The following is a 57,671-nucleotide window of genomic DNA, read 5'->3' on the forward strand; positions in this document are numbered from 1 at the left end:
AACAGCGTGAATCGGTGGGTTTGTAGAGTTCGCTGTGCGAAGTCTGACCGCAGCTGGCACGCAGCAGACGAATCCCCGCCGGTCCGCTGTAGCTGGTGGCGGAGTTATAGTTGGTCAGCATGATGTCGACGTGCTGCCACAGCGGATGATTACGCAGCTGGGCGGCATCCATGTCGGACCAGGCGAGTGAACAGATGTTGATCACCAGGATGTCGAAGGGCTGCGAATCGGCCGGCAGGCTGTCAGGGAAATGGGTGACGCGCTTGCGCTCACTCTCATAAAAACGGCTGAGCCAGGCGGTCAGGCTGGCGCTGGTGGGCGCGGCAGACTGATCGAGCCCATCCGGCACGGCAGCGGCCTGGCTGGCAGCAGCCGGTGTCTGATTCAGCACCACCTGCGGGGTCGTCGCGCGGGTCGGCAGCAGCGACATCGCCGGACCCGCAATGGTCAGCACGTTGAGCCAGATTAGCATCAGCGAAACCAGCACGGTGATGCGAACCCACTGCGAAATAAACAGATAGAGCACCAGCAGAACAAACAGAGCACCCACCATTTGCCAGTTGATAAAACGCTCAGCCAGATCGAGCAGGTAAGCACCCGAGAAGCCCGCCAGCTGATCGCCCTGGCTGAGAATGCTGCTGAGTCCCGGTAGCCAGGTGTCATGCCAGAACAGCGCGAAGCCAACAGGAATCGAGACCCAGTGGCGCAGGCGATGCAGGCGAACCGACGGCAGCGGGAAAAGCAGCCAGGCAAGAAACACTAAATTACTCAGGGCGTGAAAGTTGAGGTAGCCGTACCACAGCAGGGCGAATTTGACTAAAAAGTAGAAGTTCCAGCCGCCCAGTCCGCGCCAGCAGGACCACAAACGGGAAGAGTGGGCCGCAGCGGGTTGATCATTTTTCATTAATTTTTGCATCCGTTTTTGGAGATTGACGCTGCCAGTGGCCTTCAGACTTCAGCGCGCGAGCAGGCAAAAGACGATTCAGTAGGCCGTTCCAGCGACGCGGCAGCCACTGATGCCAGACCGGCTTTAAAATCAGCAAAATAACAACGACCAGCAGCGCAATCTGTACCCAATCCATCAGGTTCATCGGGATTCATTCTCCGGCAATAAAGTGATGGGCAGGGGGGCTGAGCGTTCCTGTGCTTCATGCCGGCGCTCAACGGCGACACGTATTGTCTCTGATACCGGCGTCAGATCCTGAACCGACATGGGCGTCAGTTTCTTAATATTGCTGACTTCCGCAAGGATCTGATTATCCTCGAACCAGACCATTCGATTTGCAAACAGCTCGTCGTGGGGCAATGAAAATATATATTTCAATGCCTTATCAAGATCGTTATAGCGGCAGGAGGAGAGAAACAGAATGACGCGATCTTCCAGAACCGTGACCAGGTCGCCAAAGCGGCGCGGCTTACAAAGTGTCAGGATCTGCTGCGGTTTAAGCTGTGGCACCGGCCGCAACGCCACCAGCAGACCCTTATCATTTTCCGGCAGTAAAGTATTACTGATCAACTGGCTGACTGACTGGCAGAAGGCGTCAAGCCGCAGGTAGCCTTTTTCATGCAGAGGCTGCAACGACGCGGTTAACGCCTCAAGACTGGCGGGAACACGGCGGTTGAACACCTGTCCCTGAACGCCTTCCAGCGTGGTCAGAAACCGCGACATTGGCGCGTTGGTCGGCACAATAACGTTTACCCCGCAGGCCAGCAGCAGACGTTCGTCGCTGTAACGCAGGCTGGCACCCATTTCGCGCACCACAATTTTCAGGCCGTTGCCGCGTCCGCGTCGCAGGCTGTGTACAAACTTCGCCAGTTCGTTGATAAGGTCGCTTCGGGTCAGGCTGAAAATAACCGTTGCGGCATTGGCCTGTTGAGCCCGTAACCAGACCTGCTCATTATCATCAAAGAGTTGCCACTGGCGTGAAAGTGGCGGTGCACCCTCAAGCACTCTTTTGTCTGCAAGATAATGCTGCTCGTCATTAAGGCTCAGCGGTTCCTGGTTTTCATTTAACGTTAAGAAACGATCCTCTTCACAGCCCAGGCGTATTGCGCGATCGGCCAGCAGGCGTTCAGCGGCATACCACCAGTTAATTCGATACTGCCAGCTATCCTGCTGAAAGCCCAAATGCGCCACGCCATCCAGCTGACGAAAATAACGCTGAAGATTATTACTCAGGTTTATTATGGTGGAGCCGGACGTCACGATTAACAGTGTGAGTTTTCTTTTATGCAGCGTGTGGCGCATACCCTTTATCCACCGCGTTAATTCGGCGTCATTGAGCTTATCCCATTGCGCTGCGCTGCTGTTAAATATCACCAGGCCATTTTTACTGCCGAGCGTGCGCAGAAAATCACTTTCAAGTTGCAACAGACTCCGTTTGCTTTTGGGAAGAGAAAACAGCGGGATACGGTCAGGACCGCCGACCGGGTCGGGCGTCAGTAAATCACGCGGCGGCTGATCAGCGCTGATCAGCGTGGCGGCCTGCTGATGTGAAATCACCTGTCGAATAAAAGTGCGGGCGTCATCCTGCCGTGCACAAGTGACCCAATAACAGCCAGGGGTTTGCAATGCCGTTAATTCAGGCTGAACATGCAACAGCCCTAGCGAAAAAGAATTTTTCATATTGAATTCGTTATTTTTCCAGTCCAGGCTAGCTTATTATAGACAGGCCAGGATGTAACCTGAGAAATTTAAACATTGCTGATGACAGGCTGGCTCACAATGTTCTGCAAATGCCGCGTTTCAGGGAATTTTTTCAACACCCTTTTTACGCGCACGCGTTCATTCTGAGTCTGACATTGTTTTATTTTTGGCGAAATGTAATGAAAAACCAGAATCTTTATACCCCTGTCGCCACTGCTGGCGATCGTCAGGATGATATTAGCGCTTTGCGTGACGCCTTTTCTTTGCACGCTTTTCGCTATGTCGACATTGCACGTGAAGAGCGCCTGAAAGAGATCGTGTCGCGCTGGCCGCTATTAGCGGAAACGCTCCCCAGCCAGCCTGAGCAACCGGACTGATGCCGCTGATAGCGCTTCAGGGCGTGCGGGGCGGCGTTGGCACAACCTCTCTTTGTGCCGGACTCGGCTGGGCACTCACGGCCCTCGGCGAGCGGGTGTTACTGATCGACGGCTCGCCGGTCAGTCAGCTCGGCGTGCATTTTAATCTGCCCGCTCAGCAGGAGAGTGGCTGGATGCAGGCGCTATGCGATGATGAGGCGTGGCAGCATGCCGCGCTTCGCTATCCCAATGGCCCTGATTTGCTTCCACATGGTGTGCTTTCTCATCAGCATGCGTTGACTATTGCCCACCAGAATGAGACGGTGGCCGCGCCGCTGCTCCAGGCATTGCCGGACCTGCAGGCGCGCTATCAGTGGATTATTTTCGATCTGCCCGCTGATCCCCTGCCATGGCACGACCTGCTCTATCCGGAACTGGACGGTGTACTGTGCGTCACTCAGCCAGACGCGAATTGTCATTTACGTCTGAACCAGCGCCATTTTCCGGCGCGTACACGCTTTATAATCAATCAGTTCAATGCCAACAGTCGTCTGCAGCAGGACCTCCATCAGCTCTGGATGGCTTCGCTGACAGAGCTGATACCGCTGCTGATCCACCGCGATGAGGCGCTGGCTGAATCGCTGATGATGAAGCAACCGGTTGGTGAATATCGGCCACATGCGTTAGTCAGCGAAGAGATCATCACGCTGGCAAATTGGTTGCTGCTCAATCTGGATGGGGTGAGGCCGTGAATCCGTTGCGCTGGCTGTTGACTGCCCCCGCCTGGCAATCGCTGCACAGCGGTTATACCACCGCACGTGGCAACGGCGCTTCCCGCTTCGCCAGTGCACTCCACCTGTTCTGGTCTGTTCTGGGGCTGATGTTGCTCCGTTTCGAAAGCCCGGCCTGGCAGCGTGTTATTCAGCAGCGTCGCCAACTTTATCCGCATATCTCACCAGAGCGTCCGCGTCCGCTGGATATTTTGCGTTATCTGATTCAGACGCTCTGGCTGATTGTGATCCGGCTACCGGTTGCGGGCGGGCGCGGCGGTGTTAATCGCCTGAGCGTGCTGACTGGCTGGCGGCACCATGGCTATCGCTGGCTGGATAATCTTGTCGCCCGCTCGCAAACCCAGCGCATTGATACGCGTCTTGAACAGCGGCTGAAGCGTCTGTCGCCACTGATGCGACGCAGCCTTTTCGTCGTCGTTGCCCTCTTTGCCACACTGCTGGCGCTGCTCTGTATCAGTCAGCCCTTTGGTCTGATGACCCAGTTTATATTTGTCGTACTGCTCTGGGGTCTGGCCATGCTGGTACGGCGCATACCGGGGCGTTTCCCCACGATGATGCTGATCGTGCTGTCGCTGACCGTGTCGTGCCGCTACCTCTGGTGGCGCTATACCTCGACGCTGAACTGGGACGATCCATTGAGCCTGATCTTTGGTCTGCTGCTGATTGCAGCAGAGACCTACGCCTGGGTGGTGCTGGTGCTGGGCTATTTCCAGACGCTCTGGCCGCTTAACCGCCAGCCGGTTTCTATGCCGGCTGACCGTACGCAGTGGCCATCGGTGGACCTGCTGGTGCCGACCTATAACGAACCGCTCAGCGTTGTCAGACCAACGCTCTATGCTGCGCTGGGCATCGACTGGCCGAAAGATCGCCTGACTATCTATCTGCTCGACGACGGCAACCGACCGGAATTCCGCGAGTTTGCCACCAGCATTGGCATTAACTATGTGGTGCGTCCCTCTAACGAACATGCCAAGGCGGGCAACATCAACCACGCGCTGAAAAAGTACTGCCGCAGCGACTTCGTCTCGATCTTTGACTGCGACCATGTGCCAACTCGCTCATTTTTACAGATGGCCATGGGCTGGTTTATCAAGGATCCCCGGCTGGCGATGCTGCAGACGCCGCATCACTTTTTTTCGCCCGATCCGTTTGAACGCAATCTCGGGCGGTTTCGCCGTACGCCGAATGAGGGCTCGCTGTTTTACGGGCTGGTGCAGGACGGTAATGATACCTGGGACGCCACCTTCTTCTGCGGCTCCTGCGCCATTCTGCGCCGTACCGCGCTGGAAGAGATTGGCGGTATTGCCGTAGAAACCGTGACTGAAGATGCTCATACCTCGCTGCGTCTGCATCGGCGTGGCTACACCTCAGCCTACATCCGCATTCCTCAGGCGGCCGGACTGGCCACCGAAAGCCTGTCAGCGCATATCGGACAGCGTATACGCTGGGCACGCGGCATGGTGCAGATTTTCCGCCTGGATAATCCGCTGTTTGGCAAAGGGCTGAAGTGGGTGCAGCGGCTCTGTTATGCCAACGCCATGCTGCACTTTCTGTCCGGCATTCCACGGCTGGTCTTCCTGCTGGCACCGCTGGCATTTTTACTCTGCCATGCCTACATCATCTACGCGCCTGCGCTGGCGATCGCGATTTACGTTTTACCTCACATGCTGCATACCAGCCTCACCAACTCGCGTATCCAGGGGCGCTGGCGTCACTCTTTCTGGAGCGAAGTCTACGAGACGGTGCTGGCCTGGTATATCGCCCGCCCGACCACTGTAGCGCTGTTCAATCCCCACAAAGGCAAGTTTAACGTTACCGCCAAAGGCGGACTGGTCGAGGAGCAGCACCTGGACTGGGTGATCACCAAGCCCTATATGCTGCTGGTGCTGCTCAATCTGGCGGGTGTGCTGATGGCGTTCTGGCGCATACAGCATGGTCCGGCAAACGAGATACTGACGGTATGCGTAAGCCTGATTTGGGTGATCTACAACATGATTATTCTCGGTGGCGCGGTAGCGGTGTCGGTTGAAGCACGACAGATCCGCGAGGCGCATCGGGTAGAGATTGCCATGCCCGCTGCCATCGCACGCGAGGATGGTCATATGCTGCCCTGTACGCTGCGTGACTACTCCGACGGCGGTGTAGGTCTGGAGATGCGCGAACCGGATGCACTGCGGGAAAATGAAAAAGTCTGGCTGCTGCTGCGTCGTGGACAGCAGGAGTTCAGTTTTCCGTGCCAGGTCCAGCGTGTTTTTGGCCGTCGGGCGGGTGTCCGTCTGCATCAGCTGACCACCCAGCAACATATTGATTTTATCCAGTGTACCTTCGCCCGTGCCGATACCTGGGCACTGTGGCAGGACGGTTTTCCGGAGGATAAGCCGGTGCAGAGTCTGGCCGACATCATGATCCTCGGCTTCAAAGGTTATCTGCGCCTGGCGGAATATGGCCCGCCGCAGTTACGTCGGTTGTTTAACCTGCTTACCGCTGGGGTAAGCTGGCTGGCTTCGCTGTTGCCGCAAGGCATTGGACGCGTGCCCGCTTCAAAAAATCTGCATTGAGTTGATGATATGACAACAACAGGAATAAACAGGTGGGTCGCTGCACTGCTGCTGGGCTCGGCAACGCTAAGCTGCGCTGTGGCGCAGGAGAGTGCGCCGATCATGGCCACTGGAGAAACGGCGGTGCAATCGTTGCCCCAGCAGCCTGCCGCGCCGCTGCGTAGCAGTCAGCTGAGCTTCGTTAAGCTGGCACCGCCGCCGGGCAGCATGACGCTGAGCGGAACCCGCCCCAGCGGGCAGATCGAGTTCGGGGTGCGCAGTGATGAGGTGGTGACACGTGCGCTGCTTAATCTCAGCTACCGGCCTTCGCCTGCGCTGCTGCCCACGCTGTCGCAGCTGAAAGTCTATCTCAACGATGAGCTGGTGAGCCTGATCACCCTGACGCCGGAACAGCCTGGCAAACAGAATCAGATGCAGCTGGCAATCGATCCCCGTTTTATCACCGACTTCAACCGCGTGCGCTTTGAGCTGGTCGGACACTACGCCAACATCTGTGAAAATCCGGCCAACAGCACCATCTGGCTCGATATCGGCAAAGAGAGCGGTCTGGATCTGACGCTACAAAAACTGCCGCTGAAAAACGACCTGTCTCATTTCCCGGAGCCCTTTCTTGATACGCGCGACACGCGGCCGCTGACCCTGCCGATGGTGTTTGCTGCCCGGCCAGACGTTAACCAGCAGCGTGCCGCTGCGATCCTGGCCTCCTGGTTCGGCAGCAAAGCCGCCTGGCGCGGACAGCATTTTCCTGTGCTCTACAATCAGCTGCCGCAACAGCAGCATGCGGTAGTGTTTGCCACCAACGATGCACGCCCGGATTTCCTGAAAAATTTGCCGCCGGTGATGAAGCCGACCGTGACGATGGTAAGCCAGCCTGACAGCCCCTATGAAAAAATGCTGCTAATCCTGGGACGCAACGACGACGATCTGCTGACGGCGGTGCAGGGGATTGCGCAGGGCGAGCTGCTGTTACGCGGCGACAGCGCGACCATCGACCGCGTCACACTGCTGGCACCGCGTCAGCCCTATGATGCGCCAAACTGGGTGCGGACCGATCGCCGCACCACTTTTGCAGAGCTGACGCAGTATGAAAACCAGTTACAGTCTGACGGACTGCAGCCCAACCCGATCAGTCTGACGCTGAACCTGCCGCCCGATCTCTTCCTGGTGCGCGCGCGCGGTATCGATATGGATCTGAGCTATCGCTACACCTCGCCTGTTCACCCGGATGGCTCACGACTGGCCGTTAACCTGAATAATCAGTTTATTCAGGACTACCCGCTGGTGCCGAAAAACACTGCCGGGCAGCAACTGCTGCATATTCCGCTGATTCAGGGAATGATGGACAAGAATCATGAGCTGCTGATCCCGGCGCTGCGGCTGGGCGTGGTTAACCAGCTGCGCTTTGATTTTGACTATGCCAATACTTTTATGGGGGGCACCGCCGACGGGCGTTGTGAAACCGTGACGCCGGTAGGACATCATGTGGTGGTGGACGACAATTCCAGCATCGACTTCTCTGGCTATCGCCACTACATCGAAATGCCCTCATTGCAGAGCTGGGCGAATGCGGGCTTCCCGTTCAGTCGCTACGCCGATCTGGCCCAGACGCTGGTGCTGGTCCAGCCGAACCCTGATGCACAGCAGGTGAGTACACTGCTGAATGCGCTGGGCAATATGGGCGCGCAAACCGGCTATCCGGCGCTGCGCGTACAGCTTACCAATGACTGGGGTACGGCGAAAAAGCAGGATGCGGATCTGCTGATGATCGGCGATATTCCTAAAGATCTTCAGGATGACCGTCGGATCACGGCGCTGGTCGACGCCACCGCCAGCTGGCTGAAAACCCCGGCGCGCAAGGTTTCTCAGCCTGTTCAGCCGCTGAGTGAGGCTGAAAGAGCAGCGGAAAGTACCACAGCCATTGGTTCACGCGGCCCGCTGGCGACCGTGATCGGTTTCCAGTCGCCGTTTTACGATCAGCGCAGTGTAGTGGCACTGCTCGCCGATGGCAGTCCGCGTAGCTGGCAGTTGCTTGATGAGGCGCTGGCTGACAGCGGCAAACGCCAGGCGATCTCAGGCTCCACGGCGATTATCCGTGAGTCGGGCGTCAACAGCCTGCGCGTTGGAGAGACCTACTTTGTCGGCCATCTGCCGTGGTGGGAACGTCTCTGGTCACTGCTCTCTTCACATCCCTTCTGGCTGGCACTCTGTGCGTTCTTAGTGGTGGTGCTGTTCGCGCTGATGACATGGCGTCTGATGCGAATTATTACCCGTCGTCGTTTACTGGATGAAGATGAATAACGCTCAGTTATTGCGGACAGGCATGCTGCTCGGCGCGCTAAGTGCGCTGCCGGGAATGGCCGCGTCCGCTGACCGATCGGAAGTCTCGCCGGTCGACTGGCTGCTGACCCAGGTCCGTACCGGCGAGTCGACCAACACATACGATTTGGTACAGCAATCGCTTTATCGGCTGGAGAAAATCGATCCTGATAATCCCCAGGTGCTGGCGGCACGTCTGCGGCTGGCGCTGCATCAGGGCGATATCGCCAGCGCGCAATTGCTGCTGGATCAACTGAAAAAGGTTGCACCTGATTCGGCAGAAACGCGCGAATCCGCTGTCGGCCTGGCGCTGACCTCATCCGATGGACGACAGCAACTGCAGCAGGCACGTCTGCTTGCCACCTCGGGACGACTGACCGAGGCGAAAAGCGCTTATGATGCGCTGTTTAATGGCGTCTTCCCCGATCCCAATACCGCCCTGGAGTACTGGCGGCTGCTGGCGCGCCTTCCCGGTCAGGAGGGGATGGCTTATCAGCAGCTTCAGGCACTGGAACAGCGCTATCCGGGCAATATCGGGGTTGAGCTACAAATTGCGCGTATGGCGTTTAATCAGCAGCAGCCAGAAAAGGCGATAGCGCAGCTGAAAAAGCTGGCAAACAGCAATGGCGGGCGTGCCGCTGCTGCCGACCTCTGGCTGCAGCAGATCACCGATCAGCCGATCAGCGACAGCAGCGTGGCACAGCTTAAAGCTTATCTGGCCGTTTTCACTGAGGGCGATGCGCACCAGCAGGGCGCAGAGGCGCTCGCGAAGCAGCAGACGACGCTGGCCGATCCCGCTTATCGGGAACGGATGAGGGCGCTGGCGCTGGTTGACGCAGGCGACGTGAATAACGCGATGACGACCCTTAACCGGGCGCTGAAAGCGAATCCCGACGATGCCGAATTAATGGGCGCAATGGGACAAACTCAGGCCCGCGCAGGTCATCGTGATGCCGCCACTCTCTGGCTGGAACGCGCCATTAAAGCGGGTCAGCAGAGCACGCTGATCGGCAAATGGCAGTCACTATTGCAGAGCAATCGCTACTGGCTGGCGATTGAGCAGGGCGATAAAGCGCTGGCACAGCACGATATCGACGCTGCCGAAAAGCACTATCGCGCGGCGCAAACGTATGACAGCAGCGACAGCTATGCCCTGATTGGCCTGGGTGATGTGGCGATGGCGCGCAAAGAGACGGCGGCGGCTGAACAGTTCTGGCAGCGCGCGCGACGGCTGGATGGCACCAATATTACCGCAGTGCGTCGGCTGGCGGGGCTGTATCAGACGGTGTCGCCCGCTCGCGAAATGGAATTTATTAATACCTTGCCCGCTGCACAGCAGCGCGCACTGGCCGATACAATCCGGACGCTGCGCAGCGACAGCCTGCGTGCGGAAGCGGATGCCCTGGCGCAGCAGGCGCGCTGGTCGCAGGCCGCAGAGAAATATCGCCAGGCGCGCGAGCTGTCACCGGATGACGTCTGGCTCAGTTACCGGCTGGCGGGGGCACTGCGTAACAGCGGAACCGGACAGCAGGCGGATGCGGTAATGCGCGCACTGCCGCAGCAGCATCCTCAGGACGCCACCGCGCTGTATGCGACCGCACTCTGGTTCTCAGGCAATGATAACAACAGCGAGGCGATGGCCACGCTGCATCGGCTGCCCGACGCGCAGTGGAGCAGCGATATGCGCGAGCTGGCTGACCGCCTGAAGCAGGATCAGATCTTTGCCCAGGCTGAGGCGCTGCGCGCCGCCGGGCAGGAGCAGGCAGCGGTGACGCTGCTTCGGCAGCAGCCGGTTTCTACCCGGCGCGACCTGATGCTGGCCGACTGGGCGCTGGAACGCGGTGAAGCGCAGCAGGCGCTGGCGGATTATCAGCTTGTGCTGTCGCGCCAGCCGGATAACGGCGATGCGGCGCTGGGACGGATCGAAGCGCTGGTTGCCCTGCAGCGCACCCGCGAAGCTCGCCAGGCCCTGATGCTACAGCCGCCGGTGCAGGCCAGTGTCAATGCGGATCGCCGTGCTGCGCTGGCGTGGCAGGCGGTGGGTGAAACCACGCGGGCTGCCGCGCAGTTTACCGATCTGAAACAGCGCGCTGCCGTGCTGCCGCCTTCGCAGGACAAGGCGCTGGTGTTTCGTGATGCGGCACGGCTGGAGGGGGCGCAGCAGCAGCCTGAACAGGCGCTGGCAGACTATCGTCAGGCGATGACGGCCAGCGGTATCGATAGCCGTGGCAATATCAGCCGGGCAACCCGCAACAATCCCCAGGATGACTGGCTGAAGCGCAGCCTGCGCAGCGACACGGCCGATCTTTACCGTCAGCAGCAGACCACGCTGACGGTGCAGCAGGACTATTCACGCAACAGCGGTACTGGCGGAATCTCCGATTTTACGGCGCACACCACCATGCTGCAGGCGGAACATCCGTTTGCCGATGGCCGGGGCTTTGTCCGTCTTGATCGGGTGGATGTCTCCGCAGGCACCTTTTCCACCCAAAACGGCAGCATCGACGCCCTGTTTGGCAGCTGTGACGACGCCAGTTCGGGCGGCTGCAGTCGCCAGACCCGCCAGCGCGATGAGGGCACGGCGCTGGCCGCGGGCTGGCATAACGCGACCTGGTCGGCTGACCTCGGTACCACGCCGCTGGGTTTTGAAGTCACTAACTGGACCGGCGGCCTGAGCTGGAAAACCGATGTGAAACAGCTCGGCGTCACACTCACTGCCTCACGCAGGCCGATAGCCAGTTCGCTGCTCTCCTATGCCGGGACGCGCGATCCTGCAGCCAACGGGGGCAAAAGCTGGGGTGGCGTGGTGGCCACGGGCGGCAGCATCGGGCTGAGTTACGATCAGGGCGGCGCGCATGGCGTCTGGGGCGACATCAGCGCACATCAGATCACCGGTAAAAATGTCGCCGATAACAGCCGTGAACGACTGATGGGCGGCTATTACTATAAGCTCATCAACAGCGACAACCGCCGTGCGACCGTCGGGCTTAACAGCATGCTCTGGCACTATCAGAAGGATCTCAGCGATTACACCTTCGGCCAGGGCGGTTACTACAGTCCGCAGCAGTATCTCTCCTTTTCTGTGCCGGTGACCTGGCGGCAGCGGACAGAGAACTGGTCGTTTGATCTGGGCGGCTCCGTCTCCTGGTCACATTCGAAAACCAGTGCGCAGCAGCGCTATCCGGTTAATCCGGGCTATACCCTTGCCAGTAATCCGTCTTCTGCCAGCAGTTCCGGCGGCGGTACGGGCTATACGCTGCAGGCAGTGATTGAGCGACGGCTGACGTCGAGCTGGTTTATTGGGGCGGGTGTCGATATTCAGCAGGCGAAGGATTACACCCCGAGTCATGGTTTGCTCTATGTGCGCTATGCTGCCGGCGGCTGGGAAGGCGATCTCGATATGCCGCCACAGCCGCTGATCCCTTACGCAGATTTTAAATAACACGGAACGGGAAAAAGCAGGACTTTTCAGACGGTAAAAAAGTCAGTTTATGGGATATACTGGCGGGCATTGTCCTGTCTGCTATCTGGGCTTTTTTCATCGTCGGGAGAGAATTTTTTGCGCGTAAGCCGATCACTTACGATAAAGCAGATGGCGACAGTTTCGCTGGTTGCGGTTATCACCATCAGTATCTTTATCGTCATCCAACTGTTTCATTTTGTGCAGCAGCGCAGGATTGACTACGCCCAGCAGATGGAAAATATCGCGCACACCGTCCGCCAGCCGCTGTCGGAAGCAGTGCTGCGCGCCGATATTTCTCAGGCCGAACGCATTCTTCATTCACTGAAGCCTGCCGGTATTTTATCGCGCGCCGACGTGGTGCTGCCTAATGCGTTCCAGGCCCTGCACGCCGATTTCGAGACGGAAAAACCGGTGCCGCTTCTGGTGGCCCGTCTGTTTGAGCTGCCGGTGCAGATTACCCTGCCGCTCTATTCGGTCGAAAATACCGGGATGCCGAAGCCGCTGGCCTATCTGGTGTTGCAGGCTAACTCGACGCGCGTCTACCAGTTTATCCTCAGTACCCTCTCAACCATGATCATCACCTATCTGCTGCTGGCGCTGATCCTCTCCGTGGCGATCAGCTGGTGCATCAACCGGCTGGTGGTGCATCCGCTGCGCAATCTCTCACGCGAGCTGCAGGAGCTGCCACCGCAGTCGATTCTGACGCATAAACTGACCCTGCCGCAGAGCCACCGCGATGACGAAATCGGCATGCTGATCCGCAGCTATAACCGTAATCAGCAGGTGCTGGAGTCGATTCATGACGAGATGAGCCGGCTGACGACCCATTTTGCCGTCACCGATCTGCCTAACCGTACGCTGTTTCTGGCGCTGGTCGAACAGTTCATGTGCAACCCTGAACAGTCATTGGGTCTGATGGTGATCCGCATTGAAACGCTGCAGGAAGCCAATGGCGTCCTGAGCGATGAGCAGCGCGATACGCTGATGCTGACGCTGGTGGAGAAAATCCGGCATACGCTGGATGACCATACCCTGCTGGCGCAGACCGGTGTCAGCGACTTCGTGCTGTTAATGAAGCGTGCCAGTAATCCGTTCCGTGCGCTGCGCCTGGCGCGTAACCTGATGATTCGCCTGAATCAGCCGGTCAACCTGCATCAGCTGCAGCTGCGTCCTAACGTCAGTATCGGTCTGGCGCTGCGCGACGATAAGCCGCTGAACGCGAATGAGCTGCTTGACCGCGCGACCTCGGCGATGATGTCGGCTCGCCATCAGGGCAAAAACCAGATCCTGTTCTTTGACGCCGCGCTGACCGAGCGCGCCCAGAAGCGTCTGACACAGGAGCATGACATTCTGCAGGGGCTGCACGATGAGCAGTTCGCCCTCTACCTGCAACCCCAGGTGGATATGCGCACCGGTAGGTTAACGGGTGCAGAAGCGCTGCTGCGTATGCGCCAGCCTGATGGCAGTTACGGTCTGACCGAAGAGTTTATTGCCAGTGCCGAAGAGATTGGCGTGATTAGCGCGATTGGCCGCTGGGTGTTTGAAGAGGCGTGCCGCATTCTGGCTGGCTGGCAGCGACAGGGCATGATGCTGCCGCTGAGTGTGAATATTTCCGCTGTGCAACTGCGGGATACCGGCGTGGTTTCTCATCTGCAATCTTTGCTGGCGCGCCACCGCATTGCGCCAGGCACCCTGGTGCTGGAAGTGACAGAAACGGCTCAGCTTGACGATGCGGAACAGGCGATGTCGATGCTGCGACTGTTGCAGCAGACCGGCGTGGCGGTGGCGCTGGATGATTTCGGCATGGGCTATTCCAACCTGAACTATCTCCATCAGCTGAAAGCGTTGCCGGTTAACAAACTGAAGATGGATCGCAGCTTTGTGGCGGCACTGCCGCATGACGACACCATGGTCCGCATCGTGGCGGCCATCGCCGAGATTATCCATCTGGAGGTGATTGCCGAAGGGGTGGAAACGGCGGAGCAGCGCGACTGGCTGCTGGCACGCGGTATCGCTATCGGTCAGGGCTATCTCTATGCGGAAGCGCTGCCGGTGAGCCGCTTCAACCAGACCTGGATCGAAAACTCCTCACTGCCGCAATAATTGCCTGATTCATTGATTTTGCGAGAATTTTAGTTACAAAACCCCTTGCTGAAGCGTTTCAGTTCAGAATTACGATCCCAGGGTTTCCTGGGCGTTTGTCACCCTGTATTAATCACGTAAACAGAGTGTTATTTTCGGGTTACTGTCAGGCGTCACCTCTGTTGCCCGCCAGTCACAATAACGAATCCGACAACATCACCTCACGGCGTTAGTGGACACCTGTTTATGAAAACCTCACTTTTTAAAAGCCTTTATTTCCAGGTGCTGATGGCGATTGGCATCGGCGTTTTGTTAGGCCATTTTTACCCAGAAATAGGGACCCAGATGAAGCCGCTGGGAGATGGCTTTGTTAAGTTAATCAAGATGATTATCGCCCCGGTGATTTTTTGTACCGTGGTGACCGGCATTGCAGGCATGGAAAGCATGAAAGCGGTGGGACGGACCGGCGCAGTTGCCCTGCTCTATTTTGAAATTGTCAGCACCATCGCGCTGATTATCGGCCTGATCGTGGTGAACGTCGTGCAGCCAGGTGCCGGGATGAACGTTGATCCTGCCACGCTGGATGCTAAAGCCGTGGCGATGTACGCCCAGCAGGCAGAACAGCAGGGCATCGTTCCCTTCCTGCTGGATATTATTCCTAACAGCGTGATTGGCGCTTTTGCCAGCGGCAATATTCTGCAGGTATTGCTGTTCGCCATTCTGTTTGGTTTTGCTCTGCATCGTCTGGGTAACACCGGCACGCTGATTTTCAACGTGATTGAAAATTTCTCAAAAGTCATTTTCGGCATCATCAACATGATCATGCGTCTGGCACCGATAGGAGCATTTGGTGCAATGGCGTTCACTATCGGTAAATATGGCGTGGGATCACTGGTGCAGCTCGGCCAGTTGATCATCTGCTTCTACATCACCTGTATTCTGTTTGTGGTGATCGTGCTGGGGCTGATTGCGCGTCTGTTTGCCGGATTCAGCATCTTTAAGTTTATTGCCTACATCAAAGAAGAGCTGCTGATTGTGCTGGGTACATCCTCTTCCGAGTCTGCACTGCCACGCATGCTGGATAAGATGGAGAAACTGGGCTGTAAGAAATCAGTGGTCGGGCTGGTGATCCCCACCGGTTACTCCTTTAACCTCGACGGCACCTCGATTTACCTGACCATGGCGGCGGTGTTTATCGCTCAGGCGACCAATGCGCACATGGATATCGTCCATCAGATTACGCTGCTGGTGGTGCTGCTGCTCTCCTCGAAAGGCGCAGCGGGGGTAACCGGAAGCGGATTTATCGTACTGGCGGCGACGCTCTCTGCGGTAGGCCATCTGCCAGTGGCAGGTCTGGCGCTGATACTCGGTATTGACCGCTTTATGTCCGAAGCGCGTGCGCTGACTAACCTGATCGGTAACGGTGTGGCGACCGTGGTGGTGGCGAAGTGGGTCGATCAGCTGGATCGTAAGCAGTTGAACGACACGCTGGCAGGCCGTAATAAGGAGAATAAAGCGTCTGAATCTTCAATTTAATCATTGAATTTCACTTAAATCCCCACAAATGCCCGCTGTCGCTTGCCCTGACAGCGGGCATTTGCATAATGAACCCCACTTGTTTTTTTTGACGTTTTTCACTTCGTTGCGCGACATCCTGAGCTTCCTGTGGTCAAACACTCTGTTGTTGGATAACAGCGCGATTCGGCGTCAGCCGATTCGTTAATAACAGCGGCAATATGCGCCAGTGATAACGATATTTGAATTATTTGAGTAGGGGTTCACATGCAGGGCACCAGAATTCGGCTTTTGGTTGGTGGATTAGTGCTGGCAGGCAGCTTTGGTCTCCAGGCCGAAACGCTGCAACCGGATCCGGCCTGGCAGGAAGGCAAGCTGGATAATGGATTTAACTGGCAGTTACTGGCCACACCGCAGCGCCCCAGTGACCGCATTGAACTGCGGCTGGTGGTGAACACCGGTTCGCTGGTGGAAAGTGCGCAACAGACCGGCTTCAGCCATCTGTTGTCGCGTCTGGCGATGGTGCACAACACGGCGCTCGATACGCAGCAGCAGCGCGCGCTATGGCAACAGGCGATGGATCCTCAGCATCCGCTACCGCCCGTTATCGCCTCCTATAACACCACCCAATATAATCTGAGTCTGCCGAATAACCGCCCCGAGCTGCTGAAAGAAGCGATGAACTGGCTGGCGGCCACGGCGGGCAATATGGCGATCACTGAAGAAGTGGTTAACACCGCGCTGGCCGCCTCCGATCCGGTGGCGACCTGGCCGAAAGATCCGCAGGATGTCTGGTGGCGCTACCGTCTGAAAGGCTCCGCGTTACTGGCGCACGATCCCGCTGCACAACCCCGTGCACCGGTGGATTTAACCCAGCTCAGCGATTTTTATCATCAGTGGTACACCCCGGACGCGATGACGCTCTACGTGGTAGGCAACGTCGACAGCCGTAACCTCTCTGAACAGATCAACAAAACCTTCTCGGCGTTAACCGGCAAACGTGAAACCCCTGCGCCACTGCCGACGCTGTCGCCGCTGCCACATGAGCCGGTGAATCTGGTCAGCAGCAACATGACTCAGGATCGTCTGTCGCTGGTGTGGGATACGCCATGGCAACCGATTCGTGACTCCCAGAATCTGCAGCGTTACTGGCAAAGCGATCTGGCCCGTGAAGCACTGTTCTGGCACGTTCAGCGTGCACTCAGTGACAGTAAGGCGCAGGGCATCCAGGTCGGATTCGACTGCCGGGTGCTCTATCAGCGTGCGCAGTGCTCCATCAACATGGATGGACGTAATGAAAATCTGGCGCAGAATATGAATCTGGTGGCACGTGAGCTGGCGAACGTGCGTGACAAAGGTATACCGCAGGAGGAGTTTGATGCGCTGATGGCGCAGAAGCTGCTGGAGCTGAACAAGCTGTTTACCACTTATGCCCGCACCGACACCGATGTTCTGATGAGCCAGCGCCTGCGCTCGCAGCAGAACGCCGTGGTCGATATCGCGCCGGAGCAGTACCAGAAGCTGCGTCAGACTTTCCTGGCCGGCCTGACGCGCGAACAGCTGAATCAGGAGCTGCGCCAGCAGCTGACGCAGGAGCTGATGATGGTTCTGATTCAGCCGGAAGGCGAAGCAGAAACCAACGTAAAAAGCCTGCAAAACAGCTGGGACAAAGTGATGTCACCATCAGCGGCACCGGCGACCAGCAATGAAGCCAGTCCGCCGGATAGCAACGTCAAAGACGTTCCGCCCGCCGCGTAATGTCAGGTTTTTGCCCTGAGCCACTCGGTCACTAACATCGGCCAGCTGGCGAGGGGCAAATCTGCCACGCCACGGATACCAAATCCGTGTCCGCCTTTCTGATAGAAATGCACTTCTGCCGGAACTTTATGCTCACGCAGCGCGCCGAAAAACGCCATGCTGTGATTCACGGAGACATCATCATCGTCGGCGGCGTGGATTAGCAGCGTCGGCGGCACCAGCGGATGAACCCGGGTTTCCATTGAGTAGGCTTCAATCGTTTTCTGATCGGGCCACGCACCCAGCAGGCGGGTTCTGGCACCTTCATGAGCGATGCCGTCACGCATGCTGATCAGCGGATAAACTAATACCATTGCATCCGGACGCGGCGAGAAGTTCTCTGCGCCATCCTGCACCGGATAGAGTTTCTCTGCGAAACGCGTTCCCAGGCTGGCCGCCACGTGGCCACCCGCCGAAAAGCCCATCATCACAATGTATTTACCGTTCAGGCCACGCTGTGCCCGATCACGCAGGACGCGAACCGCACGCTGCGCATCGGCCAGCGGTGCGTCGGGACCTTCGTGATGCCCGTCATAGGGCAGGCGATAGGTCATGACCGCCAGGGTGTAGCCCATGGAAGTAAAGAAGGTGGCCAGCGCGCTGCCTTCACGATCGATCATTACACGCTGATAGCCACCGCCCGGTGCGACCAGCAGGGTAATGCCGTTGGATTCGACCGGATGCCAGATCGCCATCTCCGGGCAACGCACGCCGGTAGCAGCGCGATCGTAAGGTTCATACTCTTTTGCCATATCGACAATCTGCGGCTCGGCGCGCGAGTCGCTGGCGCCTGGTGCATCGCCGTGTGGCCAGATATTAATAATTTCTGTGTGCATAAATAGATCCTGATGCGGGGAATATTTTAATTGTTTTGTTCGCGGCCGGAGAGAACAGCATCCTGCTGTCTTTTGATTAAAAGATGGTCTTTTTTCAGGCGGTCGTCCATCCGAAAAGGGCGAATCTGACCAGATTCGGACTATGCCTGGAGAGCGATCTGTTTGTGTAACTGTTTAATATTAATCAATAAATTATAAGAGGAATTAAAGAGCGTTGCCGCAGCGTGTCTGTTATTAACCGCTAATTTTTAGCTTAAGGTAAATAGCTGGCACGGGCCGCTTTATTAGCCGCAATTTACCGGATATCACGCTGTTTGCTGTTAAGGTGACATAATGCTTTTAGTACCAGAGTTTTCTCTGCCTCTATGGTGAAATTAATGTGCCAGTCTCATCTGGGAATGGCCAGCATCCTTTACCACGCGGCAGTTTCCGGTTGGTTGACGCGGTTTAACATAACATCATCCGTCTGTTCACAACGGTAAGATGCATGTCATGTTTGATACCAATCTCTCTACCAGACAAACCTTTGGTCGCCTGTGGCCGATGATTTCTCCCTTCAGGCTGGGGCTATTGGTCGCGGGTGTTGCCCTGATCGTCAACGCCGCCATAGACCCGTTTATGCTGACGTTACTGAAGACGCTGCTCGACGATGTCATTGGCCAGAAAAATCCCGGTATTCTGGTCTGGATGCCGCTGGTGATTATCGGGCTGATTCTTATCCGCGGTGTCAGCGGCTATATCTCCAGCTACTGTATCTCCTGGGTATCAGGCAAAGTGGTGATGGCCCTGCGTTGTCGGCTGTTCAGTCACATGATGGGCATGCCGGTATCGTTCTTTGATCAGCAATCAACCGGCACGCTGCTCTCCCGTATCAGCTACGACTGCGAACAGGTCGCGTCTTCCTCTTCCGGGTCGCTGGTGACGGTGGTGCGTGAAGGGGCCTCGATTCTTGGTCTGTTTGTCATGATGTTTTATTACAGCTGGCAGCTTTCCCTGATCCTGCTGGTGCTGGCTCCCATTGTGTCGCTGGCGATCCGCATCGTCTCCCGGCGCTTCCGCCGTATCAGCAAAAATATGCAGAACACCATGGGGCAGGTGACCTCTCATGCCGAGCAGATGCTGAAAGGGCATAAAGAGGTGCTGATGTTCGGCGGTCAGCAGGTTGAGACCGACCGCTTCAACCAGGTCAGTAACCAAATGCGTCGCCAGGGAATGAAAATGGTCTCGGCGACCTCACTCTCCGATCCGATTATTCAGCTTCTTGCCTCGTCAGCACTCGCCTTTGTGCTCTATGCGGCCAGTTTTCCCTCAGTGATGGCCACGCTGACCGCAGGCTCAATCAGTGCGGTGTTCTCCGCCATGCTGATGCTGATGCGTCCGTTAAAGTCGCTGACCAACGTCAATGCCCAGTTTCAGCGCGGCATGGCGGCCTGTCAGACGCTGTTTGCGATTCTGGATATGGAACAGGAGAAGGACGAAGGTACACGCGTGGTTAAGCGCGCCACCGGCAACATTGAGTTTCGCGACGTCACCTTTACCTATCCGGGGGCGGAAACACCGGCGCTGCAGCATATCAATCTGACCCTTCCCGCCGGTAAAACCGTGGCGCTGGTCGGCCGTTCCGGTTCGGGGAAATCGACCCTCGCCAGCCTGCTGACGCGCTTTTACGACGTCAACAGCGGCGAAATTTTGCTGGATGGACATGATCTGCGTGATTACACACTGGCCTCGCTGCGCGAGCAGATGGCGCTGGTCTCTCAGCATGTTCACCTGTTCAACGACACGGTGGCCAACAACATTGCCTATGCCCGTACCGATGTCTTCAGCCGCGAGGAAATTGAAAAGGCGGCAGAGATGGCTCATGCCATGGAATTCATTAATAAAATGGATAACGGACTGGATACGATGATTGGCGAAAATGGGGTACTGCTGTCGGGCGGACAACGGCAGCGCATTGCGATTGCCCGCGCCCTGTTGCGCGACAGCCCGATTCTGATCCTCGACGAAGCGACCTCGGCCCTGGACACCGAGTCTGAACGCGCGATTCAGTCTGCGCTGGAGACGCTGCAGCAGAACCGGACCACGCTGATCATCGCTCACCGGCTCTCGACCATTGAAAAGGCTGATGAAATTCTGCTGGTAGAAGAGGGAATGATTGTTGAGCGCGGCTCGCATCAGCAGTTGCTGCAACAGAACGGCGCGTATGCGCGGCTCTATCAGATGCAGTTCAGTCAGCCGCTTTGTGCGTAAGAGGCACGAATGCCAAAAGCTAAAGCTAAAGCAGAGTGAACCCAACCGCAATAACAAGGCTCAACGCGCAGGAAACCGGTCAGAAGAGGAAAGCGTCCCGTAGCCGGGCCGAGCAGTCAGGCACTGCCTTAGCATCTTTCCGAACTGACCCGTTTCCCTGTGCAGGCGCGCGCTCACAGCGACTCAGCCAGGCATAATCAACAGCCAAAAAATGCGCCTCTGGGCGTATTTTTCGTTATCTACATTTGCAGACCGATCTTTACGACACCAGCTGCTACAGCATCAGTCAGGCATCACCGCTGCCGGAATAATCGCGCCGCGATGCTGAATCACAGTGCTGGCCGTCAGGTGTCCGCGCTGCGCGGCGGCCTCTGCAGAAGCGCCCGTCAGACGGCGCGCCAGATATCCGGCACTGAATGAATCGCCAGCGGCCGTCGTATCGATCACTTTCTCTTTCGCCAGACGTACCGCAGGCACCTCAATCAGCGGCGCATCGCCGATAGCGACCAGACAGGAGTCTGCACCCCGCTTAATGACGATTTCGCTGGCACCAGCCTGACGGGTACGCGCGATAACGTCATCGAGCGGCTGCTCGCCCCACAGTAGATGTTCATCATCCAGCGTCAGGAAAGCGATATCGGTACAGTTCAGCATGGCGCGATACGCAGCCTGCGCGCTGACGCGATCGGCCCATAAACGCGGGCGGTAGTTGTTATCAAAAATCACCCTGCCGCCATTCGCCCGGCAGCGGGCCAGCAGCGTCATCAGCTTCTCACGGCTTGACGTCGGCAGAATCGCCAGACTGATACCGCTGAGGTAGAGATAATCGTAGTGCGACAGCTGTTCGGCTATCTCTGTGGATTGCGGGCTGTCGAGCCAGTAACGCGCGGCAGCATCGCTGCGCCAGTACCAGAAGGTACGCTCGCCGTCGGCATCGGTTTCAATCACATACAGGCCCGGCATCTTATTATCGAGGCGCTGAATCAGGTCAGTATTCACCTTCTCCTGCTGCCAGGCTGCGATCATCTGATCGCTGAACGAATCCGTCCCCAGCGCGGTAACGTAATCGACCCGTAACTGCGGCTCATCAACCTGGCGGGCAAGATACACGGCCGTGTTAAGGGTATCGCCGCCAAAGCCCCGCTTAATGTTGTCACCCTTTTCGGACAGCTCAATCATGCATTCGCCGATGATGGCGATTTTCTTCTGCGTCATGGTTTCAGACCTGTAGTGAAATATCGCCTTAGTCTCGCGTCTGGTATGGCAGACGTCAATGGTTTTAAAACGGTGTTTTAATTTAACTTAAGGTGCTGAAAGGCCCCGATCCGGGCAATAAGAGCGGCTAATTTTGGCCTGTTTTACCGATTATGCTAACGAAGCGGCTGGTAAACTCTCCGTTTTCATACGGCCGCCCCATTCATCTCATTTTCACAGGCATTTACGATAATCGCTTCAGTCTCCCGTTTTGGGGACGTGTTACCAACCAGGAAAATAGCATGGTGATGGAGAGTATTAGCCAATGGCTGCCGTCTTCAACCGACCTTAATCTCCACACGGAAACGCCGCTCTTCTGGCAACAATGTCATCGACGCTATCGGTTTCAGCCGATTTATCGGGTAACCGGTCGGTTACTGGCCATTGAACTGCTGACCGCCGTTTATCATCCCATGGCACCGGAGCGGAATCTCTCGCCTGAAGCCTGGTTTGCCGGACTCGACATCGCTCAGCGCCTGAACGTCGTGTATGAGCAGCTTGAACTTCTTGCCGAATGGACTGCATTTTTCGAGCACAATGATGTGGTCGCTTCGGTCAACATCGACGGTCCCTCACTGCTCGCCATTCAGCACCGACCCGCTATTCGTCGTCTCATTGCCGGCCTGCCATGGATACGCTTTGAACTCACCGAGCACCAGGCGCTGCCGCAGGAGGAGAAAGTAGCGAAAATACCTGAACTGGGGCCGCTGTGGCTGGATGACTTCGGTTCCGGTATGGCGAATTTCTCGGCGCTGACTGAACTGAAATATGATTACATCAAGCTGTCGCGCGACCTTTTTAATATGCTGGGCACCACCAATGAAGGGCGCAGCCTGTTTTCGATGCTGCTGGCACTGATCAATCGTTACTGCAACGGCGTCATTGTTGAAGGGGTGGAGACGGAAGCGCAGTGGCAGCAGGTTAAAGCATCCCCCGCTATCGCGGCCCAGGGCTACTACTTTTCGCGGCCTGTCCCATTTTCTGAACTGAATCATCTCACTATCCAGCTTCCCTGATGCCGTTGCTCGCCGTCTCGACTATCTTTAACGCAGACCGTGAATGTGCAAGGAGAAAGCGTAATGTCGCGTACCGGTAAAATAGTCAGCTGGGTAGCAGGAATTCTGGTGTTATTCATCGTGGTGATTATCGTCGTCATCGCCACCTTTGACTGGAATCGCCTGAAACCCACCATCAATCAGAAAGTCTCTACCGAATTAAACCGTCCCTTTGCGATACGGGGAGATTTGGGTATCGACTGGGCAAGAAATCGCGACGAGGCAGGCTGGCGGCGCTGGGTGCCGTGGCCGCAGGTGCACGCGGAAGATATTATGCTGGGCAATCCGCCAGACATTTCTGACGTCACCATGGTGCATCTGCAACGTGTGGATGCCACGCTGTCACCGCTGTCGTTGCTGCATAAAGAGCTGTTCATCCCATGGATTAAGTTGCAGCGGCCCGATGCGCGCCTGATTCAGACGGCGGATAAAAAGAATAACTGGACGTTTGATCTCGCCGGTAGTGACAAGGATGACAGGAACAGCGCGCCCTCGGCTTGGTCCTTCCGGCTGGATAATATCCTGTTTGATCAGGGGCAAATCCGCTATCGCGATGCGGTTAACCGCGCCGATGTCACGGTACAGGTGAATCCGCTGGGCAAACCGGTGCCCTATGCGCAGATTGCCGGCGGTGACGATCAGCAGAAGGGCGCGGGAGACTTCGTCTTTGGCTGGCAGGCCAGTGGCACCTACAACAATGAAAAGCTCAGCGGTGAAGGCAAGATTGGCGGCATGCTCTCGCTGCGCAGCCAGAACACCCCTTTCCCGGTGCAGGCCGATGTGCGAAACGGCACCACGCGGGTTCAGGTAACGGGGGGCGTGCAGGATCCGATGAACCTCGGCGGGCTGAATGTGCGACTGCGCTTCTCGGGCGATACGCTGGCGAATCTCTACGGGCTGACCGGCGTCCTGCTGCCTGACACACCCCCTTATGAAACTGACGGCCATCTGATTGCGAAATTCAATGGCGAAAAAGGTGCGGTCTACCGCTATGAGAAATTCAACGGACACATTGGCGACAGCGATATTCATGGCTCCCTGATTTACACGCAGGGCAAACCCCGTCCGACGCTGACCGGCGAACTGACCTCAGAGCAACTGCGTATGGCCGATCTGGGGCCGCTGATTGGTGTGGATTCCGGCAAAGGCAGTGAAAAAACCGCGCAGGCCAAAGCCCGTCGCGGTGAGAAATCGAATCAGCCCGCCGACCGCGTGCTGCCGCACGATAAATTTGAGACCAAAAACTGGGACGTGATGGATGCCGATGTGAAGTTCAGCGGCAAACGAATCGAACACAGTAATTCCCTGCCGTTAAGCGATCTCTACACCCATTTACAGCTGAAAAGCGGCGATCTGCTGCTGGATCCGCTGCGTTTTGGTGTGGCAGGCGGCAATCTCAACAGCACCATCCGGCTGGAGGGCGATCGCTCGCCGATGCGTGGCCGGGTTGACCTTCATGTACGTAAGCTGCAGCTGCGTCAGCTCTTTCCGACGGTGGACGCAATGAAGAACAGCCGTGGTCAGCTCAATGGCGATGCCAGTTTTACCGGCACCGGTAACTCCGTGGCCGATCTGCTGGCGACCAGCAACGGTCAGCTTAAGCTGCTGATGAATGATGGGCTGATCAGTCGCAGCCTGATGGAGATTGCCGGACTCAACGTCGGTAACTACGTGGTGGGCAAGCTGTTTGGCGATGACCAGGTGCGTATCAACTGCGCTGCGACCGATCTCAGACTGCAGAATGGTGTGGCGACCCCTAACCTGTTTGTGTTTGATACCGAGAACGCGATTATCAATGTGTCAGGTAACGCCAACTTCGCCAGTGAGCGGCTGGATCTGTCGGTAAACCCGGAAAGTAAGGGCATTCGCATCGTGACGCTGCGCTCCCCGCTCTACGTGCGCGGCACCTTTAAAAATCCTGATGCAGGCGTGAAAGCAGGGCCACTGCTGGCCCGCGGTGCTGCTGCTGTGGCACTGGGTGCGGTCGTCGGCCCGGCAGCGGCGCTGCTGGCCATGATCTCGCCAAGTGATAACGAAGACAACCAGTGCAGCACCGTCCTGCAGCAGATGAAACAGAAGAAGTGATTAGTTGCGGTAGAGCACTTTGATAATGTGATAACCAAAGCCGGTCTTTACCGGCCCGTAAGGCGTCAGCAGCGGGCAGGTAAAGACCGCTTTATCAAAGGCCGGCACCATCTGTCCCTGCCGGAACTCGCCCAGATCGCCCCCCTTCCGGCCGGAAGGACAGGTAGAGTGCTTCTTTGCCAGCTCCTGAAAATTGCCGCCTTTCGCCAGTTTCGCCAGAATCTCTTTTGCCAGCGCTTCCTCTTTGACCAGGATGTGTAAAGCCGCCGCGGTTTTCGCCATGTTGGTATCTCGGTTGTGTATAATTGCCGCCCAGTATAAACCCCTTTCTTTTGATTCAATCAGGCGATTTCTTTTATGCGTTTAAACCCCAGCCAACAACGTGCCGTCGAATTTGTTACCGGTCCCTGTCTGGTGCTGGCGGGCGCGGGATCGGGCAAAACCCGCGTGATTACCAATAAAATCGCCCATCTGATTCGTGAATGCGGCTATCAGGCGCGCCACATCGCCGCAGTAACCTTTACCAATAAAGCCTCGCGCGAAATGAAAGAGCGTGTGGCGCAGACGCTGGGCCGCAAAGAGGCGCGCGGTCTGCTGATCTCGACTTTCCATACGCTGGGACTGGAGATCATCAAGCGCGAGACGGCGGCACTGGGCATGAAGTCCAACTTCTCACTGTTCGACGATCAGGATCAGCTCGCCCTGCTGAAAGAGCTGACCAGAGAGTGGCTGGAAGAGGATAAGACGCTGTTACAGCAGCTCATCTCCACCATTTCGAACTGGAAAAATGATCTGATCGATCCGCAGGGTGCCGCCGCGCTGGCGCGCTCGCAGCAGGATAATATCTTTGCCCACTGCTATGCCCTCTACAGCCAGCATCTTAAGGCGTGCAACGTACTGGATTTTGATGACCTGATCCTGCTGCCGACGCTGCTGCTACAGCGTAATCAGGAAGTGCGCGAGCGCTGGCAGCAGCGTATCCGCTATCTGCTGGTGGATGAGTATCAGGACACCAACACCAGCCAGTATGAGCTGGTTAAGCTGCTGGTTGGCGCACGCGCGCGTTTCACGGTGGTCGGCGACGATGACCAGTCGATCTACTCGTGGCGTGGCGCACGGCCGCAGAATCTGGTGTTGCTGAATCAGGATTTTCCGGCGCTGGAAGTAGTAAAGCTGGAGCAGAACTACCGCTCTTCGCAGCGCATACTTAAGGCGGCGAATATCCTGATTGCCAATAATCCGCACGTCTTTGAAAAGCGGCTGTTTTCAGAGCTGGGGCAGGGCAGCGAACTCAAAGTGGTGACCGCCAACAGCGAAGAGCATGAGGCAGAGCGGGTCACAGGCGAATTGATCGCGCATCACTTTATTAACCGCACGCAATACAAAGATTACGCGATTCTCTATCGCGGCAACCATCAGTCACGGACCTTTGAAAAGTTTCTGATGCAGAACCGCATTCCTTATCGTATTTCTGGCGGCACCTCGTTCTTCTCACGGCCGGAGATTAAAGACCTGCTCGCCTATCTGCGCGTGCTGACTAACCCTGAGGATGACAGCGCATTTCTGCGCATCGTCAATACGCCGCGCCGCGAGATTGGCCCGGCCACGCTGCAGAAGCTCGGTGAATGGGCCAACCTGCGTAGCAAAAGTCTGTTTAACGCCAGTTTTGATGTCGGGCTGGGGCAGACGCTGAGCGGCCGTGGTCTGGAGCATCTGCAGCGCTTCACCCACTGGCTGAATGAGATTATCCAGCTGAGCGAACGTGAGCCGGTGAACGCCGTCCGCGATTTGATTCGCGGCATCGACTATGAAAGCTGGCTGTTTGAAACCTCCGGCAGCCCGAAAGCTGCCGAAATGCGGATGAAAAACGTCAATACGCTGTTTCAGTGGATGACTGAAATGCTGGAAGGCAGCGATATCGATGTGCCGATGACGCTGGCGCAGGTGGTGACGCGCTTTACTCTGCGCGACATGATGGAGCGCGGTGAAAGCGATGAAGAGCTGGATCAGGTGCAATTGATGACGCTGCACGCTTCTAAAGGTCTGGAGTTCCCCTATGTATTCCTGGTGGGCATGGAAGAGGGATTGCTGCCGCATCAGAGCAGTATCGATGAGAACAACATCGAAGAGGAGCGTCGCCTGGCTTACGTGGGGATCACAAGGGCGCAGAAAGAACTGACTTTCACCCTGTGTCGCGAACGCCGGCAGTATGGCGAGTTAATCCGGCCTGAACCGAGTCGTTTCCTGCTGGAGTTGCCCCAGGACGATCTGCAATGGGAGACCGAGCGCAAAGTGGTCAGTGCGGAAGAGCGGATGAAAACCGGGCAGAGTCGGGTCGCCGGGTTGAGAGCGATGCTGGATAAGGCGAAGAAGAGTTAAACCTCGCAGGAGGCGAAGGAGATTCGCCTCACGCGGGTGCCATTACGACAGGGTTAACAACCAGTGGACGTAAGACTGATAGTGGCTTTCCTGCTCCAGCAGTTCGCTGCGCAGCGGATGCGCCTCCAGCCAGCCTGCGGGCAGGGTCAGATGCAGGGCATCATCGTCTGCCAGTAGCCGCACTGCAGGCAGGGTGTCATCGCGACGGCGGGTGGAGAAAATAATCGCCAGCCGCAGCAGACGGCACATCCGTTCCGCCAGGCGCGGCGGCAGCGCGTTTTGCTGAGTCAGCAATGCCAGATCGATGCTGCCGCTCTGATTTTGCAGTAAACAGGCCAGCAGCTTCTTCTGCGCCGGTGTGAAGCCAGGCAGATCGAGGTGACGCACCAGATATGCCGCGTGCTGCGGCGCATGACGGAAGTCGACGCTCAGGCCAATTTCGTGGATCGCGCAGGCGCTGAGCAGCAGCTCACGACAGCGCTGATCCAGCTTCCACGGCGTGGAAACCTGACGGAAAAAACTTTCTGCCAGCTGACGCACGCGGTCTGCCTGTTCGACATCGATGCTGAAACGGCGCTGGACGTTGTGCAGCGTGCGGGTACGGATATCGCGGTCAACCGGCAGGTGCAGCATGCCGTAAACCAGCCCTTCCCGCAGTGCGCCGCCCGCCAGCGTCATGCTATCGATGCTGAGCGCCTGGAAGATAGCGATCAGGATCGACAGGCCGCTGGGGAACACCAGTGCCCGTTCCAGCGTCAGTCCTTCAATTTCCAGCTCTTCCAGTTTGCCGCACTGAATGGCACGCTGCTTCAGTTGCTGCAGTTTATTCAGCGTGATGCGCTCATCCATACCCTGCGCCACCATGATCTCCTGCAGCGCCTGAACCGTGCCGGATGCACCGACACAGGCCTCCCAGCCTTGCGCACGCAGCTGCGCGGCAATCGGCTGGATCATCTCACGGGCCGCCTGTTCAGCCTGGTCGAAGTTCTCTTTTGCCAGATGACGATCGCTGAAGAAGCGCTCCAGCCACGTCACACAGCCCATCGACAGGCTGAACAACACTGATGCGTGTGAGCCGTCGCCGGTAGCCAGTTCGGTACTGCCGCCGCCGATATCGACCACTAAACGCTTGTCGGAACCGCCGGTGGTGTGGGCCACACCCTGATAAATCAGACGCGCCTCTTCTTCACCGCTGATGACATTAATGGTACAGCCGAGGATCTGCTGGGCGGTGTCGAGGAAGGTCTGCGCATTGGCAGCCAGACGCAGCGTGGCGGTCGCCACCACACGAATCTGATCGGGGGGAATATCCTGCAATTGTTCAGAGAAGAGTCTGAGGCATTGCCAGCCACGCGACATCGCATCGGCTGACAACAGGTTATTTTTATCCAGACCGGCAGCAAGGCGAACCTTGCGCTTAATTTTTGCGACGGTCTGAATACTGCCAGAGACTTCGCGCACCACCAACATATGAAAGCTGTTAGACCCTAAATCGATCGCTGCATAAAGTGACGACGCGCTGAGCATGGTGGCCTAACCTGAACGTTTGCGGTTGTTGTTGCGTGGAGCACCGCGACGATTGGCGTTATTCCCTCCGCGACGCTGACCATTGCCGGTACGGCTGCGTTGCAGACGCTTTGGCGGCGGTAAATCGGTCAACAACGCCTCGCTGCTGTACTTGCTGACCGGAATGCTGTGGCCAATGTACTCTTCAATTGAAGGCAGGTTCAGCGCGTACTCTTCACAGGCCAGACTGATAGAGTGTCCGCTGGCACCGGCACGACCGGTACGGCCAATGCGGTGAACGTAATCTTCACAGTCATCTGGCAGATCGTAGTTAAAGACGTGCGTTACAGCCGGAATGTGCAGACCGCGAGCGGCCACATCGGTGGCGACCAGAATATCCACATCACCTTTAGTGAAGTCATCCAGAATGCGCAGGCGCTTCTTCTGAGCCACGTCGCCGGTCAGCAGACCAACACGGTGTCCATCGGCAGCCAGGTGGCCCCAGATATCTTCACAGCGGTGCTTGGTGTTGGCGAAGATAATGGCGCGATCGGGCCACTCTTCTTCCAGCAGGGTCTGCAGCAGGCGCATTTTCTCTTCGTTTGACGGATAGAAAAGCTCTTCCTGAATGCGATGACCGGTTTTTTGTTCCGGTTCCACTTCTACATATTCAGCACTGTTCATGTGCTCAAACGCCAGTTCACGGACGCGGTAAGAGAGCGTCGCCGAAAACAGCATGCTCAGACGCTGCGTAGCAGGCGGCATGCGACGGAACAGCCAGCGGATATCTTTAATAAAGCCGAGATCGAACATGCGATCGGCTTCGTCCAGTACCATGACCTGAATGGCACCGAGGTTGACATGATTCTGCTTCGCGTAATCGATCAGACGGCCGGTGGTTGCCACCAGAATATCAACGCCCTGCTCCAGCACTTTCAGCTGTTTGTCATAACCGTCTCCGCCATAGGCGAGACCCAGTTTCAGGCCGGTTGAGGCGGTAAGGGGTTCGGCATCCGCATGAATCTGCACAGCAAGTTCACGCGTCGGCGCAAGAATTAAAGCCCGTGGCTGGTTAACCTGACGACCTTCCGCCGCAGGATGAGAGAGAAGATGATGAAACGTTGACGTCAGAAACGCCATCGTTTTGCCGGTACCGGTTTGCGCCTGGCCTGCAACATCACGCCCTGAAAGCGTAAAAGGCAGAGCTAACGCCTGAATCGGCGTGCAGTATTGAAAGCCTTTACTATCAAGGGCTTCCACCACTTTTGGGTGCAGGGCGAAGTCGGAAAACTTCTGTTCAGTTAAGTGTGTTTTGCTCATAGTGTGGTAGAATATCAGCTTACTATCGCTTTACGAAAGCGTATCCGATGAAATAAAGTCAACCAACATTGGTATATATTACGCCAATTCGCCAGGCATAATCTTGTGGAGTAAAACATGAGCAGCGATAAAATCGTTCATCTGACTGATGACAGTTTCGACACCGACGTGCTGAAAGCCGACGGCGTTACACTGGTAGATTTCTGGGCTGAATGGTGTGGTCCTTGCAAAATGATCGCGCCCATCCTTGATGAAGTTGCAGAAGAGTATGATGGCAAGCTAACCATCGCTAAGCTGAATATTGATGATAACCCAGGCACGGCACCGAAATACGGCATTCGTGGTATCCCGACGCTGCTGCTGTTTAAAAATGGCGAAGTCGCCGCGACCAAAGTGGGCGCGCTGTCTAAAGGCCAATTGAAAGAGTTCCTGAACGCCAACCTGGCGTAATTCAGGGCTGAACGTCTGGCAGTGGTGAATTTATCTCCTGCTGCTGGACGTTCGCTTTCGGGCGTGCTAAGTTACTCATACTGCATTACGAACTTACCTTGTAGTTTGCATCTAAAAGTTTTCCCTTGGTGAACCCTGTCGCCCTGTACCTTATAAAGATAGAACGGTTCAGCAATCTTACGGTTAGCTCCAACTCTGGCATCACATTCGGACATCTGCCTGCATACCGATCGCCATTTCATACGATGATCGTCGGGAAGAGCCGAAAAGAGCCATTAACGGCATGGATTAATTGCCATACCACTCACGACAAACATTCCGAGTATTACCCCGAGTTTAAGAACCCATCACTATGAATCTTACCGAATTAAAGAATACGCCGGTTGCTGAGCTGATTACTCTCGGCGAAAATATGGGGCTGGAAAATCAGGCTCGCATGCGTAAGCAGGACATTATCTTTTCAATCCTGAAGCAGCACGCGAAAAGCGGCGAAGACATCTTTGGTGATGGCGTGCTGGAGATTCTTCAGGATGGATTTGGATTCCTCCGTTCCGGAGACAGCTCCTACCTCGCCGGCCCTGATGATATCTACGTTTCCCCCAGCCAAATCCGCCGCTTTAACCTCCGCACTGGTGACACTATCTCTGGCAAAATCCGTCCACCAAAAGAAGGTGAACGTTATTTTGCGCTGCTGAAAGTTAACGAAGTTAACTACGACAAGCCGGAAAACGCGCGTAATAAGATTCTGTTCGAAAACCTCACGCCGCTGCACGCAAATAAACGTCTGCGTATGGAGCGGGGTAATGGCTCAACGGAAGATTTAACCGCTCGCGTACTCGATCTGGCATCGCCGATCGGTCGTGGTCAGCGTGGTCTGATCGTGGCACCGCCGAAAGCCGGTAAAACCATGCTGCTGCAAAACATTGCGCAAAGCCTGGCGTACAACTACCCGGATTGCGTGCTAATGGTGCTGCTGATTGACGAGCGCCCGGAAGAAGTGACCGAGATGCAGCGTCTGGTTAAAGGTGAAGTTATTGCCTCAACCTTCGATGAGCCCGCATCGCGCCACGTTCAGGTTGCGGAAATGGTGATCGAGAAAGCCAAGCGCCTGGTTGAGCATAAAAAAGATGTCATCATCCTGCTCGACTCCATCACACGTCTGGCACGTGCCTACAACACCGTGGTACCTGCTTCAGGTAAGGTCCTGACGGGTGGTGTGGATGCCAACGCCCTGCATCGTCCAAAGCGTTTCTTTGGTGCTGCACGTAACGTGGAAGAGGGCGGAAGCCTGACCATCATCGCGACCGCGCTGGTTGATACCGGTTCGAAGATGGATGAAGTCATTTACGAAGAGTTTAAAGGTACCGGTAACATGGAACTGCATCTCGCCCGTAAAATTGCTGAAAAACGCGTCTTCCCGGCGATTGATTACAACCGTTCTGGTACGCGTAAAGAAGAGCTGCTCACCTCTCAGGAAGAGCTGCAGAAGATGTGGATCCTGCGTAAAATTATTCACCCAATGGGCGAAATCGACGCAATGGAATTCCTCATCAATAAGCTGGCGATGACCAAAACCAATGATGAATTCTTCGATATGATGAAGCGTTCTTAATCCGATACTGCCAGGCCGGACCACAGATTCGGCTTTTTTAGTTCAAATGCGCAGAAAATCGACCTTACGCCACGTCCCGACGTGGCGTTTTTCATTTGTGAGCTATAGGATTGAACACTGGCAGGAGCATTTATAATGACTGTGGTAGTGATGGCGAATTTATGACCGTTCGTCTGTCTCTTTATGCAGAATTCGGAATCCGACACAGCACCAGGCGCGCTTTTTCGCGTATTGTGGTGCGGGATGTTAGCTGAGAGCGTTTAACGTGAATTTACTCACTATGAGTACTGAGCTTGGTTTAATTTTTCTCTTTTCCCTGGCTTTCCTCTTTTTTGCTCGAAAAGCAGCTAAAAAAATTGGTTTGGTTGATAAGCCTAACTCACGTAAACGCCATCATGGCGCGATTCCGTTGGTGGGCGGCATCTCCGTGTTTGCAGGTATCTGCTTTACGTTTGCCATTACTAACTACTATCTGCCACATGCGCTGCTCTATCTCGGCTGCGCCGGTGTGCTGGTGCTGGTCGGGGCGCTCGACGATCGCTTTGATATCAGCGTTAAAATCCGCGCGGTGGTGCAGGCGCTGGTAGCTGTTGTCATGATGGTGGGGGCAAAACTCTATCTGCTGAGTCTGGGCTTTATCGTCGGTCCGTTCGAGCTGATCGTGGGGCCCTTTGGCTATGTGCTGACGCTGTTCGCCGTCTGGGCCGCGATTAACGCCTTTAATATGGTGGATGGCATTGACGGTCTGCTGGGCGGCCTCTCCTCAGTGACCTTTGCCGCCATGGGCATCATCCTCTATTTCGACGGCCAGACCAGCCTGGCGATGTGGTGCTTTGCGATGATTGCCGCCACGCTGCCCTATATTCTGCTTAACCTCGGCTTCCTCGGGCGTCGGTTTAAAGTCTTTATGGGTGACGCCGGCAGCACCATGATCGGCTTCACCATCATCTGGATTCTGCTGGAAACGACGCAGGGTCTGAGCCATCCCATCACGCCAGTGACCGCCCTCTGGCTCATCGCCATTCCCCTGATGGATATGGTGGCGATTATGTATCGTCGCCTGCGCAAAGGCATGAGCCCGTTCTCGGCTGATCGTCAGCACATCCACCATCTGATTATGCGTGCCGGTTTTACCTCGCGTCAGGCCTTTGTCCTGATTACCGTTGCGGCGGCCATCCTCGCCGGTATCGGTGTTCTGGGTGAATATCTGGCATTTATCCCGGAGTGGGTGATGCTGCTGCTGTTCCTGGGCGCGTTTATGGTTTATGGCTACTGCCTGAAACATGCGTGGCGTGTGGCGCGACGCTTACGGCGTATCAAGCGTCGTCTGAGCCATCATCGAGAAGCAAAAAATAAATGAACCCGATGCTGAAAAAGGATACCTCTGCCATGCCTGCTGACGTTGTGGATAACGAACTGGATATTCGCGGCCTGAGCTGCCGTTTATGGCGTGGTAAACGCTGGATTGTCGGGCTGGCACTGCTGTTTGCCCTGATCGCCTGGCTGGCTACGCTACTGCTAAAACAGGTCTGGAGCACCACAGCGATTACCGATCGCCCGACGGTGAACATGCTGGGCTCTTACTATGCACAGCAGCAGTTCCTGACCAATCTGGATGTCCGCAACAATGCCCTGACGCTGGCTGCCCCGTCACCGACGGTGATGGATCAGGTTTATCAGGAGTTCACCATGCAGCTTGCCTCCTGGGATACGCGTCGGGAGTTCTGGCAGCAAACGGATTACTACAAGAACCGTAAAACCGGCAATGCGCATAACGATGCCGCGCTGCTCGACGATTTGATCGCCAACATCCTGTTCACGCCCGCTGACGCGGCACATAATCTGCCCGATAACGTCAAACTTAAAGCGGAAACCGCGGGCGACGCCAACAATCTGCTGCGTCAGTACATCGCCTACGCCAGTGAACGCGCCGCGCGTCATCTGAATGATGAGTTAAAAGGGGCCTGGCGGGCGCGTACCGATCAGTTGCAGGCGCAGGTGAAACGTCAGGAAGATGTGGCAAACGCAGTCTTCCAGCGCCAGCAGCATCGGCTGGAGCAGGCGCTGAAAGTCGCCAGCCAGCAGGGAATCAACGAGAAACAGACGCGCGAAGCGGGTGAGAATCTGGCAGACAGCGATCTGTTCCTGCTGGGTCAGCCCGTTTTACAGGGACAGCTCGATACCCTGCGTGCCACCGGTCCGGGGTTTGATATCAGCTATGATCAGAACAGAGCAATGCTGACCACGCTGCAGACCGGGCCAAAACTGAACAGCCAGTTCCAGACCTACCGTTATCTGCGCACGCCGGAAGAGCCGGTATCACGTGACAGTCCGCGACGTCTGTTCATGATGATTATGTGGGGTGCCGTTGGGGCATTAACCGGCGCGGGTGTGGCGCTGGCACGTCGTCCGCGTCTGATGTCAGACACGCATGATTGAGAGAAACAGTGTGAAAGTTCTGACCGTATTTGGTACTCGCCCCGAAGCGATAAAAATGGCCCCGCTGGTTCAGGCGCTGGCGCAGGATCCCGCGTTTGAATCACGGCTGTGCGTCACCGCACAGCACCGCGAAATGCTCGATCAGGTGCTGCGTCTGTTCAGGCTGCAGCCGGACTACGATCTCAACATCATGCGGCCTGAGCAGGGGCTGACGGAGATCACCTGCCGCATCTTAGAGGGCATGAAAACCGTTCTGCTCGACTTCCGGCCCGACATCGTGCTGGTGCACGGCGACACGACGACCACGCTGGCGGCGAGTCTGGCCGCCTTTTATCATCAGATTCCGGTTGGCCATGTGGAAGCCGGGCTGCGCACTGGCGATCTCGCTTCGCCGTGGCCGGAAGAGGGCAACCGTAAGCTGACCGGCCATCTCGCCCGCCTGCATTTCACCCCAACCTCGCGCTCACGACAGAATCTGCTGAAGGAAAATCTCCCCGACTCACGCATTATCGTGACCGGTAATACGGTTATTGATGCGCTGCTATGGGTGCGCGATCGGGTGCTGGACGACAGCAATCTGAACGCACAGCTGGCGGCGCGCTATCCGTTTCTTCACCCGGATAAGAAACTGGTGCTGGTCACCGGCCACCGACGTGAGAGCTTTGGTGGCGGTTTTGAACGTATCTGCAGCGCGCTGGCGCAGATTGCCCGCCAGCATCCCGAGGCGCAGATTGTCTATCCGGTCCATCTCAATCCCAATGTCAGCGAGCCGGTTAACCGGATACTCAGCGGCATTGAGAATATCATTCTGATTGAACCGCAGGAGTACCTGCCTTTTGTCTGGCTGATGAACCGTGCCTGGCTGATCCTTACCGATTCCGGCGGCATTCAGGAGGAAGCGCCTTCACTGGGCAAGCCGGTGCTGGTGATGCGCGACACCACCGAGCGCCCTGAAGCCGTTGATGCCGGAACCGTCAGACTGGTGGGAACCGATATCGCCAGAATCGTCGCCAGCGTCAGCGAATTGCTGAGTGACGACGATGCCTGGCAGGCGATGAGCCATGCCCATAATCCGTATGGTGACGGCAAAGCCTGTGGTCGTATTTTACAAGCCTTAAAAGATAACCGAGCCGAATTATGAGTTTTGAAACCATCTCCGTGATTGGACTGGGATACATTGGGCTGCCGACGGCAGCCGTTTTTGCCTCAAAGGGAAAAAAAGTGGTGGGCGTGGATATCAACGCGCGCGCTGTAGAAACCATCAATCGTGGCGCGATCCACATTGTGGAACCCGATTTAGATCATGTGGTGCATGCGGCTGTTGCGCGTGGCGACCTGCGCGCCACCACGCAGCCTGAAGCCGCTGACGCTTTTCTGATCGCCGTACCGACGCCATTCAAAGATGATCATCAGCCCGACCTGCGCTTTGTGAAAGCTGCGGCGGAGTCGATTGCGCCGGTTCTGAAAAAGGGCGATCTGGTCATTCTGGAGTCGACCTCACCGGTAGGCAGCACCGAACAGATGGCCGACTGGCTGGCTGCGGCACGTCCCGACCTGCGCTTTCCGCAGCACGGTGAGACGCCCGATATTTTTGTCGCCTACTGCCCGGAGCGCGTACTGCCGGGTCAGGTGATGGTTGAGCTGATTAACAACGACCGGGTGATTGGCGGCATGACCCCCGCCTGTTCTGCCCGCGCCAGTGAGCTTTATCGGCTATTTTTAAAAGGTGAATGCGTTGAAACTAACGCCCGTACCGCCGAAATGTGCAAGCTGACCGAAAACAGCTTCCGTGACGTGAATATCGCTTTTGCCAATGAGCTGTCGCTGATTTGCGCCGACCAGGGAATTAACGTCTGGGAGCTGATTGCGCTGGCGAATCGCCATCCGCGTGTCAACATTCTGCAGCCGGGTCCGGGCGTCGGCGGTCACTGTATCGCCGTCGATCCCTGGTTTATCGTGGCGCAGAATCCCGAATTAGCCCGCCTGATCCGCACCGCGCGCGAGGTGAACGACGCCAAGCCGGAGTGGGTGCTGGACCAGGTGAAAACCGCGCTGGCGGACTGCCTGACGCAGACCGGCAAGCGCGCCAGTGATATCACCATTGCCTGCTTTGGCCTGGCCTTTAAACCCAATATCGACGACCTGCGCGAAAGCCCGGCGATGGGCGTGGCACAGAAGATTGCCGAATGGCACAGCGGCACCACCTGGATAGTTGAACCGCACATTGAGCAGCTTGCTGGTTCTCTGGCTGACAAAGCAGAGCTGGTTTCCAGCGCGCAGGCGCTGGACCAGGCCGATATTCTGGTGATGCTGGTCGATCACCGCGCCTTTCGCGCCATTGATGCCGCCGACGTTCAGCAGAACTGGATTGTCGACACCAAAGGTGTCTGGCGATGAAGCGTTTTCTGATCACGGGCGGTGCCGGGTTTATCGGCTCAGCTCTGGTGCGCTTTATCCTTTAAACGGCTTATCTGTGTGGCCGCCTGGCGTAACGGCTGGCTGAGTGATGACCAGCTGCGGGCTGCCGGTGGAGCGCTGACAAAAACCGGCTACGGCCAATACCTGCTGGATTTATTACATGCCCGTCCACGTCAGTATTAATCCCCTTAGCTGGGAAAGTGCATTCTTCGGTGTTGAGACCGTGCGGCTGGAGCCGGAGGGTGACATTCCGCTGGAGCAAGCGCTGCGTCATCCCTGTGCGCTGATGCAGATGAAAGTGGCTGCCAGCGAGACGGCGCTGATTGATACGCTACAGCAGCATCAGTTCCAGCTGGCAGAAGGCGAAGCGGACCTGGCACTGGCGGTTAACGAGACGGAACGGCAGGCGGGGATTCGTATTGCGCGCGAAGCTCAGATTCCGCTACTGCGCGATGCGGCCTCTCAGCTCTTCAGCCAGAGTCGTTTTCGCGCGCCCTGGTATGCACCGGACGCCAGTGGCCGTTTTTATGCACAATGGATTGAGAACGCGGTGCGCGGAACGTTTGATGATCAATGCCTGGTGGCCAGTGACGACACAGGTCAGCTACAGGGATTTGTTTCGCTGCGCGCGGTGGATGGCGATGCCCGCATTGGCCTGCTGGGCGTAATGCCTGACGCGCAGGGTCAGGGGCTGGGTCAGCGACTGCTGCTGGCGGCGGCTGACTGGGCGCGGGTCAGGCAGCTCGCGCAGCTTCGGGTGGCGACTCAGCTCAGTAATCTCACGGCGATGCGCCTCTATTTACGCAGCGGTGCCCGACTCGACAGCACCGCCTACTGGTTTTACAGGAAAGGTCATGATTCCATTTAATGCGCCGCCCGTTGTGGGCACAGAAATTGAGTATATGCAGTCGGCGATGAACAGCGGCAAGCTGTGCGGCGATGGCGGCTTCACCCGTCGCTGTCAGCAGTGGATGGAACAGCGTTTTGGCAGCAAAAAAGTGCTGCTGACCCCCTCCTGCACCGCTTCGCTGGAGATGGCGGCGCTGTTAATCGATCTGCAGCCCGGCGATGAGGTGATCATGCCGAGCTATACCTTTGTCTCAACCGCCAACGCCTTTGTGCTGCGTGGTGCGCGCATCGTGTTTGTCGATGTGCGCCCGGACACCATGAATATTGATGAGACCCTCATCGAAGCCGCCATCACAGAAAAAACCCGCGCCATTGTGCCGGTGCACTACGCAGGCGTGGCCTGTGAAATGGACACCATCATGGCGCTGGCGGCTAAGCATAAGCTGTTTGTGATTGAAGATGCGGCGCAGGGCGTGATGTCTCGCTATAAAGGCCGTGCGCTGGGTACCATCGGTCATATTGGCTGCTTTAGTTTCCACGAAACCAAGAATTACACCGCCGGTGGCGAAGGTGGCGCGACGCTGATCAACGACGCGAGCCTGGTCGAGCGCGCCGAAATCGTGCGGGAAAAGGGCACGAACCGCAGCCAGTTCTTCCGCGGTCAGGTCGATAAATACACCTGGCGCGATATGGGGTCGAGCTTCCTGATGGCCGATCTGCAGGCGGCCTACCTCTGGGCACAGCTGGAAGCCGCTGAGCGCATTAACCAGCAGCGGTTACGCATCTGGCAGCGTTACTATGAGGCGCTTCAGCCACTGGCCGCCCAGGGCCGCATCAGTCTGCCGGTGATCCCCGCCAGCTGCGAACACAATGCGCACATGTTCTACATCAAGCTGCGCGATCAGGATGACCGTCAGGCGCTGATTAACTGGATGAAAGAAGCCGAGATACTGACGGTGTTCCACTATATTCCGCTGCACAGTTCGCCCGCGGGTGAGCGTTTCTCGCAGTTTGTCGGGGAAGATCGCTTTACCACGGCGGAAAGCGAACGCCTGCTGCGCCTGCCGCTGTTTTATAACCTGTCGGATAATAATCAGAGCACGGTTATCAGCTCGCTGCTGAGCTTCTTTTCCTGATGTCATTAGCCAGAGCCTCAGTGTGGACCGCGTCGTCCACGCTGGTAAAAATTGTGTCTGGTCTGCTGGTGGTGAAACTGCTGGCGGTCAGCTTCGGTCCTGAAGGTGTGGGGCAGGCGGGGAACTTTCGTCAGCTGATTACCGTGCTGGGTGTACTGGCCGGGGCGGGCATCTTCAACGGTGTCACCACCTATGTGGCGCAGTATCAGCAGCAGCCCGGACAATTGCGGGCGCTGGTGGGCACGGCATCGGCCATGGTGCTGGGCTTTTCCGGTGCGCTGGCGCTGCTGTTTCTGCTGGCGGCGGCACCCATCAGCACCGCGCTGTTTGGTCATGACCGCTATCAGGGCGTCATCCGCGTGGTCGCTTTCCTTCAGCTCGGCATCGCCTGGGCCAACTTTACCCTGGCGCTGCTGAAGGGGTATCGCGACGCGCGCGGCAATGCGCTGGCGCTGATCGCTGGCAGCCTGATTGGGGTTATTGGCTATCTGGTCTGCTGGTGGCTGGGTGGCTATCAGGGCGCACTGACCGGCCTGGCGCTGGTGCCGGCCCTGCTGCTGCTGCCGGCACTGGTGATGCTGAAACGCCGCGCGCCGCTGCCGCTGAGCTGGCTGCGTCCGCAATGGCATCCTGAGCTGGCGCGTAATCTGGCGAAATATACCCTGATGGCGCTGATCACGGCGGTGACCCTGCCGGTTGCCTGGGTATTGATGCGTAACCTGCTGGCAGAGCAGCAGAGCTGGGCGCAGGTCGGCTTGTGGCAGGGCGTGACCAGCATTTCCGATGCCTATCTGCAGTTTATTACCGCCACCTTCAGCGTCTGGCTGTTGCCGACGCTGGCGCGGCTCGATAACAAGCGTGACATCGCGCGGGAGATTGGCCGCGCACTGCGCTTTGTCTTGCCTGCCGTGGCGGTTGCCAGTTTTGCCGTCTGGGTACTGCGTGACTTTGCCATCAGCCTGCTGTTCTCTGAGGCTTTTCGCGGAATGCGCGATCTCTTTGTCTGGCAGCTGTGCGGCGATGTTTTTAAAGTCGGTGCCTATGTTTTCGGATATCTGGTTATCGCCAAAGCCTCGCTGCGCTTTTATGTTCTGACGGAGATCAGCCAGTTTCTGTTACTGACCCTGTTCTCACGCTGGCTGATCCCGTTACATGGCGCGACGGGTGCGGCGCAGGCCTATATGTTTACCTATATGGCTTACTTTGCCCTATGTTGTGGCGCTTTTATTGTTTACTGCCGGAAAAAATGACTTTAATTCACGTTCTGGGGTCGGACATTCCCCACCACAATCTTACGGTGCTGCGCTTTTTCAACGACGTTCTCAGCGTTGAGCAGCCTGCGGCTTCACCACGCCATTTTATGGTCGTGACGCAACAGCCAGAGAGCCTGTCTTTATTTAGTGCGTTACAGATCGAGTGCTTCGCCAGCAAGAAAGCGCTGGCAGAGGCGCTGCTGCAGCGGGCAAGAAATCGTCAGCAGCGTTTTTTCTGTCATGGTCAGTTTAACCCATGGATCTGGCTGGCATTACTCAGCGGTAAGCTGCGCCGTTCCCAGCTGTTCTGGCATGTCTGGGGTGCCGATCTCTATGAAGATTCGCGCAGTCTGAAGTTCCGCCTGTTCTATCTGGTTCGACGAATAGCGCAGGGGCGTGTTGCACAGGTTTTTGCGACCCGTGGTGACCTGCATCACTATCAGCAGCGTCATCGCCGCGTTCCCGGTTCACTGCTCTATTTCCCGACCCGGATGCCAGATGCTGCCGTTGAGTCGGCTCCCGCGCAGCCGTTTACGCTGCTGCTGGGCAATTCGGGCGATCCGAGTAACCGACATATTGAAGGCTTAAAGGCGATTCACGCACAGTTTGGCGAGCAGGTGCGCATCGACGTCCCATTAGGTTATCCGCCGGACAATGAGGCGTATATCAGCCAGATTCAGGCCGTAGCAGAGAAACTATTTCCGAACGGGCAGGTGCATCTGCTGCGTGAAAAGCTGGCATTTGATGATTACTTAGCCCTGCTGGCGCGCTGTCATGTTGGCTATTTTATGTTTGAGCGTCAGCAGGGTGTGGGGACACTTTGCCTGCTGATCCAGGCCAACGTGCCGTTTGTTCTGACCCGCAAAAATCCATTCTGGCGTGATGTGGCAGAGCAGCAGCTTCCGGTACTGTTCAGCGAAGATACGCTGTCGCCTGCAGTGATCGCCGAGGCACGCCGACAGCTGATGCGCTGTGATAAGCAGGCTATCGCCTTTTTTGCGCCAGGTTATCTGACAGGCTGGCGGGCAGCGTTACAGCGCAGCGAAGGGGAGTTGTCATGAGTCTTATGCAGTTTGGCGGCCTGCTGGTAGTCTATCTGCTGTCGCTGGTTTTTATTCTGACGCTGACATGGCGGGAGTTTAAGCGCGTCCGTTTTAACTTCCATCTGTTCTTTACGCTGCTATTCCTGCTGACCTTTTACTTCGGCTTCCCGCTGACCTCGGTGCTGGTGTTTCGCTTTAACGTGGACGTGATGCCGGTTGAGAATCTGCTGGAGGCGCTGCTGTCGGCCACGGCGTTTTACGCCATTTATTACGTCAGCTATAAAGTGCGGCTGAAACCGGCCAGTGTGCCTCCGGCTAAGCCCTGGCTGCAGATGAATCGGGTTGAAACCCATCTGACCTGTGTGATCCTGGCGCTGGTCGCGCTGGGTACCGTGACGGTGTTCTTCGTTCACAACGGTTTTCTGCTGTTCCGCCTGACCGCGTATAACCAGATTTTCTCCAGCGAAGTATCGGGCGTGGCGCTTAAACGCTTCTTCTATTTCTTTATTCCGGCGATGCTGATCCCCTACTTTTTACGGCCGACCCGGCGCAACTGGCTGCTGTTTTTGGTCGTGACGGTGGCCTTTGGTTTACTGACGTATGCACTGGTGGGCGGAACCCGCGCCAATATCATTATTGCGTTTGCCCTGTTCCTGTTTATCGGGATTACCCGTGGCTGGATCACCCTATGGATGCTGGCAACGGCGGGTGTGATGGCGATTGGGGGGATGTTCTGGCTGGCGCTGCGCCGCTATAACCTCGACGTGATGGGCGATGAAGCGTTCTATACCTTCCTCTATCTGACGCGTGATACCTTCTCGCCGTGGGAGAATCTGGCCCGGCTGCTGGATAACTATGACAAAATTGAGTTTCAGGGGCTGGCACCTCTGTGGCGTGATTTCTACGTGTTTATTCCGACCTGGCTCTGGCCGGATCGGCCGCTGGCGGTATTAAACAGCGCCAACTACTTCACGTGGGAAGTACTGAACAACCATTCGGGCCTGGCGATTTCCCCCACGCTGATCGGCTCCCTGGTAGTGATGGGCGGCGTCTGGGCCATTCCAGTTGGTGCTGTCGCGGTAGGGATGATTATTAAAGCCTTTGATGCGATCTACCAGCGTGGCTGCCTTGAGACCAACCGGTACACCGGTGCCATCCTGCAAAGCTTCTGTTTTGGCGCGGTGTTTAACATGATTGTGCTGGCCCGCGAAGGTCTCGATGCGTTCGGCTCTCGCGTGGTATTTTTCTGCCTCATTTTTGCTGCCTGCCTGGGCATGGCTAAATTACTTTTCTGGTTACTGGATCGCGCAGGTTTAATTCGCGACCGCAGCAGGCGGGTGTTGCACAGCCCGCTCTGATTAACCTCTGGGATTGACGGAAGATATGACAACCTTAACTGAGACGCCGCAGTACCGTATTCGCGGCGTTGATTTGTATGGCTTCGAAAACATGTCGTCGGCGGTAAATTTTCTGATGCCGCCGCAGAGCGTTCGCAGCGGTATTTTAGTGGCGATCAATGCGGAGAAGATCCTGACCGCTGAGCGGGATGAGGGATTGCGCACGCTGTTAGCGCAGGCGGAATATGCGTATGCCGATGGCATCAGCATTGTGCGTTCGATTCGTAAAAAGTATCCGCAGGCGTCGGTGCAGCGCATTGCGGGGGCAGATTTATGGGAAGCGCTGATGGAACGCGCCGGGCGGCAAGGGACGCCGGTGTTTCTTATCGGCGGTCGCCAGCAGGTGCTGGATGAAACCTGTAATAAGTTACGTCGTCAGTGGAACGTGAATATTGTCGGGGCGCAGGATGGCTATTTTGCGCCAGCCGACCAGGATGCGCTGTTTGCCCGGATTGCGGCCAGCGGGGCGAAGCTGGTGACCGTGGCGCTGGGCTCGCCGCGTCAGGAACTGCTGATGCTGGCGTGCCGTGCGTACTGGCCTGATGCCCTCTATATGGGTGTTGGCGGAACCTACGATGTTTTCACCGGTCATGTGAAGCGCGCGCCCAAAATCTGGCAGCGGCTGGGGCTGGAGTGGCTCTATCGTCTGATTCGGCAGCCGAGCCGCCTGCGCAGGCAATTAAAACTGCTTAAATATTTGCGCTATCACTGGCGCGGCGATCTCTGATATTGCTGATAAATGCCGCATTTTCAGGCATTGCGAGAGTGGAAATGTACTATTTGTCGACGAAATGCACAAAGCGTAATCAAACGCGTCTTTTTATTTAAAAAGCACTAGACACGATGGGCGCTTATCTCTAGTATGCACATCCGCAACGGCGCTACGCGCCCGTAGCTCAGCTGGATAGAGCGCTGCCCTCCGGAGGCAGAGGTCTCAGGTTCGAATCCTGTCGGGCGCGCCATATCGTTTGTGCGCATGAGCTTCGGTGGTTGATTTACCGCGGTTGGCAGTAGAGATTTACATGCTGCAGGTTTTAAACCTGTAACATTAAGAATAGTGGTGGCTATAGCTCAGTTGGTAGAGCCCTGGATTGTGATTCCAGTTGTCGTGGGTTCGAGTCCCATTAGCCACCCCAGATTTTGCTGGGAAACGCGAAGGTGGCGGAATTGGTAGACGCGCTAGCTTCAGGTGTTAGTGTCCTAACGGACGTGAGGGTTCAAGTCCCTCTCTTCGCACCAGGCAAAACAGTTAAAAAAATCGGCGAGTAGCGCAGCTTGGTAGCGCAACTGGTTTGGGACCAGTGGGTCGGAGGTTCGAATCCTCTCTCGCCGACCATTTTTAGAAACCTGTCTGAAAAGACAGGTTTTTTTTCGTCTGTAAAAAAGAGGATGAGAACCAACAGAGGAGGTTTGAGCCGAGCGTAGCGAGACAACGTTGCGTCAGCAACGGCCCGCAGGGCGCTGCTCGCAGAGCAGTGTAATCCTCTCTCGCCGACCATTTTAGAAACCTGTCTGAAAAGACAGGTTTTTTTTTCGTCTGTGGAAAAGTGGATTTGAATGTCTGCGGGAGATATGGGCCGGGTTGGGTGCGGTGTAACAATGTTGCTGTGAGTTCGAGCCTGCGAAGGGAACACGGTCAGATCGGAAAGTCGCTTAAGCCATCCATGGCCGCTCGGCCCACGCGATTACGCACCTCATCCATGAGGTGCGCCCGTAAACGGGCCAACGCGTTGCGTTGTTCAAAAACGCTCCCGGCGTTTTTGTCCCTGTCGCGGGACGCTTTCCTCTTCTGACCGTGTTCCCTGCGCGTTGAGCTTATGCGCTGTGGTTAGATGCATCCGGGTTTAGATCTGTCATTAGCCCGAAGCTTCCTTGTAAGTATCTGATGCGTCTGCCATACGCGAAGCGAAAGGCGTATGCTCCCTGAAGCCCGCATAGCAGTGTGAGCGGGCGTGCGGTTGAGCTTATTTGTTGCAACCAAAGTTACTCTGCTTTGATTTGGCTAACAGCCTGAGCAGCGTCGGGAATCGCAGACAAATAAGCCATTGTTATTATTACGTTAAAAGAGAGATTGACCTTGTTGTCTCCATTCAGAGACAGAGAAAAGGTCAGCTGTCGCCTGATAACGACACTTCCTGCAGTACCTGGCTAAGGACAGACTTAGCAAGCTGTTTAACTTATTGATTTATAAATGCTTTAAAAATAAAGCTCAACCTGGCACGGCTTGTGCAATACTTCTGCTGTAGATGCTCATTCCACCTCTTATGTCTGCTGATGCTACATAAACCTGGGAATGATGCAGAGCCAATTTTAGGTACCTGTTGTCTGCCTGCCTGTATCGCGTAAGCCTTACAGGGTTAACAGACACCACGTTGAGTCAGGTACCTCCCGGTTGTCTTACCGACCTGATCTTGCACCTGCCACTGGCGGGTGTTTTTTTTTGCCTGTGCAATGCGGCTGGCAGATTGCAGGCACAAAAAAGCCGGGCGAGCCCGGCTTTATCCTGTCTGACCACTGCATCAGGCGTTGGGATTATTCTTCAGCGTCAGCAACAATCCTTCACGACGCATTTTCGCGGCCTCTTCCGGACGATGCAGACGATCATAGACATCTGCCAGCCACGCATAATCAAACGCATCCGGACGTTGTGCCAGCGCCTGCTGCAGCGCGTCTGCTGCCTGCTGCCATTCGCCATGACGCATCAGCAACTGTCCCAGCGTACTGTGCAGCAATGGCGTTGCGCCATGCTGTTTGATCTGCTGGCGTAATGCCTTCTCCAGCGCTTCCGGATTGCCGCTTTTGATGCGCGGCATCAGCAGCACCAGACGATCGTCATAATGACGCTTGAGGCCTTCCAGCACGATCGACTGTGCGGTGTCGTGATCGTTGCATTCAATCAGATGATCCGCCATTGCCACCTGCAGGGTCGTATCCTGACGGGTTTTGCGGCTCAGTGTGCCCCACCAGCGTTTTAGCCCATCGCTACCCTGATCGGCCATTGCCTGATTCATCAGACCCAGCCAGGCCTGCTGCTGTAACGCATCACGATGCAGCTCGTCACCGACCTGCGCCTTCTGCATAGCAGGCAGAATATCCAGCAATGCACTCCACGCACCCGTACGGACGTACGCCTGTTCGGCCAGGCGCAGCACTTCAGTGTGTCGCGGTGCCACTTCCAGCAGACGGTCAATGCTGTGACGCGCCGCATGATCTTCGTTACGGGCCAGCTGAATACGAGCGCGGGCGATTTCTACCGGGATGGTGTTGCTTTCGGACAGCTCAGCAGCACGTTCAAGATGCTGATTGGCACGAATTTCATCGCCACGCTGCTGGGCGGCTTCGGCGGCCAGCAGATAGTTGGCTACCGGCACATCGGCGTGATCGGCATCTTTAGACAGCAGTTTCTCCACCTGACGGTGATCGCCTTCCGCCAGCTTCATCAGCGCAGACTGGGTATGACGCTGCGCGCGACGGCGTTTGCGTCCGGTAAACCAGCCGCGGGTACGCGCCCCGGTGTGCAGCACACGACGCAGCAGCCATTCCACCGCCAGAATCACCAGCAGGCTGATGATCAGGATAATCACCAGGCCGGTGACGCTGGTTTCGATATTCCAGTTATCGGTCTGAATCAGCACGTAGCCCTGATGACCGGCAATCATCGGTCCCAGCACCACGCCCGCAATCAGCAGGATAAAGAGGATAAATACCTTAAGCATGCTTAGCCTCCCTGCTGATTAGCAGCGGCAGACGGTTGCGCCAACAGATTCCGCACGCGGGTCTGCATCAGCTGTTCCAGCAATGGCTGACTTTCCAGGTTATCCGGCAGATCCATATTGATGTTCTGCTGGCTCAGCTCATCCAACTGGGCAAGGAAGGCTTTGGTGGCGGCATCATTGGTGTCATACCAGGCGCGAACCCAGGCAGACACAGTATCGATTGATTGTTTATAAATCTCATCCTGATGACGCGGTACGGCCTGCGCAGCAATCAGCAGACGCGAGCGGATATTCTCACGCAGGTAAACATCCTGATTCGGAGCCAGCAGCGGTTGTGCGGTGTTATCGCGGCGGCGGATGGTAATAAAGTCATCCATGAAGTTATGCCAGCTTTTCACCAGATTCTGACGCCATTCACGTACCGAACCTGAGAGTTCGCCGCCGTCACTGTCCATCGGTGCATCATCGCTGTCGTTGTCGGCCAGACGCAGATTATCAACATTGTTCGACAGCTGATTCAGCTTGAGGATCACGCCGTCGTAGTCGACCTGCGTAACGGAAGAGAGGGTACTGATATCCTGTGTCAGCGCACGACGCACATTCATCACGCTGGGATCGTTCATGTCAGCCAGGCTGGCATCGGCGCTTTTCAGTAGTGCCGCGGCGGTGGTGACGTCCTGATCGCTCCAGAGTTTGCGGCCAGCCAGTTTCACCAGATAGTCCGCCTGTGCCAGCAGCCAGCTACGCACGTCGTTGCCAGAAATCACAGCCACTTTTTCACGCAGCGTTTCCAGCTCTTTTGCTGACGCAGTCTGCTGTTGCTGTGCCGTTTGCAGGGCAGTTTCAGTACCACTCAGTTGCTGTGTCAGCTGCTGTTTATCGCTGCTGGCCTGCTGCTGCAACGCGCTTAACTGGTCGCTCAGCTTCTGATTGGTTTGTGCCTGTAAATCAGCCTGATGTTTCCCGTTAAGGTATAAACCCGCACCCATCGCCAGCGCGATGACAATCGCCACTGCACCCAACACCATGCCACCCTTTTTCGCATGACGCGGAGGTGTGCTGTTGCTGGAAGGAGAGCGGTCGACCGCTGGGGTGGTTTCTTCAACCATGGCGGAGGAGTCTTTTTGTTCCGTCATATGTGGCACATCCCATTGTTAAAGTTCAGCGTAACGCGCGCAGCAGCGCATCGTTATCGGCACCATCGGCTACCTGAATATCCTGCCAACCCAATCCTGCGGCCAGGGTAGCCAAACGTTCACTGACGACGATCAGTCGGCAGTTGAGCAGCCATTCCTCGCGATCAACCGCGGGGAACAGCGAAAAAAGCTGTTGTAACATTTCACCGCTGGTCACTACCAGCACAGAGACGCCGCGATCGCGCCAGCGGCGGCCTTCAACCGGCCCGTCATAATGCTTCTGGCAGCGCTGATAGCAGGCAGCGAACGTTACCTCAGCACCTCGACGGGTTAATGTCTCCGCCAGCAGTTCGCGTCCGGGATCGCCACGCAGGATCAGCGCACGTTTACCGGCAACCTGCTGAAGCGTGTTTATCTGGATCAATTCCTCACTGGTTTCATGCGCATGAGGCCAGGTCACCTGCTGTCCGCTGACGGTGTGAAACGCCAGCGCGGTGCTGCGACCAATTGCATAATAGTCCAGCTCAGTAGGCCATGCTTTGATCGCGTGCTGTGCGTAGTGAATAACCTGCTGAGAAAGAATAAAGACGAGATCGCCGGCACGAAGTCCGGCGAGCCTGTGAGGCAGGGAATCGAGGTCAGCGCCCGGTGCAAATTCAATCAGCGGCAGGCTCCACGCCTGTTTGCCAAGGGCATGCAGGCGTGACACCAGCTCTGCCGCTGCGGGTTCCGGGCGCGTCACCAGGATGGTCATGCCGGCGGCTGCCCCTGATAGACCTCTTTCAGGATTTCACGCGCGCCGCCGTTCAGCAGTTCATCGGCCAGTGAGATGCCCATCTCTTCAGCCTGCGCGCGGGGGCCGCGGCGTTCGCCTCGGACCATAACCCGGCCATCGGGCGCACCGACCATGCCGCGCAGCCAGAGCTCATCGCCTTCCAGCACCGCGAAGCTGCCGATGGGCACCTGACAGCCACCCTCTAAGCGGGTATTCATAGCGCGTTCTGCTCTGACACAGATTTCGGTGTCATCGTGATTCAGCGCCTGTAACAGGCTGATTAAGGTGGTGTCGTCCAGACGGCATTCAATGCCGACCGCGCCCTGACCCACGGCGGGCAGGGAAACGTCAGCAGGCAGCGCCTGGCGAATGCGATCTTCCAGCCCCAGACGCTTCAGCCCGGCGACGGCAAGAATAATCGCGTCATATTCGCCGGCATCAAGTTTGCCGAGGCGGGTGCCGACATTGCCACGCAGCGAGCGGATCACCAGATCCGGTCGACGCGCGCTAATCTGGCACTGGCGACGCAGGCTGGAGGTGCCGACAACGGCACCCTGTGGCAGCGCATCAATGGAGTCATAATGATGAGAAACGAACGCATCACGCGGATCGTCGCGCTCGCAGATGGTTACCAGGCCCAGACCTTCAGGGAAACTGACCGGCACATCTTTCATAGAGTGCACTGCCATATCGGCACGGCCATCCTGCATTGCCAGCTCAAGCTCTTTGACAAACAGCCCTTTGCCACCGACTTTTGCCAGCGGCGTATCAAGGATAATGTCACCTTTGGTGACCATAGGCACCAGCTCAACGCGCAGTCCCGGATGGGCACTCATGAGTCGTTGCTGTACATAATGTGCCTGCCATAATGCGAGCGGGCTTTGTCTTGTAGCAATTCTGAAAATTTTGTCTAACATGCTGTTAACCATTTTTATCGTTCACTGAATATCCTATCATCTCTGGGTGAATACTGTCAGTTTCAACGGATTGAAAACGGCCTGTGCGCGGTTTCAGGCCCGGTTTATCAAGCCATAGCGTGGCAACCAGTGCCGAAAAGGCGGGAAGCTGGTAAGAACGTGCTAAACTGTTAAGTAGCGCAACTTTCTTTACGGTCAATCTGTCGAGTGATAGATTGATCACGTTTCCAGCAATTATCTGCCCACTTTTTTACTTTAATAAGCGGCAGAGCGTGGAAACAGGGTGCTTAAACACTGGGACAATCAGGCGAAACGTCTTGTACCTCTACATTGAGACACTGAAACAGAGACTGGATGCAATTAACCAGCTGCGCGTTGATCGTGCGCTGGCTGCCATGGGGCCCGCTTTTCAGCGCGTCTACAGTCTGCTGCCAACCTTATTACATTATCAACATCCTCAGATGCCGGGTTACCTTGAAGGTAGCGTTCCACATGGCATCAGCTTCTTCACGCCTGATGAAAATCAACGCCAGCTGCTGGCAGACCTCACTGGCGACAGCGATCTGCGCCATGCCGATGCGCCGAAAGGCGAAATGCCGATCACGGCGATCTACTCTATGGGCAGTACCTCTTCTGTCGGCCAGAACAGCATCTCGGATCTCGATATCTGGGTCTGCCATCAATCCTGGCTCGATAATGAAGAGCGCCTGAATCTGCAGCGCAAATGCACGCTGTTGCAAAAATGGTGCGTCTCGATGGGCGTGGAAGTCAGTTTCTTCCTGATTGACGAGAACCGCTTCCGCCACAACGAAAGCGGCAGCCTGGGCGGTGAAGACTGCGGTTCAACCCAGCACATTTTACTGCTGGATGAGTTTTACCGTACCGCGGTTCGTATGGCAGGTAAACGCCTCCTGTGGAATATGGTGCCAGGCGAAGAAGAGCATCACTACGACGACTACGTGATGTCGCTCTACGCCAAAGGTGTACTGACCCCTAATGAGTGGCTCGATCTGGGTGGCCTCGGCACGCTGTCTGCAGAAGAGTATTTCGGTGCCAGCCTGTGGCAGCTCTATAAAAGTATCGACTCACCTTATAAAGCCGTACTGAAAACGCTGCTGCTGGAAGCCTACAGCTGGGAATACCCGAACACACAACTGCTGGCGATGGATATCAAACAACGCCTGCACGACGGCGAAATCATCTGCTTCGGCCTCGATCCTTATTGCATGATGCTTGAGCGCGTCACGCACTATCTGACCAGCGTGGACGATCAGCCGCGCCTTGATCTGGTGCGTCGCTGCTTCTACCTCAAAGTATGTGAAAAGCTCAGCACCGACGATCATCAGCATCGCACCGGCTGGCGTCGCGAGATTTTATCGCAGCTGGTTAAAGAGTGGGGCTGGAACGAAGAGAAGATCGCCATTCTGGACAACCGTGCCGGGTGGAAAATTGAGCGGGTGCGCGAAGCCCATAACGAATTACTGGATGCGATGATGCAGAGTTATCGCAACCTGATCCGCTTTGCCCGTCGCAACAACTTAAGCGTCAGCGCCAGTCCGCAGGATATCGGTGTGTTGACCCGTAAACTGTATGCCGCGTTTGAAGCGCTGCCGGGCAAAGTGACGCTGGTGAATCCACAGATTTCGCCCGATCTCTCTGAACCGAATCTGACCTTTATTCATGTGCCGCCTGGCCGTGCCAACCGTTCCGGCTGGTATCTCTATAACCAGGCACCGGACATGGATTCGATCATCAGCCATCAGCCGCTGGAATATAACCGCTACCTGAACAAGCTGGTGGCGTGGGCGTGGTTCAATGGTCTGCTGACCCGTAAAACCCGGCTGCATATTAAAGGCAATGAGATTTGCGACCTGGCGCGCCTGCAGGAGCTGGTTAACGATGTTTCCAGCCACTTCCCACTGCGTCTGCCTTCGCCGACGCCAAAAGCGCTCTACAGCCCGTGCGAAATCCGGCACCTTGCGATTATTGTGAACCTTGAGCACGATCCAACGGCGGCCTTCCGCAATCAGGTGGTGCACTTCGACTTCCGCAAGCTGGATGTCTTTAGCTTTGGTCAGCAGCAGCAGTGCCTGATTGGCAGCATCGATCTGCTCTATCGCAACTCCTGGAATGAAGTGCGTACGCTGCACTTCAGCGGCGAACAGGCGATGATCGAAGGGCTGAAAACCATTCTCGGCAAGATGCATCAGGATGCCGCACCGCCGGATACGGTAGAAGTGTTCTGCTACAGCCAGCATCTGCGCGGTCTGATTCGCACGCGCGTGCAGCAACTGGTCTCTGAATGCATTGAGCTGCGCCTCTCCAGCACACGTCAGGAGCCGGGCCGCTTCAAAGCGCTGCGCATGGCAGGCGAGACCTGGGGACTGTTCTTTGAACGCATGAGTGTCTCGGTGCAGAAGCTGGAAAACGCCGTGGAATTTTATGGCGCGATCTCCAACAACAAGCTGCATGGGTTGTCGATCAAAGTCGAAACGAATCAGACGCCGCTGCCACCGGTAGTGAACGGCTATGCCAGCGAAGGCATCATTCAGTTCTTCTTTGAAAACACCACGGATGAGCGCGGCTTCAACATTTATATCCTTGATGAGACCAATCGGGTTGAGGTCTATCATCACTGTGAAGGCAGCAAAGAGGAGCTGGTGCGTGACGTCAGTCGTTTCTACTCCTCATCGCACGATCGCTTCACTTATGGGTCGAGCTTTATCAACTTCAACCTGCCGCAGTTCTACCAGATTGTGAACACCGGTGATCGATTCCAGGTGATTCCATTCCGGAATCAGACGCTGACGCAGCTCTGTACGACGCAGCCTGACAACGACAACAGCGACTATCAACCGCGCTATCAGGTGCATTGATGCTGACGGGCTGCCTGCGCTCTGCAGGTGGCCGCTATCTTCCTGGCCTGTCACCCGGTTCACGCTATTTACGGGGATTTCCTGTTGCTTTTCCACCTTCAACTGCGATGATAAGCATCCAGGTAAAGGACATTAAGAGCATAAAGAATGAAGAAAGTAATAAGCCTGTTGGCCATGACACTGGCAGTAATCAGCCTTGCAGGTTGTGGTCTGAAAGGACCGCTCTACTTCCCGCCGAAGGATCAGCCGAAGAAACAACAAGCCCCAACCGAACGCCAGAAAGCGGATGCCTCTAAAGCCGATGTCGGTGGGCTGGTGACCGGTAATTCAGGCGTAAAAGCGAACTAATCTGATGGCTTATCCGGCGGAGCAAAAAATGCAGTTCTCCAAAATGCACGGTCTCGGCAACGATTTTATGGTTGTGGATGCGGTGACACAAAACGTCTTCTTCTCGCCGGAATTGATCCGCCGGCTGGCCGATCGTCATCTGGGGATCGGTTTTGATCAGCTGCTGATTGTTGAACCGCCTTACGATCCCGATCTCGATTTTCACTATCGCATTTTCAACGCTGACGGCAGTGAAGTGGCCCAGTGCGGCAACGGTGCGCGCTGTTTTGCCCGCTTTGTTCAGCTCAAAGGGCTGACCAATAAAAGCGACATCCGGGTCAGTACCCAGAATGGCCGCATGGTGTTGACCGTGACGCCTGACGATCACGTGCGCGTGAACATGGGTGAACCCAACTTTGAGCCTCAGCAGGTGCCGTTCCGCGCCAATAAAGCCGAGAATCTCTATCTGCTGCGCGTGGCCGAACAGACGGTGATGCTGGGTGCAGTCTCGATGGGGAATCCCCACTGCGTCATTCAGGTGGAAAGCGTTAAAACCGCGCAGGTTGAACTGCTTGGCCCGATTCTGGAGAGCCACGAGCGCTTCCCGGATCGCGTCAATGTCGGTTTTATGGAGATTATTAATCCGGAACATATCCGGCTGCGCGTCTACGAACGCGGAGCGGGTGAAACGCAGGCGTGCGGCAGTGGTGCCTGCGCTGCCGTTGCCTGCGGCATTCAGCAGGGCATTCTGGCACCGAAAGTGCGTGTCGATCTGCCTGGCGGGACGCTGCATATCTCCTGGAAAGGTGCCGGTCAGCCGCTCTATATGACCGGGCCTGCGACACACGTCTACGATGGGTTTATTCATCTATGAAAAATATCGAAGAGCAGGCTGACAGTTCGGTTCTGCTGGACGATCAGGCCGTCAGTGATTATCTGCGGCAGAATCCCGATTTCTTCATCCGCAATGCCCGCGAAGTTGAACAGATGGCGGTACCGCATCCGGTGCGTGGCAGCGTGTCACTGGTCGAGTGGCATATGGCGCGGCAACGCAACCATATCCAGCGGCTGGAAGAAGAGATCACACTGCTGATGGAGCAGGCCAGCGCTAACCATGAGCTGTTTGACCGTCTGCTGTCGCTGGAAAGTCATCTGGCCGCGGCTGATTCGCTGCAGGATATGCTCAACCGTCTGCATCGCTGGGCGCGTGAGCTGGGCCTGGCGGGTGCCAATGTGCGGCTGTTCAGTGACAAATGGCTGCTGGGTGCCCCCTCCGATTTCTTTCAGCTGAGCCTGTCGCGTCAGGCGTTTGAGCCGCTGCGTATTCAGCGCTTCGGCAACCAGCATCACTATCTCGGTAATATCAATGGGCCTGAACTGCTGCTGCTGCTGCCGCAGGCCAAAGCAATTGGCTCGGTTGCGATGTCGCTGATGGGCGAAGCGGGCGATCTCGGCGTGCTGGTGTTCAGCAGCCGTGACAGCCAGCACTATCAGTCGGGCATGGGAACGCTGCTGTTACAGCATCTTTCACAGATGATGCCTGGCCTGCTTTCCCGCTGGGTAGAGCGCGCATGAGCAGCGCGCTGCTGGAGGCCGTCGATGGATTTCTGCGCTACCTGAAAGTGGAGCGCCAGCTGAGTCCGTTAACCCAGAGCAGCTATGCGCGCCAGCTGGCCGCGCTGGTGGCAATTGCTGATGAGATGAAGCTTGGCAGCTGGGCACTGCTGGAACCCGCGCAGGTGCGCAGCATGGCGGCGCGCAGCCGTCGCGCCGGACTCTCTGCCAGCAGCCTCGCGCTGCGTCTCTCCGCACTGCGCAGTTTTCTCGACTGGCAGGTGAGCCAGGGGTTGCTCTCTGCTAATCCGGCCAAAGGGGTGATGACGCCGCGTAAAGCGCGCCATCTGCCTAAGAATATCGATGTGGATGAAGTGAATCAGCTGCTGGAGATCGACCTTAACGATCCGCTGGCGGTGCGCGACCGCGCAATGCTGGAAGTGATGTATGGTGGCGGGCTGCGTCTCTCCGAGCTGGTGAATATGGATTGCCGCCACGTCGACCTCGATTCCGGCGAAGTGTGGGTCGTGGGTAAGGGCAGCAAAGAGCGCCGGGTGCCGATTGGCCGCACGGCGGTCACCTGGATCCAGCACTGGCTGCCACTACGTGAAACCTTTGGCGGTCAGGATGATGCGCTGTTTCTGTCGACACGCGGCAACCGCATCTCGCCCCGTAACGTGCAGAAGCGCTTTGCCGAATGGGGCATCAGACAGGGCGTGGCGAGTCATATCCATCCGCATAAGCTGCGACACTCTTTTGCTACGCATCTGCTGGAGTCCAGCGGCGACCTGCGTGCCGTGCAGGAGTTACTGGGTCATGCAAACCTCTCGACGACCCAGATCTACACCCATCTCGACTTCCAGCATCTGGCTTCGGTGTATGACGCTGCGCATCCCCGCGCCAAACGAGGAAAGAACGAATGAAGTTTTATCGTCCGCTGTCGGCCATTAAAGCCATGACCTTCGATCTTGATGACACGCTCTACGATAACTACCCGGTGATCCGTCGCACCACGCAGGAGTCTCACGCCGCATTGCAAGCTTTTCATCCGGCGCTGCGTGACTTCACGCCGCAGGATTATCAGCAGCTGCGCGATGAACTGCTGCAGCGCGAGCCTGAGATCTATCATGACGTTTCGGAGTGGCGACGCCGTTCGGTAGAGCTGGCGATGCTGAATATCGGCCTCTCTGCTGCGGAAGCGACCGCGGGCGCGGCAGAGGTCATGGCGGTGTTCCATCAGTGGCGGAGTCAGGTCGAGATGCCGGATGAGACGCATCAGACGCTGAAGGCGCTGGCGGAAAAAATCCCGCTGGTGGCGGTCACTAACGGCAACGCCAGCCCGGAAAAAATGGGTATCGCTGAATACTTTCGCTTTACGCTGCGGGCCGGACCTGACGGGCGCGCCAAGCCGTGGCAGGATATGTATCAGCTTGCCGCGCAACGCCTTGATATCGCGCCACAACACATTCTGCATGTGGGAGACGACCTGACTACCGATGTCGCCGGCTCACTGCGTTGCGGCATGCAGGCCTGCTGGATTAACCTGCGGCAGGGCAACCTGATGCATATCCCGGACGCGCGGCTGTTGCCGCATGTCGAAATTTCGCGGTTGGCATCACTCACCTCACTGCTATAATGGCTGTAAATTTATCCAGTCGTCTCCCTTTTTTCTGCCAGGCCGCTGTGCGTTATCCGGCGTCCGTGGCGCTGCCTGACTGGCCGCGACACTGCCTTACGGCAGGCGCAGTAAACAGCGCGGCGACGGCGTTTTTCTCTGGTAAACGGTGCTTATGGACGTTTCTGAACTGCTCGACGGTTTGAATGACAATCAGCGCGCGGCCGTTGCGGCTCCGCGCAGTAACCTGCTGGTACTGGCAGGCGCGGGCAGTGGTAAAACGCGGGTGCTGGTGCATCGCATTGCGTGGCTGATGTCAGTAGAGAACTGCTCACCCTATTCGATTATGGCGGTGACCTTTACCAACAAAGCGGCAGCAGAGATGCGTCACCGTATCGAACATCTGATCGGCACCAGCCAGGGCGGGATGTGGATCGGCACCTTCCACGGCCTGGCGCACCGCTTACTGCGTGCCCACCATCTTGACGCCGGTCTGCCGCAGGATTTTCAGATCCTCGACAGCGAAGACCAGCTGCGTCTGCTCAAGCGCCTCATCAAATCAATGAACCTTGATGACAAGCAGTGGCCTGCGCGCCAGGGCATGTGGTACATCAACGGCAAAAAAGATGAAGGCCTGCGGCCAAAGCACATTGAAAGCTACGGCAATCCGATTGAGCAGACCTGGCTACGCATTTATCAGGCCTATCAGGAAGCCTGTGACCGTGCGGGTTTAGTCGACTTCGCCGAGCTGCTGCTGCGCGCCCATGAACTCTGGCTCAACAAGCCGCACATCCTCAATCACTACCGCGAACGCTTTACCAACGTGCTGGTGGATGAGTTTCAGGATACTAACAACATTCAGTACGCCTGGATTCGGATGCTGGCGGGCGACAGCGGCCGGGTGATCATCGTGGGCGATGATGACCAGTCGATCTACGGCTGGCGCGGCGCACAGGTCGAAAACATTCAGCGCTTCCTGCAGGATTTCCCTGGTGCAGAAACGATCCGTCTGGAGCAGAACTACCGCTCAACCAATAACATCCTCAAAGCGGCTAACGCCCTGATCGCCAATAACAATGGCCGTCTGGGTAAAGAGCTCTGGACCGAAGGCAGCGATGGCGAACCGATCTCTATCTACTGCGCCTTTAATGAGCTGGATGAAGCGCGCTTTGTGGTGAACCGCATCAAGGTCTGGATGGAGAACGGTGGTGCACTCAACGACTGCGCCATTCTCTATCGCAGCAACGCCCAGTCGCGCGTGCTGGAAGAGGCGCTGCTGCAGAGCAGTATGCCGTACCGTATTTATGGCGGCATGCGCTTCTTTGAACGCCAGGAGATTAAAGATGCGCTCTCTTATCTGCGTCTGATGGCAAACCGCAATGACGATGCCGCCTTTGAACGCGTGGTGAATACGCCGACGCGCGGCGTGGGCGATCGCACGCTCGACGTGGTGCGTCAGACGGCGCGTGAACGTCAGATGACGCTGTGGCAGGCGACGCGCGAACTGCTGCAAAGTCGCGCACTGGCGGGCCGCGCCGCGTCTGCACTGCAACGCTTCTGTGAGCTGGTCGATTCACTGGCTACCGAAACCGCCGAATTACCGCTGCATGTTCAGACCGACCGGGTTATCAAAGACTCCGGCCTGTGGCTGATGTATGAGCAGGAAAAAGGCGAGAAGGGCCAGGCGCGTATCGAAAACCTTGAGGAGCTGGTGACGGCAACCCGTCAGTTCAGCTATCAGGACGAAGATGAAGATCTGATGCCGCTTCAGGCCTTCTTATCCCATGCCGCCCTTGAAGCGGGCGAAGGTCAGGCAGACAAATGGCAGGATGCGGTTCAGCTGATGACGCTGCACTCGGCCAAAGGGCTGGAATTCAGTCAGGTCTTTATCGTCGGTATGGAAGAGGGGATGTTCCCAAGCCAGATGTCGCTGGATGAAGGCGGGCGG

At 56.6% G+C, this 57,671-nt stretch carries 43 protein-coding genes, 4 tRNA genes, 1 other RNA gene and 1 pseudogene (2 of these 49 cut by a window edge); 37 read left to right on the forward strand and 12 right to left on the reverse strand.

Annotated elements, in window-relative coordinates:
* The 3 genes in view from bcsG to bcsE are tightly spaced (each overlapping or abutting the next) and all read right to left on the reverse strand, a layout consistent with a single transcriptional unit that may run on beyond the window.
* On the reverse strand, window positions 1–904 hold the 5' portion of the coding sequence (gene bcsG / locus F3I20_RS15635) for a cellulose biosynthesis protein BcsG (RefSeq protein ID WP_150013321.1). Its footprint begins 761 nt before the window's first position; only the first 904 of its 1,665 coding nucleotides appear in the window; its start codon is at window positions 902–904; the stop codon falls past the left edge of the window.
* Window positions 894–1,091, reverse strand: coding sequence for a cellulose biosynthesis protein BcsF (gene bcsF, locus F3I20_RS15640; RefSeq protein ID WP_098051885.1), 198 nt, complete (start codon window positions 1,089–1,091; stop codon window positions 894–896). Before bcsF ends, bcsG begins: the two co-directional genes overlap by 11 nt.
* Window positions 1,088–2,626 carry a cellulose biosynthesis protein BcsE gene (bcsE, locus tag F3I20_RS15645; protein ID WP_150013319.1) on the reverse strand — a complete coding sequence of 513 codons (1,539 nt, stop codon included), beginning with the start codon at window positions 2,624–2,626 and terminating at the stop codon, window positions 1,088–1,090. The genes bcsF and bcsE overlap by 4 nt, the downstream gene beginning before the upstream one ends.
* Before the next feature lie 200 nt (window positions 2,627–2,826).
* Between bcsE and bcsR the strand changes: the two genes are divergently transcribed.
* The 8 genes from bcsR to F3I20_RS15690 all read left to right on the forward strand — a co-directional run bounded on the left by bcsR (window position 2,827) and on the right by F3I20_RS15690 (window position 17,486).
* The gene (gene bcsR, locus F3I20_RS15650) at window positions 2,827–3,024 is read left to right on the forward strand and encodes a cellulose biosynthesis protein BcsR (protein ID WP_150013317.1); all 198 of its coding nucleotides are present in this window, start codon (window positions 2,827–2,829) and stop codon (window positions 3,022–3,024) included.
* Window positions 3,024–3,755 carry a cellulose biosynthesis protein BcsQ gene (bcsQ, locus tag F3I20_RS15655; RefSeq protein ID WP_150013315.1) on the forward strand — a complete coding sequence of 244 codons (732 nt, stop codon included), beginning with the start codon at window positions 3,024–3,026 and terminating at the stop codon, window positions 3,753–3,755. The genes bcsR and bcsQ overlap by 1 nt, the downstream gene beginning before the upstream one ends.
* The gene (bcsA, locus tag F3I20_RS15660) at window positions 3,752–6,352 is read left to right on the forward strand and encodes a UDP-forming cellulose synthase catalytic subunit (protein ID WP_150013313.1); all 2,601 of its coding nucleotides are present in this window, start codon (window positions 3,752–3,754) and stop codon (window positions 6,350–6,352) included. Before bcsQ ends, bcsA begins: the two co-directional genes overlap by 4 nt.
* Window positions 6,353–6,361: 9 nt before the next feature.
* The gene (bcsB, locus tag F3I20_RS15665) at window positions 6,362–8,650 is read left to right on the forward strand and encodes a cellulose biosynthesis cyclic di-GMP-binding regulatory protein BcsB (RefSeq protein WP_150013311.1); all 2,289 of its coding nucleotides are present in this window, start codon (window positions 6,362–6,364) and stop codon (window positions 8,648–8,650) included.
* Complete coding sequence (gene bcsC, locus F3I20_RS15670; protein WP_150013309.1) at window positions 8,643–12,110, forward strand: cellulose synthase complex outer membrane protein BcsC; 3,468 nt, start codon at window positions 8,643–8,645, stop codon at window positions 12,108–12,110. Before bcsB ends, bcsC begins: the two co-directional genes overlap by 8 nt.
* A 117-nt stretch (window positions 12,111–12,227) precedes the next feature.
* Window positions 12,228–14,234 (forward strand): biofilm formation regulator HmsP, encoded by a 2,007-nt coding sequence (gene hmsP / locus F3I20_RS15675; RefSeq protein ID WP_150013307.1) that lies wholly within the window; start codon window positions 12,228–12,230, stop codon window positions 14,232–14,234.
* 225 nt (window positions 14,235–14,459) lie between these two features.
* Window positions 14,460–15,749, forward strand: a complete 1,290-nt coding sequence (locus F3I20_RS15680) for a dicarboxylate/amino acid:cation symporter (RefSeq protein WP_150013305.1) — start codon at window positions 14,460–14,462, stop codon at window positions 15,747–15,749.
* Window positions 15,750–15,995: 246 nt separating this feature from the next.
* Window positions 15,996–17,486, forward strand: coding sequence for a M16 family metallopeptidase (locus tag F3I20_RS15690; protein ID WP_150013303.1), 1,491 nt, complete (start codon window positions 15,996–15,998; stop codon window positions 17,484–17,486).
* A gap of 2 nt (window positions 17,487–17,488) precedes the next feature.
* On the opposite strand, the gene F3I20_RS15695 is transcribed toward F3I20_RS15690, so the two are convergent.
* Entirely contained in the window at window positions 17,489–18,361 is an 873-nt protein-coding gene (locus F3I20_RS15695) for an alpha/beta hydrolase (RefSeq protein ID WP_013359660.1), read from the reverse strand.
* Between the two features lie 492 nt (window positions 18,362–18,853).
* On the opposite strand from F3I20_RS15695, the gene msbA reads away from it, so the two are divergent.
* Window positions 18,854–20,611, forward strand: a complete 1,758-nt coding sequence (gene msbA, locus F3I20_RS15700) for a lipid A ABC transporter ATP-binding protein/permease MsbA (protein WP_370452851.1) — start codon at window positions 18,854–18,856, stop codon at window positions 20,609–20,611.
* Between the two features lie 282 nt (window positions 20,612–20,893).
* Here the strand turns inward: msbA and kdgK are convergent, their stop codons facing one another.
* Window positions 20,894–21,826 carry a 2-dehydro-3-deoxygluconokinase gene (kdgK, locus tag F3I20_RS15705; RefSeq protein WP_150013299.1) on the reverse strand — a complete coding sequence of 311 codons (933 nt, stop codon included), beginning with the start codon at window positions 21,824–21,826 and terminating at the stop codon, window positions 20,894–20,896.
* Window positions 21,827–22,107: 281 nt separating this feature from the next.
* On the opposite strand from kdgK, the gene pdeH reads away from it, so the two are divergent.
* Window positions 22,108–22,881 (forward strand): cyclic-guanylate-specific phosphodiesterase, encoded by a 774-nt coding sequence (gene pdeH / locus F3I20_RS15710; protein ID WP_150013297.1) that lies wholly within the window; start codon window positions 22,108–22,110, stop codon window positions 22,879–22,881.
* Between the two features lie 63 nt (window positions 22,882–22,944).
* A complete protein-coding gene (locus F3I20_RS15715) occupies window positions 22,945–25,005 on the forward strand; it encodes an AsmA family protein (protein ID WP_150013295.1) in 2,061 nt (686 codons plus the stop codon).
* On the opposite strand, the gene ppiC is transcribed toward F3I20_RS15715, so the two are convergent.
* Window positions 25,006–25,287, reverse strand: coding sequence for a peptidylprolyl isomerase PpiC (gene ppiC / locus F3I20_RS15720; protein ID WP_008926423.1), 282 nt, complete (start codon window positions 25,285–25,287; stop codon window positions 25,006–25,008).
* Window positions 25,288–25,362: 75 nt separating this feature from the next.
* Here ppiC and rep point away from each other — a divergent pair, with 75 nt between their 5' ends.
* Window positions 25,363–27,384 (forward strand): DNA helicase Rep, encoded by a 2,022-nt coding sequence (rep, locus tag F3I20_RS15725; RefSeq protein WP_150013293.1) that lies wholly within the window; start codon window positions 25,363–25,365, stop codon window positions 27,382–27,384.
* Window positions 27,385–27,426: 42 nt separating this feature from the next.
* Here the strand turns inward: rep and gppA are convergent, their stop codons facing one another.
* The gene (gppA, locus tag F3I20_RS15730) at window positions 27,427–28,911 is read right to left on the reverse strand and encodes a guanosine-5'-triphosphate,3'-diphosphate diphosphatase (protein WP_150037928.1); all 1,485 of its coding nucleotides are present in this window, start codon (window positions 28,909–28,911) and stop codon (window positions 27,427–27,429) included.
* Window positions 28,912–28,917: 6 nt separating this feature from the next.
* Window positions 28,918–30,210, reverse strand: a complete 1,293-nt coding sequence (gene rhlB, locus F3I20_RS15735; RefSeq protein ID WP_150013289.1) for an ATP-dependent RNA helicase RhlB — start codon at window positions 30,208–30,210, stop codon at window positions 28,918–28,920.
* 117 nt (window positions 30,211–30,327) lie between these two features.
* Between rhlB and trxA the strand changes: the two genes are divergently transcribed.
* The 18 genes and pseudogenes from trxA to F3I20_RS15825 all read left to right on the forward strand — a co-directional run bounded on the left by trxA (window position 30,328) and on the right by F3I20_RS15825 (window position 44,305).
* Complete coding sequence (trxA, locus tag F3I20_RS15740; RefSeq protein ID WP_003851963.1) at window positions 30,328–30,660, forward strand: thioredoxin TrxA; 333 nt, start codon at window positions 30,328–30,330, stop codon at window positions 30,658–30,660.
* 352 nt (window positions 30,661–31,012) lie between these two features.
* The gene (gene rho / locus F3I20_RS15745; RefSeq protein ID WP_003851960.1) at window positions 31,013–32,272 is read left to right on the forward strand and encodes a transcription termination factor Rho; all 1,260 of its coding nucleotides are present in this window, start codon (window positions 31,013–31,015) and stop codon (window positions 32,270–32,272) included.
* Window positions 32,273–32,552: 280 nt separating this feature from the next.
* Window positions 32,553–33,632, forward strand: a complete 1,080-nt coding sequence (gene wecA, locus F3I20_RS15750; RefSeq protein WP_150013287.1) for a UDP-N-acetylglucosamine--undecaprenyl-phosphate N-acetylglucosaminephosphotransferase — start codon at window positions 32,553–32,555, stop codon at window positions 33,630–33,632.
* Between the two features lie 5 nt (window positions 33,633–33,637).
* Window positions 33,638–34,711 carry an ECA polysaccharide chain length modulation protein gene (gene wzzE / locus F3I20_RS15755; protein ID WP_255467308.1) on the forward strand — a complete coding sequence of 358 codons (1,074 nt, stop codon included), beginning with the start codon at window positions 33,638–33,640 and terminating at the stop codon, window positions 34,709–34,711.
* A 10-nt stretch (window positions 34,712–34,721) separates the two neighbouring features.
* Window positions 34,722–35,852 carry a non-hydrolyzing UDP-N-acetylglucosamine 2-epimerase gene (gene wecB / locus F3I20_RS15760; protein ID WP_150013285.1) on the forward strand — a complete coding sequence of 377 codons (1,131 nt, stop codon included), beginning with the start codon at window positions 34,722–34,724 and terminating at the stop codon, window positions 35,850–35,852.
* Window positions 35,849–37,108: a UDP-N-acetyl-D-mannosamine dehydrogenase gene (gene wecC / locus F3I20_RS15765; protein ID WP_150013283.1), complete on the forward strand. Its 1,260-nt coding sequence runs from the start codon at window positions 35,849–35,851 to the stop codon at window positions 37,106–37,108. The genes wecB and wecC overlap by 4 nt, the downstream gene beginning before the upstream one ends.
* Window positions 37,109–37,192: 84 nt before the next feature.
* Window positions 37,193–37,312 (forward strand): annotated as a pseudogene (locus tag F3I20_RS15770) (glucose-1-phosphate thymidylyltransferase 2 RmlA2); the annotation flags it as partial.
* Complete coding sequence (rffC, locus tag F3I20_RS15775; RefSeq protein ID WP_150037929.1) at window positions 37,290–37,997, forward strand: dTDP-4-amino-4,6-dideoxy-D-galactose acyltransferase; 708 nt, start codon at window positions 37,290–37,292, stop codon at window positions 37,995–37,997. The pseudogene F3I20_RS15770 and the gene rffC, both read left to right, overlap by 23 nt.
* Entirely contained in the window at window positions 37,984–39,114 is a 1,131-nt protein-coding gene (gene rffA, locus F3I20_RS15780; RefSeq protein ID WP_150037930.1) for a dTDP-4-amino-4,6-dideoxygalactose transaminase, read from the forward strand. The genes rffC and rffA overlap by 14 nt, the downstream gene beginning before the upstream one ends.
* Window positions 39,114–40,364, forward strand: a complete 1,251-nt coding sequence (wzxE, locus tag F3I20_RS15785) for a lipid III flippase WzxE (RefSeq protein WP_150037931.1) — start codon at window positions 39,114–39,116, stop codon at window positions 40,362–40,364. Before rffA ends, wzxE begins: the two co-directional genes overlap by 1 nt.
* Window positions 40,361–41,428: a TDP-N-acetylfucosamine:lipid II N-acetylfucosaminyltransferase gene (gene wecF, locus F3I20_RS15790; protein WP_150037932.1), complete on the forward strand. Its 1,068-nt coding sequence runs from the start codon at window positions 40,361–40,363 to the stop codon at window positions 41,426–41,428. The genes wzxE and wecF overlap by 4 nt, the downstream gene beginning before the upstream one ends.
* Window positions 41,425–42,768 carry an ECA oligosaccharide polymerase gene (gene wzyE, locus F3I20_RS15795; protein ID WP_150013267.1) on the forward strand — a complete coding sequence of 448 codons (1,344 nt, stop codon included), beginning with the start codon at window positions 41,425–41,427 and terminating at the stop codon, window positions 42,766–42,768. Before wecF ends, wzyE begins: the two co-directional genes overlap by 4 nt.
* A gap of 25 nt (window positions 42,769–42,793) precedes the next feature.
* Window positions 42,794–43,534 carry a lipopolysaccharide N-acetylmannosaminouronosyltransferase gene (gene wecG / locus F3I20_RS15800; RefSeq protein ID WP_150013265.1) on the forward strand — a complete coding sequence of 247 codons (741 nt, stop codon included), beginning with the start codon at window positions 42,794–42,796 and terminating at the stop codon, window positions 43,532–43,534.
* A gap of 158 nt (window positions 43,535–43,692) precedes the next feature.
* A tRNA-Arg gene (locus tag F3I20_RS15805) sits at window positions 43,693–43,769 on the forward strand.
* A gap of 98 nt (window positions 43,770–43,867) precedes the next feature.
* A tRNA-His gene (locus tag F3I20_RS15810) sits at window positions 43,868–43,943 on the forward strand.
* Window positions 43,944–43,959: 16 nt separating this feature from the next.
* Window positions 43,960–44,046: transfer RNA gene (locus tag F3I20_RS15815), tRNA-Leu, on the forward strand.
* 20 nt (window positions 44,047–44,066) lie between these two features.
* Window positions 44,067–44,143: transfer RNA gene (locus F3I20_RS15820), tRNA-Pro, on the forward strand.
* A 32-nt stretch (window positions 44,144–44,175) separates the two neighbouring features.
* Window positions 44,176–44,305, forward strand: a non-coding RNA gene (locus F3I20_RS15825) — RtT sRNA.
* A 1,021-nt stretch (window positions 44,306–45,326) separates the two neighbouring features.
* Here the strand turns inward: F3I20_RS15825 and hemY are convergent.
* From hemY to hemC, 4 genes are read right to left on the reverse strand one after another with little or no spacing between them, the layout of a single operon-like run.
* Window positions 45,327–46,523, reverse strand: a complete 1,197-nt coding sequence (gene hemY, locus F3I20_RS15835) for a protoheme IX biogenesis protein HemY (protein ID WP_150037933.1) — start codon at window positions 46,521–46,523, stop codon at window positions 45,327–45,329.
* 2 nt (window positions 46,524–46,525) lie between these two features.
* Window positions 46,526–47,659, reverse strand: a complete 1,134-nt coding sequence (gene hemX / locus F3I20_RS15840; protein ID WP_150013261.1) for a uroporphyrinogen-III C-methyltransferase — start codon at window positions 47,657–47,659, stop codon at window positions 46,526–46,528.
* 25 nt (window positions 47,660–47,684) lie between these two features.
* Window positions 47,685–48,413: a uroporphyrinogen-III synthase gene (gene hemD, locus F3I20_RS15845; protein WP_150013259.1), complete on the reverse strand. Its 729-nt coding sequence runs from the start codon at window positions 48,411–48,413 to the stop codon at window positions 47,685–47,687.
* Window positions 48,410–49,351: a hydroxymethylbilane synthase gene (hemC, locus tag F3I20_RS15850; protein ID WP_150013257.1), complete on the reverse strand. Its 942-nt coding sequence runs from the start codon at window positions 49,349–49,351 to the stop codon at window positions 48,410–48,412. Before hemC ends, hemD begins: the two co-directional genes overlap by 4 nt.
* Window positions 49,352–49,668: 317 nt before the next feature.
* On the opposite strand from hemC, the gene F3I20_RS15855 reads away from it, so the two are divergent.
* The 7 genes from F3I20_RS15855 to uvrD form a co-directional block, all read left to right on the forward strand.
* Window positions 49,669–52,227 (forward strand): class I adenylate cyclase, encoded by a 2,559-nt coding sequence (locus F3I20_RS15855; RefSeq protein ID WP_150013255.1) that lies wholly within the window; start codon window positions 49,669–49,671, stop codon window positions 52,225–52,227.
* 147 nt (window positions 52,228–52,374) lie between these two features.
* Window positions 52,375–52,575 (forward strand): LPS translocon maturation chaperone LptM, encoded by a 201-nt coding sequence (lptM, locus tag F3I20_RS15860; RefSeq protein ID WP_150013253.1) that lies wholly within the window; start codon window positions 52,375–52,377, stop codon window positions 52,573–52,575.
* 28 nt (window positions 52,576–52,603) lie between these two features.
* Window positions 52,604–53,428: a diaminopimelate epimerase gene (gene dapF / locus F3I20_RS15865; protein ID WP_033734938.1), complete on the forward strand. Its 825-nt coding sequence runs from the start codon at window positions 52,604–52,606 to the stop codon at window positions 53,426–53,428.
* Window positions 53,425–54,129 (forward strand): DUF484 domain-containing protein, encoded by a 705-nt coding sequence (locus tag F3I20_RS15870; RefSeq protein ID WP_150013251.1) that lies wholly within the window; start codon window positions 53,425–53,427, stop codon window positions 54,127–54,129. The genes dapF and F3I20_RS15870 overlap by 4 nt, the downstream gene beginning before the upstream one ends.
* Entirely contained in the window at window positions 54,126–55,031 is a 906-nt protein-coding gene (gene xerC / locus F3I20_RS15875) for a tyrosine recombinase XerC (protein ID WP_150013249.1), read from the forward strand. The genes F3I20_RS15870 and xerC overlap by 4 nt, the downstream gene beginning before the upstream one ends.
* A complete protein-coding gene (yigB, locus tag F3I20_RS15880; RefSeq protein WP_150037934.1) occupies window positions 55,028–55,744 on the forward strand; it encodes a 5-amino-6-(5-phospho-D-ribitylamino)uracil phosphatase YigB in 717 nt (238 codons plus the stop codon). Before xerC ends, yigB begins: the two co-directional genes overlap by 4 nt.
* Before the next feature lie 154 nt (window positions 55,745–55,898).
* Window positions 55,899–57,671, forward strand: the 5' portion of a protein-coding gene (uvrD, locus tag F3I20_RS15885; protein ID WP_150013245.1) for a DNA helicase II. Its footprint extends 390 nt past the window's final position; 1,773 of the gene's 2,163 nt are visible here — the first part of the coding sequence; the start codon lies at window positions 55,899–55,901; the stop codon falls past the right edge of the window.

The sequence above is a fragment of the Candidatus Pantoea gossypiicola genome (genome assembly GCF_008632075.1).
Taxonomy (GTDB): Bacteria; Pseudomonadota; Gammaproteobacteria; order Enterobacterales; family Enterobacteriaceae; genus Pantoea; species Pantoea gossypiicola.

Coding starts and splice junctions, on each gene's coding strand:
- bcsE (WP_150013319.1), bottom strand. CDS start 2,626: ATGAAAAATTCTTTTTCGCTAGGGCTGTTGCATGTTCAGCCTGAATTA.
- bcsF (WP_098051885.1), bottom strand. CDS start 1,091: ATGAACCTGATGGATTGGGTACAGATTGCGCTGCTGGTCGTTGTTATT.
- rho (WP_003851960.1), top strand. CDS start 31,013: ATGAATCTTACCGAATTAAAGAATACGCCGGTTGCTGAGCTGATTACT.
- msbA (WP_370452851.1), top strand. CDS start 18,854: ATGTTTGATACCAATCTCTCTACCAGACAAACCTTTGGTCGCCTGTGG.
- kdgK (WP_150013299.1), bottom strand. CDS start 21,826: ATGACGCAGAAGAAAATCGCCATCATCGGCGAATGCATGATTGAGCTG.
- xerC (WP_150013249.1), top strand. CDS start 54,126: ATGAGCAGCGCGCTGCTGGAGGCCGTCGATGGATTTCTGCGCTACCTG.
- wecC (WP_150013283.1), top strand. CDS start 35,849: ATGAGTTTTGAAACCATCTCCGTGATTGGACTGGGATACATTGGGCTG.
- F3I20_RS15690 (WP_150013303.1), top strand. CDS start 15,996: ATGCAGGGCACCAGAATTCGGCTTTTGGTTGGTGGATTAGTGCTGGCA.
- F3I20_RS15680 (WP_150013305.1), top strand. CDS start 14,460: ATGAAAACCTCACTTTTTAAAAGCCTTTATTTCCAGGTGCTGATGGCG.
- bcsB (WP_150013311.1), top strand. CDS start 6,362: ATGACAACAACAGGAATAAACAGGTGGGTCGCTGCACTGCTGCTGGGC.
- wecG (WP_150013265.1), top strand. CDS start 42,794: ATGACAACCTTAACTGAGACGCCGCAGTACCGTATTCGCGGCGTTGAT.
- bcsR (WP_150013317.1), top strand. CDS start 2,827: ATGAAAAACCAGAATCTTTATACCCCTGTCGCCACTGCTGGCGATCGT.
- rhlB (WP_150013289.1), bottom strand. CDS start 30,210: ATGAGCAAAACACACTTAACTGAACAGAAGTTTTCCGACTTCGCCCTG.
- F3I20_RS15870 (WP_150013251.1), top strand. CDS start 53,425: ATGAAAAATATCGAAGAGCAGGCTGACAGTTCGGTTCTGCTGGACGAT.
- lptM (WP_150013253.1), top strand. CDS start 52,375: ATGAAGAAAGTAATAAGCCTGTTGGCCATGACACTGGCAGTAATCAGC.
- wzyE (WP_150013267.1), top strand. CDS start 41,425: ATGAGTCTTATGCAGTTTGGCGGCCTGCTGGTAGTCTATCTGCTGTCG.
- bcsC (WP_150013309.1), top strand. CDS start 8,643: ATGAATAACGCTCAGTTATTGCGGACAGGCATGCTGCTCGGCGCGCTA.
- trxA (WP_003851963.1), top strand. CDS start 30,328: ATGAGCAGCGATAAAATCGTTCATCTGACTGATGACAGTTTCGACACC.
- F3I20_RS15695 (WP_013359660.1), bottom strand. CDS start 18,361: ATGCACACAGAAATTATTAATATCTGGCCACACGGCGATGCACCAGGC.
- yigB (WP_150037934.1), top strand. CDS start 55,028: ATGAAGTTTTATCGTCCGCTGTCGGCCATTAAAGCCATGACCTTCGAT.
- rep (WP_150013293.1), top strand. CDS start 25,363: ATGCGTTTAAACCCCAGCCAACAACGTGCCGTCGAATTTGTTACCGGT.
- pdeH (WP_150013297.1), top strand. CDS start 22,108: ATGGTGATGGAGAGTATTAGCCAATGGCTGCCGTCTTCAACCGACCTT.
- rffC (WP_150037929.1), top strand. CDS start 37,290: ATGCCCGTCCACGTCAGTATTAATCCCCTTAGCTGGGAAAGTGCATTC.
- wzzE (WP_255467308.1), top strand. CDS start 33,638: ATGCTGAAAAAGGATACCTCTGCCATGCCTGCTGACGTTGTGGATAAC.
- bcsQ (WP_150013315.1), top strand. CDS start 3,024: ATGCCGCTGATAGCGCTTCAGGGCGTGCGGGGCGGCGTTGGCACAACC.
- hemC (WP_150013257.1), bottom strand. CDS start 49,351: ATGTTAGACAAAATTTTCAGAATTGCTACAAGACAAAGCCCGCTCGCA.
- F3I20_RS15715 (WP_150013295.1), top strand. CDS start 22,945: ATGTCGCGTACCGGTAAAATAGTCAGCTGGGTAGCAGGAATTCTGGTG.
- hemX (WP_150013261.1), bottom strand. CDS start 47,659: ATGACGGAACAAAAAGACTCCTCCGCCATGGTTGAAGAAACCACCCCA.
- wzxE (WP_150037931.1), top strand. CDS start 39,114: ATGTCATTAGCCAGAGCCTCAGTGTGGACCGCGTCGTCCACGCTGGTA.
- wecA (WP_150013287.1), top strand. CDS start 32,553: ATGAGTACTGAGCTTGGTTTAATTTTTCTCTTTTCCCTGGCTTTCCTC.
- ppiC (WP_008926423.1), bottom strand. CDS start 25,287: ATGGCGAAAACCGCGGCGGCTTTACACATCCTGGTCAAAGAGGAAGCG.
- rffA (WP_150037930.1), top strand. CDS start 37,984: ATGATTCCATTTAATGCGCCGCCCGTTGTGGGCACAGAAATTGAGTAT.
- hemY (WP_150037933.1), bottom strand. CDS start 46,523: ATGCTTAAGGTATTTATCCTCTTTATCCTGCTGATTGCGGGCGTGGTG.
- gppA (WP_150037928.1), bottom strand. CDS start 28,911: ATGCTCAGCGCGTCGTCACTTTATGCAGCGATCGATTTAGGGTCTAAC.
- wecF (WP_150037932.1), top strand. CDS start 40,361: ATGACTTTAATTCACGTTCTGGGGTCGGACATTCCCCACCACAATCTT.
- dapF (WP_033734938.1), top strand. CDS start 52,604: ATGCAGTTCTCCAAAATGCACGGTCTCGGCAACGATTTTATGGTTGTG.
- hemD (WP_150013259.1), bottom strand. CDS start 48,413: ATGACCATCCTGGTGACGCGCCCGGAACCCGCAGCGGCAGAGCTGGTG.